The 49,680-nt window shown below is 61.7% G+C and carries 50 protein-coding genes and 1 tRNA gene; 17 read left to right on the top strand and 34 right to left on the bottom strand.

The genetic code is table 11. The features are described 5' to 3' along the window. Positions 1 to 218 precede the first annotated feature (218 nt). A tRNA-Phe gene (locus GOQ25_RS10815) sits at positions 219 to 294 on the bottom strand. Between the two features lie 184 nt (positions 295 to 478). Here GOQ25_RS10815 and hemA point away from each other — a divergent pair. From hemA to grxD, 4 genes are all read left to right on the top strand, one after another. Further along, positions 479 to 1,753 (top strand): glutamyl-tRNA reductase, encoded by a 1,275-nt coding sequence (gene hemA, locus GOQ25_RS10810; RefSeq protein ID WP_160350476.1) that lies wholly within the window; start codon positions 479 to 481, stop codon positions 1,751 to 1,753. Between the two features lie 90 nt (positions 1,754 to 1,843). Continuing rightward, the gene (gene prfA, locus GOQ25_RS10805) at positions 1,844 to 2,926 is read left to right on the top strand and encodes a peptide chain release factor 1 (RefSeq protein ID WP_160350475.1); all 1,083 of its coding nucleotides are present in this window, start codon (positions 1,844 to 1,846) and stop codon (positions 2,924 to 2,926) included. Continuing rightward, a complete protein-coding gene (gene prmC / locus GOQ25_RS10800; RefSeq protein WP_160350474.1) occupies positions 2,916 to 3,746 on the top strand; it encodes a peptide chain release factor N(5)-glutamine methyltransferase in 831 nt (276 codons plus the stop codon). The genes prfA and prmC overlap by 11 nt, the downstream gene beginning before the upstream one ends. A gap of 78 nt (positions 3,747 to 3,824) precedes the next feature. Then, positions 3,825 to 4,151 (top strand): Grx4 family monothiol glutaredoxin, encoded by a 327-nt coding sequence (gene grxD, locus GOQ25_RS10795; RefSeq protein ID WP_160350473.1) that lies wholly within the window; start codon positions 3,825 to 3,827, stop codon positions 4,149 to 4,151. A 208-nt stretch (positions 4,152 to 4,359) separates the two neighbouring features. On the opposite strand, the gene GOQ25_RS10790 is transcribed toward grxD, so the two are convergent. Both GOQ25_RS10790 and GOQ25_RS10785 read right to left on the bottom strand, forming a co-directional pair. Next, positions 4,360 to 4,920 carry a DUF934 domain-containing protein gene (locus GOQ25_RS10790; protein WP_160350472.1) on the bottom strand — a complete coding sequence of 187 codons (561 nt, stop codon included), beginning with the start codon at positions 4,918 to 4,920 and terminating at the stop codon, positions 4,360 to 4,362. Then, positions 4,913 to 6,658, bottom strand: a complete 1,746-nt coding sequence (locus GOQ25_RS10785; RefSeq protein ID WP_160350471.1) for a nitrite/sulfite reductase — start codon at positions 6,656 to 6,658, stop codon at positions 4,913 to 4,915. Before GOQ25_RS10785 ends, GOQ25_RS10790 begins: the two co-directional genes overlap by 8 nt. Before the next feature lie 237 nt (positions 6,659 to 6,895). On the opposite strand from GOQ25_RS10785, the gene GOQ25_RS10780 reads away from it, so the two are divergent. Continuing rightward, positions 6,896 to 7,342: a thioesterase family protein gene (locus tag GOQ25_RS10780; protein ID WP_160350470.1), complete on the top strand. Its 447-nt coding sequence runs from the start codon at positions 6,896 to 6,898 to the stop codon at positions 7,340 to 7,342. Between the two features lie 97 nt (positions 7,343 to 7,439). Here GOQ25_RS10780 and GOQ25_RS10775 read toward each other — a convergent pair whose 3' ends face one another. From GOQ25_RS10775 to GOQ25_RS10755, 5 genes are all read right to left on the bottom strand, one after another. Continuing rightward, positions 7,440 to 8,102 carry a carbonic anhydrase gene (locus tag GOQ25_RS10775; protein WP_160350469.1) on the bottom strand — a complete coding sequence of 221 codons (663 nt, stop codon included), beginning with the start codon at positions 8,100 to 8,102 and terminating at the stop codon, positions 7,440 to 7,442. A 73-nt stretch (positions 8,103 to 8,175) separates the two neighbouring features. After that, positions 8,176 to 8,526 carry an FxLYD domain-containing protein gene (locus GOQ25_RS10770; RefSeq protein ID WP_160350468.1) on the bottom strand — a complete coding sequence of 117 codons (351 nt, stop codon included), beginning with the start codon at positions 8,524 to 8,526 and terminating at the stop codon, positions 8,176 to 8,178. Between the two features lie 36 nt (positions 8,527 to 8,562). Then, positions 8,563 to 8,859 (bottom strand): YciI family protein, encoded by a 297-nt coding sequence (locus tag GOQ25_RS10765; protein WP_160350467.1) that lies wholly within the window; start codon positions 8,857 to 8,859, stop codon positions 8,563 to 8,565. 207 nt (positions 8,860 to 9,066) lie between these two features. Next, entirely contained in the window at positions 9,067 to 9,708 is a 642-nt protein-coding gene (locus GOQ25_RS10760) for a 3-oxoacid CoA-transferase subunit B (protein WP_160350466.1), read from the bottom strand. Then, on the bottom strand, positions 9,705 to 10,382 hold the full coding sequence (locus GOQ25_RS10755) for a 3-oxoacid CoA-transferase subunit A (RefSeq protein WP_160350465.1): 678 nt from the start codon (positions 10,380 to 10,382) through the stop codon (positions 9,705 to 9,707). Before GOQ25_RS10755 ends, GOQ25_RS10760 begins: the two co-directional genes overlap by 4 nt. A gap of 164 nt (positions 10,383 to 10,546) precedes the next feature. Between GOQ25_RS10755 and GOQ25_RS10750 the strand changes: the two genes are divergently transcribed. Then, positions 10,547 to 11,323, top strand: a complete 777-nt coding sequence (locus tag GOQ25_RS10750; RefSeq protein WP_236844550.1) for an IclR family transcriptional regulator — start codon at positions 10,547 to 10,549, stop codon at positions 11,321 to 11,323. Between the two features lie 40 nt (positions 11,324 to 11,363). Here the strand turns inward: GOQ25_RS10750 and GOQ25_RS10745 are convergent, their stop codons facing one another. Then, complete coding sequence (locus GOQ25_RS10745; protein WP_160350463.1) at positions 11,364 to 12,089, bottom strand: SDR family NAD(P)-dependent oxidoreductase; 726 nt, start codon at positions 12,087 to 12,089, stop codon at positions 11,364 to 11,366. 101 nt (positions 12,090 to 12,190) lie between these two features. Beyond that, the gene (locus GOQ25_RS10740; protein WP_160350462.1) at positions 12,191 to 13,123 is read right to left on the bottom strand and encodes a 3-hydroxyacyl-CoA dehydrogenase family protein; all 933 of its coding nucleotides are present in this window, start codon (positions 13,121 to 13,123) and stop codon (positions 12,191 to 12,193) included. A gap of 342 nt (positions 13,124 to 13,465) precedes the next feature. Between GOQ25_RS10740 and GOQ25_RS10735 the strand changes: the two genes are divergently transcribed. Continuing rightward, entirely contained in the window at positions 13,466 to 14,410 is a 945-nt protein-coding gene (locus GOQ25_RS10735; RefSeq protein ID WP_160350461.1) for an alpha/beta hydrolase, read from the top strand. A gap of 1 nt (position 14,411) precedes the next feature. Here the strand turns inward: GOQ25_RS10735 and ppc are convergent, their stop codons facing one another. Next, entirely contained in the window at positions 14,412 to 17,261 is a 2,850-nt protein-coding gene (gene ppc, locus GOQ25_RS10730) for a phosphoenolpyruvate carboxylase (RefSeq protein WP_160350460.1), read from the bottom strand. Between the two features lie 218 nt (positions 17,262 to 17,479). Between ppc and queC the strand changes: the two genes are divergently transcribed. Then, on the top strand, positions 17,480 to 18,190 hold the full coding sequence (queC, locus tag GOQ25_RS10725) for a 7-cyano-7-deazaguanine synthase QueC (protein WP_160350459.1): 711 nt from the start codon (positions 17,480 to 17,482) through the stop codon (positions 18,188 to 18,190). A gap of 63 nt (positions 18,191 to 18,253) precedes the next feature. On the opposite strand, the gene GOQ25_RS10720 is transcribed toward queC, so the two are convergent. After that, positions 18,254 to 18,862 (bottom strand): GNAT family N-acetyltransferase, encoded by a 609-nt coding sequence (locus tag GOQ25_RS10720; protein WP_160350458.1) that lies wholly within the window; start codon positions 18,860 to 18,862, stop codon positions 18,254 to 18,256. A gap of 170 nt (positions 18,863 to 19,032) precedes the next feature. Between GOQ25_RS10720 and ilvD the strand changes: the two genes are divergently transcribed. Beyond that, complete coding sequence (ilvD, locus tag GOQ25_RS10715; protein ID WP_160350457.1) at positions 19,033 to 20,892, top strand: dihydroxy-acid dehydratase; 1,860 nt, start codon at positions 19,033 to 19,035, stop codon at positions 20,890 to 20,892. Between the two features lie 58 nt (positions 20,893 to 20,950). Here ilvD and fic read toward each other — a convergent pair whose 3' ends face one another. The 6 genes from fic to GOQ25_RS10685 all read right to left on the bottom strand — a co-directional run bounded on the left by fic (position 20,951) and on the right by GOQ25_RS10685 (position 29,833). Beyond that, positions 20,951 to 22,042 carry a protein adenylyltransferase Fic gene (gene fic, locus GOQ25_RS10710; RefSeq protein ID WP_370519937.1) on the bottom strand — a complete coding sequence of 364 codons (1,092 nt, stop codon included), beginning with the start codon at positions 22,040 to 22,042 and terminating at the stop codon, positions 20,951 to 20,953. A 188-nt stretch (positions 22,043 to 22,230) separates the two neighbouring features. Continuing rightward, positions 22,231 to 23,040: an SDR family oxidoreductase gene (locus tag GOQ25_RS10705; RefSeq protein ID WP_160350456.1), complete on the bottom strand. Its 810-nt coding sequence runs from the start codon at positions 23,038 to 23,040 to the stop codon at positions 22,231 to 22,233. Between the two features lie 120 nt (positions 23,041 to 23,160). Beyond that, a complete protein-coding gene (locus tag GOQ25_RS10700) occupies positions 23,161 to 23,721 on the bottom strand; it encodes a 5'-3'-deoxyribonucleotidase (protein ID WP_160350455.1) in 561 nt (186 codons plus the stop codon). Positions 23,722 to 23,808: 87 nt separating this feature from the next. Further along, a complete protein-coding gene (locus tag GOQ25_RS10695) occupies positions 23,809 to 25,299 on the bottom strand; it encodes an efflux transporter outer membrane subunit (RefSeq protein WP_160350454.1) in 1,491 nt (496 codons plus the stop codon). A gap of 12 nt (positions 25,300 to 25,311) precedes the next feature. Beyond that, on the bottom strand, positions 25,312 to 28,509 hold the full coding sequence (locus tag GOQ25_RS10690; RefSeq protein WP_160350453.1) for an efflux RND transporter permease subunit: 3,198 nt from the start codon (positions 28,507 to 28,509) through the stop codon (positions 25,312 to 25,314). A 133-nt stretch (positions 28,510 to 28,642) separates the two neighbouring features. Continuing rightward, complete coding sequence (locus GOQ25_RS10685) at positions 28,643 to 29,833, bottom strand: efflux RND transporter periplasmic adaptor subunit (RefSeq protein ID WP_160350452.1); 1,191 nt, start codon at positions 29,831 to 29,833, stop codon at positions 28,643 to 28,645. 226 nt (positions 29,834 to 30,059) lie between these two features. Here GOQ25_RS10685 and GOQ25_RS10680 point away from each other — a divergent pair, with 226 nt between their 5' ends. From GOQ25_RS10680 to GOQ25_RS10670, 3 genes are all read left to right on the top strand, one after another. Then, entirely contained in the window at positions 30,060 to 31,073 is a 1,014-nt protein-coding gene (locus GOQ25_RS10680) for a LysR family transcriptional regulator (RefSeq protein WP_160350451.1), read from the top strand. Positions 31,074 to 31,184: 111 nt separating this feature from the next. Continuing rightward, complete coding sequence (locus GOQ25_RS10675) at positions 31,185 to 32,306, top strand: AI-2E family transporter (protein WP_160350450.1); 1,122 nt, start codon at positions 31,185 to 31,187, stop codon at positions 32,304 to 32,306. Between the two features lie 52 nt (positions 32,307 to 32,358). Further along, positions 32,359 to 33,126 carry a phytanoyl-CoA dioxygenase family protein gene (locus tag GOQ25_RS10670; protein ID WP_160350449.1) on the top strand — a complete coding sequence of 256 codons (768 nt, stop codon included), beginning with the start codon at positions 32,359 to 32,361 and terminating at the stop codon, positions 33,124 to 33,126. Here GOQ25_RS10670 and slmA read toward each other — a convergent pair. Genes slmA through argB form a run of 3 tightly spaced genes read right to left on the bottom strand, consistent with a single transcriptional unit; the run spans position 33,123 to position 35,393 of the window. Further along, positions 33,123 to 33,701 carry a nucleoid occlusion factor SlmA gene (gene slmA / locus GOQ25_RS10665; RefSeq protein WP_160350448.1) on the bottom strand — a complete coding sequence of 193 codons (579 nt, stop codon included), beginning with the start codon at positions 33,699 to 33,701 and terminating at the stop codon, positions 33,123 to 33,125. The two genes, GOQ25_RS10670 and slmA, sit on opposite strands and share 4 nt — an antisense overlap. A gap of 40 nt (positions 33,702 to 33,741) precedes the next feature. Beyond that, complete coding sequence (locus GOQ25_RS10660) at positions 33,742 to 34,491, bottom strand: pyrimidine 5'-nucleotidase (RefSeq protein ID WP_160350447.1); 750 nt, start codon at positions 34,489 to 34,491, stop codon at positions 33,742 to 33,744. Continuing rightward, positions 34,491 to 35,393, bottom strand: a complete 903-nt coding sequence (gene argB / locus GOQ25_RS10655) for an acetylglutamate kinase (protein WP_160350446.1) — start codon at positions 35,391 to 35,393, stop codon at positions 34,491 to 34,493. The genes GOQ25_RS10660 and argB overlap by 1 nt, the downstream gene beginning before the upstream one ends. A gap of 226 nt (positions 35,394 to 35,619) precedes the next feature. Here argB and GOQ25_RS10650 point away from each other — a divergent pair, with 226 nt between their 5' ends. Further along, positions 35,620 to 36,405, top strand: a complete 786-nt coding sequence (locus GOQ25_RS10650) for a MetQ/NlpA family ABC transporter substrate-binding protein (RefSeq protein ID WP_160350445.1) — start codon at positions 35,620 to 35,622, stop codon at positions 36,403 to 36,405. A gap of 156 nt (positions 36,406 to 36,561) precedes the next feature. Here the strand turns inward: GOQ25_RS10650 and GOQ25_RS10645 are convergent, their stop codons facing one another. Genes GOQ25_RS10645 through GOQ25_RS10630 form a run of 4 tightly spaced genes read right to left on the bottom strand, consistent with a single transcriptional unit; the run spans position 36,562 to position 39,013 of the window. Next, the gene (locus GOQ25_RS10645) at positions 36,562 to 37,056 is read right to left on the bottom strand and encodes a peroxiredoxin (protein WP_160350444.1); all 495 of its coding nucleotides are present in this window, start codon (positions 37,054 to 37,056) and stop codon (positions 36,562 to 36,564) included. Positions 37,057 to 37,061: 5 nt separating this feature from the next. Then, complete coding sequence (locus GOQ25_RS10640) at positions 37,062 to 37,811, bottom strand: BON domain-containing protein (protein WP_160350478.1); 750 nt, start codon at positions 37,809 to 37,811, stop codon at positions 37,062 to 37,064. After that, positions 37,808 to 38,401, bottom strand: a complete 594-nt coding sequence (locus GOQ25_RS10635) for a phosphoheptose isomerase (protein ID WP_160350443.1) — start codon at positions 38,399 to 38,401, stop codon at positions 37,808 to 37,810. Before GOQ25_RS10635 ends, GOQ25_RS10640 begins: the two co-directional genes overlap by 4 nt. Positions 38,402 to 38,440: 39 nt before the next feature. Further along, entirely contained in the window at positions 38,441 to 39,013 is a 573-nt protein-coding gene (locus GOQ25_RS10630; protein WP_160350442.1) for a YraN family protein, read from the bottom strand. A gap of 69 nt (positions 39,014 to 39,082) precedes the next feature. Between GOQ25_RS10630 and rsmI the strand changes: the two genes are divergently transcribed. Both rsmI and GOQ25_RS10620 read left to right on the top strand, forming a co-directional pair. Next, positions 39,083 to 40,021 carry a 16S rRNA (cytidine(1402)-2'-O)-methyltransferase gene (gene rsmI, locus GOQ25_RS10625; protein WP_160350441.1) on the top strand — a complete coding sequence of 313 codons (939 nt, stop codon included), beginning with the start codon at positions 39,083 to 39,085 and terminating at the stop codon, positions 40,019 to 40,021. Further along, the gene (locus GOQ25_RS10620; protein ID WP_160350440.1) at positions 40,018 to 40,575 is read left to right on the top strand and encodes a methylated-DNA--[protein]-cysteine S-methyltransferase; all 558 of its coding nucleotides are present in this window, start codon (positions 40,018 to 40,020) and stop codon (positions 40,573 to 40,575) included. The genes rsmI and GOQ25_RS10620 overlap by 4 nt, the downstream gene beginning before the upstream one ends. Positions 40,576 to 40,652: 77 nt before the next feature. Here GOQ25_RS10620 and GOQ25_RS10615 read toward each other — a convergent pair whose 3' ends face one another. Both GOQ25_RS10615 and rapZ read right to left on the bottom strand, forming a co-directional pair. After that, positions 40,653 to 41,624, bottom strand: coding sequence for a septal ring lytic transglycosylase RlpA family protein (locus GOQ25_RS10615; protein ID WP_160350439.1), 972 nt, complete (start codon positions 41,622 to 41,624; stop codon positions 40,653 to 40,655). Further along, positions 41,621 to 42,493 (bottom strand): RNase adapter RapZ, encoded by an 873-nt coding sequence (rapZ, locus tag GOQ25_RS10610; protein ID WP_160350438.1) that lies wholly within the window; start codon positions 42,491 to 42,493, stop codon positions 41,621 to 41,623. Before rapZ ends, GOQ25_RS10615 begins: the two co-directional genes overlap by 4 nt. A gap of 219 nt (positions 42,494 to 42,712) precedes the next feature. On the opposite strand from rapZ, the gene GOQ25_RS10605 reads away from it, so the two are divergent. After that, positions 42,713 to 43,468, top strand: a complete 756-nt coding sequence (locus GOQ25_RS10605) for a c-type cytochrome (RefSeq protein ID WP_202109409.1) — start codon at positions 42,713 to 42,715, stop codon at positions 43,466 to 43,468. A 9-nt stretch (positions 43,469 to 43,477) separates the two neighbouring features. Continuing rightward, positions 43,478 to 44,785, top strand: coding sequence for a cytochrome c (locus tag GOQ25_RS10600; RefSeq protein ID WP_160350437.1), 1,308 nt, complete (start codon positions 43,478 to 43,480; stop codon positions 44,783 to 44,785). Between the two features lie 11 nt (positions 44,786 to 44,796). Here the strand turns inward: GOQ25_RS10600 and hprK are convergent, their stop codons facing one another. The 7 genes from hprK to GOQ25_RS10565 all read right to left on the bottom strand — a co-directional run bounded on the left by hprK (position 44,797) and on the right by GOQ25_RS10565 (position 49,668). Then, the gene (hprK, locus tag GOQ25_RS10595; RefSeq protein ID WP_160350436.1) at positions 44,797 to 45,723 is read right to left on the bottom strand and encodes an HPr(Ser) kinase/phosphatase; all 927 of its coding nucleotides are present in this window, start codon (positions 45,721 to 45,723) and stop codon (positions 44,797 to 44,799) included. Between the two features lie 18 nt (positions 45,724 to 45,741). Continuing rightward, on the bottom strand, positions 45,742 to 46,197 hold the full coding sequence (locus GOQ25_RS10590; RefSeq protein WP_160350435.1) for a PTS sugar transporter subunit IIA: 456 nt from the start codon (positions 46,195 to 46,197) through the stop codon (positions 45,742 to 45,744). A gap of 289 nt (positions 46,198 to 46,486) precedes the next feature. Next, a complete protein-coding gene (gene hpf / locus GOQ25_RS10585; RefSeq protein ID WP_160350434.1) occupies positions 46,487 to 46,825 on the bottom strand; it encodes a ribosome hibernation-promoting factor, HPF/YfiA family in 339 nt (112 codons plus the stop codon). A gap of 155 nt (positions 46,826 to 46,980) precedes the next feature. After that, positions 46,981 to 47,772 (bottom strand): LPS export ABC transporter ATP-binding protein, encoded by a 792-nt coding sequence (gene lptB, locus GOQ25_RS10580; protein ID WP_160350433.1) that lies wholly within the window; start codon positions 47,770 to 47,772, stop codon positions 46,981 to 46,983. A 30-nt stretch (positions 47,773 to 47,802) separates the two neighbouring features. Continuing rightward, positions 47,803 to 48,438, bottom strand: a complete 636-nt coding sequence (gene lptA / locus GOQ25_RS10575) for a lipopolysaccharide transport periplasmic protein LptA (RefSeq protein WP_160350432.1) — start codon at positions 48,436 to 48,438, stop codon at positions 47,803 to 47,805. A 2-nt stretch (positions 48,439 to 48,440) separates the two neighbouring features. Continuing rightward, complete coding sequence (lptC, locus tag GOQ25_RS10570; RefSeq protein ID WP_160350431.1) at positions 48,441 to 49,052, bottom strand: LPS export ABC transporter periplasmic protein LptC; 612 nt, start codon at positions 49,050 to 49,052, stop codon at positions 48,441 to 48,443. A gap of 13 nt (positions 49,053 to 49,065) precedes the next feature. Further along, entirely contained in the window at positions 49,066 to 49,668 is a 603-nt protein-coding gene (locus GOQ25_RS10565) for an HAD family hydrolase (RefSeq protein ID WP_160350430.1), read from the bottom strand. Positions 49,669 to 49,680 lie beyond the last annotated feature (12 nt).

The raw sequence follows: 49,680 nt of genomic DNA, 5'->3' as shown, positions 1-49,680 counted from the left end.
AAATTTTGAGAATTACCGCATGAGAGTCTTGGCTCAGTGCGGTTGGAACGGTGTGATTAACCGGGTCTGATGAATGCTCATCCCCCGTTTATGGGGTAGAGCCTGACGTTCTTGTTGAAATAGGGCCAGCTGCGAGGATCGGTCCGGGGGAGGGGCAATCCAGAGATTTTGGCGCGCAAACGAAAATGCCCAGCTCTATGAGCTGGGCATTGAATCTTTGGTGGCCTGGGGCGGAATCGAACCACCGACACGCGGATTTTCAATCCGCTGCTCTACCAACTGAGCTACCAGGCCAACGAAGACCGCAACTATACACGAAATTTCAGGCGTGTGCTGGGAATCCGAGAAAAAGTTTTGTGGGCACAGCGCGACGATGCAAACCAAAACTACCAAGGGAATACCCTTAGATGTATAATTTTCAAAGACTTAAGTTACAAATGCGTCGAACTTCGTCCAACGGCGCTCCTAAATCCATCCCATGTCCGTAGCTGTATTTGCGTTCGGTCTGAATCACACTTCTGCCCCGGTTGCGGTGCGTGAGCGTGTTTCCATGCCCGCTGACTTGCTGCGGCCGGCGTTGGAAGGGTTGCGCTCCGCATTTGGCGGGGCCGTGCGCGAAGCGGCGATTCTATCGACCTGTAATCGTACCGAGGTGTACTGTGCGGCCCCGCCCGAGGTGGCCGAGCATCTGCCCGTCTGGTTGGCCGATCACAATCGCCTCGAAGCCGGGGTGTTGAGCCCCCATCTTTATCGCCACGAGCAGGACGAGGCCGTTCGTCACGCATTTCGCGTGGCCAGTGGCCTCGATTCCATGGTGCTGGGCGAGCCGCAGATTCTGGGGCAGATGAAAGACGCAGTGCGTGCCGCCGGCGAGGCCGGTTCATTGGGTACGTTGCTGCATCAGCTGTTCCAACGCACCTTCTCGGTCGCCAAGGAGGTCCGCTCGCAGACCGAAATCGGCGCGCATTCGGTGTCGATGGCGGCTGCGGCCGTGCGTCTGGCCGAGCGCGTGTTTGGCGATCTGAGCGAGGCGCGCACGCTGTTTATCGGCGCGGGCGAAATGATCGAGCTCTGTGCCACGCACTTTGCCGCTCAGCGTCCGCATAGCATGGTGGTGGCTAACCGCACCGCCGAACGCGCCGAATTGCTCGCGGGCAAGTTCGCGGCCAGCACGATGCGTCTGGTTGATCTGCCAGAGCGTCTGGCCGAATTTGATGTCATCGTTTCCTGTACGGCCAGCTCCTTGCCCATATTGGGCTTGGGGCTCGTCGAGCGCGCTACGCTGCAACGGCGTCACCGCCCCATGGTGATGATCGATCTGGCGGTACCGCGCGATATCGAGCCCGAAGTCGGCCGGCTCGATGATGTGTATTTGTATTCTGTCGATGATCTGGGTCAACTCGTGCAAAGTGGCACCGACGCGCGTCGCGCGGCGGTGGTGCAGGCCGAGGCCATCATCGAGACCCGCGTCCAAGGCTTTATGCACTGGATGCAGTCACGCGAAGTCGTGCCCGTGATCCGCGACCTGCATCAGGCCGCTGAAGACGTCCGCGCGGCCGAGCTGGAGCGCGCGCGCCGCATGCTGGCACGCGGCGAATCGCCAGAGGCGGTGTTGGAACAACTCGCACACGGCCTGACGCAGAAATATCTGCATGGTCCCTTGGCGGCGTTGAACCGCAGTCAAGGCGACGAACGCCAGCAGTTGCTGGCCTGGATGCCGCGCCTGTTTCCAGGTCGCGATACGCGCCGTTAGCGTTGCTGCCGCAATGCCCGCCTCAAGGCGGGCGTTCGCATTTTCGGGCGCCCGCATTCCGCTAATCCGCAACGTCTTTTTGAGTTATCTATGAAATCTTCCATGCGCAGCCGTCTGGAGCAGCTGTCTCACCGCCTCGTGGAGGTGGACGCATTGCTGGCCGAGCCGGAAATTGGCGCCGATATGGATCGCTTTCGCAAACTGTCGCGCGAACGGGCCGAACTGGATCCCGTCGTGCAGGCATTCAACCAATTCGTGAAAACCGAGGAAGACCTGCAGGCCGCGCAGGACATGCTGAGCGACCCGGATTTCAAGGAGATGGCTGAAGACGAAATCAAATCGGCCAAGGCGCGTATCGAAACGCTGGAAGCCGATTTGCAGCTGTTGCTGCTGCCGCGCGATCCTAACGATGGGCGCAGCCTGTTCCTGGAAATTCGCGCGGGCACGGGCGGAGACGAAAGCGCGCTGTTTTCGGGCGATCTGCTGCGCATGTATACGCGCTACGCCGAACAACGCGGCTGGCGGGTGGAGCTGATGTCGGAAAGCCCGTCGGAGCTAGGCGGGTATAAGGAAGTGATCGCTCGCATCGATGGCGACGGTGCCTATGGTCGTTTGAAATTCGAATCGGGTGCGCACCGCGTGCAGCGTGTGCCGGCCACCGAGGCGCAGGGCCGTATTCACACCTCGGCTTGCACGGTGGCGGTGTTGCCCGAGGCCGACGCGATGAACGAGATCATCATCAATCCCTCGGATCTGCGCATCGATACGTTCCGCGCCAGCGGCGCGGGTGGTCAGCACATCAACAAAACCGATTCGGCGGTGCGCATCACCCACTTGCCCACGGGTTTGGTGGTGGAATGCCAGGATGACCGTTCGCAGCATCGCAACAAGGACAAGGCCATGCAGGTGCTGGCCGCGCGCCTGAAAGACCGCGAGCTGCGCGAACGTCAAAGCAAGGAAGCCGCCGAACGCAAGAGCCTGGTGGGTTCGGGCGACCGTTCCGAACGCATCCGTACGTATAACTTTCCACAGGGTCGTGTGACGGATCACCGTATCAACCTGACCCTGTACAAGCTGCAGCAGATCATGGAAGGCGATCTGGAAGAACTGACCGGCGCATTGATCGCCGAGCAGCAGGCCGAGCTGCTGGCTGCCCTGGGCGATGAGGTCTGACGTGAATCAAGCTACCTTGCAGACGCTGTTGCAAGATACGCGCTTGCCGCGACTGGAGGTGCGTATGTTGCTCGAGCACGTGCTCGGCAAACCGCGCGCGTGGCTGCTGGCGCATGACACCGATCCGGTGGAACCGTGGCAGGCCCAGGCGTATCAGGCGCTGGCGACGCGGCGCTTGGCGGGCGAACCGATGGCCTATTTGGTGGGCCATCGTGAATTCATGGGCCGCGATTTCGCGGTGACTCCCGATGTGCTGATTCCTCGGCCCGACACGGAGTTGCTCGTGGAGACCGCGCTGGCATGGCTGAAAGATCGCCCTGATGCCGCGGTATTGGATCTGGGCACCGGTAGTGGCGTGATTGCGGTTTCGATCGCGCTGGGCGCTCCTGGCGCCACGGTGACAGCGACCGATGTGAGCGCCACCGCCTTGCAGATGGCCGTGCGCAACGCGGCGCGTCTGGATGCGCGCGTGGATTTCGCGCAGGGGAGCTGGTATGAGGCGCTGCCGGCCTTGGCGCGCTACGATTTGATCGTCTCCAATCCGCCTTACATTGCCCGTGATGACGAGCATTTGTCGCAAGGCGATCTGCGGTTCGAGCCGCGTGGAGCGCTGACGGATCATGCGGACGGTCTGCGCGACCTGACCACGATCATCAATGGCGCCGCTGCCCGTTTGCGGCCGGGTGGCGCGTTATGGGTTGAGCACGGTTGGGATCAGGCCCAAGCCGTGCGCCAGCTGTTAAACAGCGCGGGTTTTGGCAATGTAACCAGCCTGCGTGACTTGGCCGGAATCGAGCGGATTTCCGGCGGGTCTCTATAATGAATCATCCGCTGCCCAGAACCCGCGCCATTGCCGGCGGGGTGCAGTCCATCAGCTATTACTGTTTGTGAGATCACCATGAGCGACGTGCAAGAATTTATCCGCGAGACCGTGACCCAGCACCCTGTGGTGTTGTTCATGAAGGGCACGGCCCAGTTTCCCCAATGTGGTTTTTCGGGCCGCGCCATTCAGATTCTGAAGAGCTGTGGCGTGAAGAAACTGATCACGGTTAACGTGCTCGAAGACGCAGAAGTCCGCCAAGGCATCAAGGAATACTCGAATTGGCCGACGATCCCGCAGCTCTACGTCAGCGGCGAATTCATCGGCGGCTCGGACATCATGAGCGAGATGAACGAAAGCGGTGAATTGAAGACGCTGCTGGATCAGTCTGGCGCAACGGCGTAAGGCAGGCGGTTGCCGCGTCGATAGACCGGCGATCGGCTCCACGCGTAGAACAGAAGGCCTCACGGTTTACACGTGAGGCCTTCGTGTTTTGGGGTGCCATCATGGCGCTGCTTGATCCCGCGACATCGCGTTCAGGGTGCAGATGACCGCGCGATTTATCCGCGCGTTACTGCATTCCGGGCCGCGTGGGGGCCGCTGCGCACGATGTCTATGCTTCTACGGGCACGGACGGCTTGGGATAGGTCTTCTGGTAATGCACCGTGAAGGTCTGGAAGGCGGCGAGCGCCTTGTGCGGATCATGCCCGGGCTTGACTAGAAAGCTGTCGAATCCCACGCGCGCTTGATAGTGAATCGTGTCGATCATCACATCGCCCACGGCGCGCAACTCGCCTTGCCAGCCGTAACGGGTACGTAGCAGTTGCGCGAGGGAATAGCCGCGCCCGTCCGTATAGACCGGGAAGTCGATGGCGATGAAATCGATGCCGGTCGGGTCGATTTCGCCGTCGTCGTTGACGAGTTCCTGCAATTTCGAATCAGGCGCGAGCAACACCGCTACGGGGTGGCGGCGTGCGCGTAAGGTATCGCGATGTGCGGTCCAGGTGGCGAGCGGAACAATCCATCCGGGTTCATCGGCCGGCAGCGAGTCGATCGTTGCCACGTCAACTTCCCCGGCGTCGGCGACAGCTTGCACCCGACTATCATCCACTTGAAGCTGGCCGTGGCGGATCAAACGAGCCGTGTGTTCGCTATGAGCGATGACATCAGACATGGGCCACCTCGCGAGATGCCGGCGCCGCCTTGGCGACTGCCGGGTCGGCATAGACATCTTCCTTAAAGGGCGCGATGCCCAGACGATCGACCACATCGATAAAGCGCTCGATCTCGCTATCGCGCAGACGCAGGTACGTCTGAATCAGCCGGTCCACCACATCGGGGATCTGGTCGCGCGCAAACGATGGGCCGATGATGCGCCCGATGGCAGCACCACCCCCACGCGTCGATTGCAGATCGGGCAGGGGCTTGGCCGCGCCATTTTGACGCCCGCCTATGGTGACCTGATACCACTCTTCGCCGTTCTTATCGACTCCCAGGATGCCGATATGGCCGACGTGGTGATGACCACAGGCGTTGATACAGCCGGAGATATTCAAGTCCAGCTCGCCGACATCGAATAAATAATCCAGGTCGTCAAAGCGGCGTTGAATGGCTTCTGCCACGGGAATCGATACCGCATTGGCGAGCGCGCAGAAGTCGCCGCCCGGGCATGCGATGATGTTGGTCAGTAAACCGATATTGGGTGTGGCCATGTTCAGCTCGCGCAGCGTTTCCCACAACGCATATAGCTGCGAGCGGCGCACATCGGCAAGCACCAGATTCTGCTCGTGCGAGACGCGCACTTCGCCATAGCCGTACTGCTCCGACAAATCGGCGACGGCTTCCATTTGCTCGGCCGTGATGTCGCCGGGCGGCACACCGGTGGCTTTGAGCGACAAGGTGACGGCGGCGTAACCCGGCACGCGATGGGGATGCACGTTGCGTTTCAGCCAGCGCGCGAATGCGGGATTCGCGGCGGCCTGGCTGTCAGTGTCATCGGGTTCGTTCGCGGCCTGAGCGTCATATTGCGGCCAAGTGAATCGCTGCGCGATGGTGTCGACGTAGTCTTGCGTGAGGGTGTCTGGGCCGTCTTTGATGAGCTGCCACTGTTCATCGACCTGCTGCGCATAGACCTCGGGCGTGAGTTCCTTGACCAGAATCTTGATGCGCGCCTTGTACTTGTTGTCGCGTCGACCATGCAGGTTGTAGACGCGCAGCGCCGCTTGCAGATAAGTGAGCAGATGCTGCCACGGCACGAACGGATTGATCAGATGTCCCACCATGGGCGTGCGGCCCAGGCCGCCGCCGATCCACACGCGAAAACCCAGCACGCCGTCGCGTTCGACCGCCTGCAGGCCGATATCGTGCACGCCGACGGCGGCGCGGTCTTCCTCCGCGCCACTGACGGCGATCTTGAACTTACGCGGCAGGAACGCGAACTCGGGATGCAGCGTGGACCATTGGCGGATGATTTCGCACCACACCAGGGGGTTAACAAGCTCATCGGGCGCGACGCCGGCGAAATGATCGGAGGTCGTGTTGCGGATACAGTTGCCGCTGGTCTGAATGGCGTGCATCTGTACCTTGGCCAGCTCGGCGAGGATGGTGGGGACATCTTCGAGCCGGGGCCAGTTGAACTGGATATTCTGCCGCGTGCTGAAATGCCCGTAGCCGCGATCCCAGGTGCGCGCGATATGCGCCAGGGTGCGCAGCTGGCGCGAGGCTAACAAGCCATACGGAATCGCCACACGCAGCATGGGCGCATGGCGTTGAATGTAGAGGCCATTCTGCAGACGCAGAGTGCGAAAATCGTCTTCGCTCAGCTCCCCAGCGAGATAGCGCTGAGTCTGCTCGGTGAACTGCGCGACGCGCTGTTCCACCAGTTGTTGATCGACAGGGTCATACACATACATGGTAAGCCGCCCTCAGGGCGCCCCGAGGGGCGTGATGAAGCATGGGACCTGCGCGCGCGGCGATAGCCGTCGCGAACGCTAAAGCACGCCGCCGGTTTGGTAGCGCGCCAGGACTAGACACATAACCGTAACAGTTGCTTTTATGGGCTGTCTAAGTCAAATTCGTTATATGAATAGAAGCGATAATCGAGCCGGAGACACCCGATTCAACACGCGAGCGAGATCGATTCCCCCGCTATGACCGACAAACTGCAGCCGACCTTACGTAGTGCTTATCCTCATTTCGCCGCCATCTCGACACGTTGGAAGGACAATGATGTCTATGGCCATGTCAATAACGTTGTCTATTTCGAGTTTTTTGACACGGCGATCAATCAGTTCCTGATCGAGCTGGGCGCGCTCGACATTGAGCGCAGCGAGGTGGTGGGACTGGTCGTGGATAACCGCTGCACCTATTTTTCCTCGATCCGGTTTCCCGACACGGTGCAGGTCGGGATCAAGATCACCCGCATCGGCAGAAGCAGTGTGGAGTACGAGGTAGGGGTGTTTAAAAACGCCGACGAATCCGCGGCCGCATTGGGCAGATTCGTGCATGTGTACGTCGATAAGGCGACGGGCAGCGCGACGGAAATTCCGGAAAATATCCGCTCGGTGCTGCAGACGATTTACCGACCCACGGCGTAGTCCGGAGGTAGGTCTGCCGTACAGGAAGGCTTTGTACGCCGCAGCCTGGGTGCGCAAGGCCGCGGTCGTTACCCCGTCAGCGCGACGGGGCAAGTCCTCACGCGGAGGCGTTGGCTGCGTCCGGATCAGTCTGGCAAGGAGCAAACTTGCCTGTTTGCGGGTCGCGCAAGAACAGCAGGCCGGTGGCCACGCCGAAATAGGTGCCGTGCAGCTCCAGTTCGCCGCGCTCGACACGTCGACGGATGGAGGGGAACGTCATCAGATTGCGCAGGCTGTGTTCGACCACCGCCCATTCGAGCTGTTGCACGTCTTTGGCGCGATCACCCGTGCGGGGCAGCGATTCGGCCACCGGCGTGATCTGCGACATCCACTTGCCGATGAAGTCCATTTTCGTCAGCGGCTCGGCGCCATCGAACACCGCCCGCACGCCGCCGCACGACGCGTGGCCCAACACGACGATGTGCTTGACGTTCAACGCATTGACGGCGAACTCGATCGCCGCACTGGTGCCGTGGTAGGAGGTGGCCTCGGCATCGCCTTCATACGGCGGCACCAGATTCGCCACGTTGCGGATGATGAACATCTCGCCGGGGCCTGCATCGAAAATGACTTCAGGCGAGACGCGCGAATCACAGCAGCCGATCAGCAGGATCTCGGGATGCTGACCCAGCTCGCCCAACTGCTCGTAGCGTTTGCGTTCGTTGTGGAAGCGGCCGTCGAGGAATGCTTGGTAGCCGTCAGAAAGTCTTTTGGGGAACATAGGAAAACCTTGTTGTTATGGCGCACGCACGAGAACATTTTCCCACAACAGCCTTACAGGCACGGTCAGGAATTCAAGGCTGGCCCGAAACTTCCTTGATTTCCTTGGCGCTGAAGCGGGTGAATGGCTGGGGCGTAGACGCTTGGGCCTGCCATGTTTCCCCGGGCGCCAGGGCAGTATCGCGGCGGCTTTCCACGCGCCCGATTTCCTGCCCTTGTGCGTCATACAGGGCGTAGACGACCTGTAACGCGGGCACCGCGGTTTCGCGATGGTTGGTCACCTGCGCACTGATCTGCCAGAGTCCGTCACCTTGTTTCAGGGCGTTCATCCCGTCAATCGAGACGCCGTGAGGCAGACTTTGGGCGAACGCGCCCGTAGAGGCGAAACATAGCAGTGCGATGAGTCGGCGATAGCGGTTTAGCATGGTGACCTCCAGCGAGTTTTCGGGCCCTCCAGGCCCTCACAGCATCAATTTGCCGTCGAGATAGGCCTTGCGCCACCGCGTGATGGTGACGCGTTCGAACAGCCCGACTTTATGAAAGGGATCGCCCTGGATAAAAGCTTCGGCTTCTTCGCGAGTATCCAGATCCACGATGTATAGCCCGCCGCCGCCATCCTGGCCGTCATCTTGCAGCTTGGCGCCGCAAGCCAGCAGCAGCGCAGCGTTCTCCGCCAGGAATGCCAGATGCTCAGGACGATGTTGCTGACGCACGGCTTGGTGGCCAGGTTTGTCGAAGGTCTCGATGATGTACGGCATGGGGTCTCCCAGATTTTTGTCTGAAGGGCGCAGCGGGTTTCGGTTGTCGAGCCATTCCCTCGGACCGAGGGATGACATCGCCGCGCACGGGTTTCGTTCACCGTTAAACGGTAGATGAACCATAAACAGTCTGGGACGCTTCAGCAAGAAAAATGCCGGGGGCAAGCCGGCGCGCCTGGACGCGCGCGTCGGCTTACTAGCCAGCCATCACGCGAACTTCAACGGCAGACCGGTCAGTTGCAGCAAGGTTTCACGCGTCATATCGCCAAACATATCGATGACCGTGACCTCGCCCTCGCGCAGGTCGAACACCGCTACGTCGGTGTACACGCGCGACACGCAGCGAACGCCTGTCAGCGGATAGGTGCATTCGGCGACCAGCTTGCTCTGTCCCTCACGGGTCAGCAGCTCCATCATTACGAACACGTCTTTCGCGCCGATGGCCAGATCCATCGCGCCGCCCACCGCGGGAATCGCATCGGGGGCGCCGGTGTGCCAGTTGGCCAGATCGCCGTGTTGCGATACCTGAAAGGCGCCCAGCACGCAGATATCCAGATGGCCGCCGCGCATCATCGCGAACGAATCGGCGTGATGGAAAAAAGCGCAACCGGGCAGTTCGGTGACCGGTTGTTTGCCAGCGTTGATGAGGTCGTAGTCCTCTTCGCCCTTGGCCGGTGCGGGGCCCATGCCCAGCATCCCGTTCTCGGTATGCAGCAGGACTTCGCGATCTTGAGGCAGGTGATTGGCGACCAGGGTCGGCAGGCCGATGCCCAGGTTCACGTAAGCGCCTTCGGGAATGTCTTGGGCGACGCGGGCGGCAATCTGGTCGCGGGTCAGTTTGGTGCTCATGCTTGCTCCTTGGCCGGGATCTGGACAACGCGCTGTACGAAGATGCCGGGGGTCACGATGTTTTCCGGGTCCAGCTCGCCGAGTTCGACGGTCTCGCGGACTTGGGCAACCGCCACACGGGCGGCGCTGGCCATGATGGGGCCGAAGTTGCGCGCGGTTTTGCGGTAGACCAGATTGCCCCAGCGGTCGCCGCGATCGGCCTTGATAAGCGCGTAGTCGGCGTGCAGCGGGTATTCCAGCACGTAATGACGGCCGTTGATTTCACGGGTTTCCTTGCCTTCGGCCAAGGGCGTGCCATAGGCAGTCGGGGTAAAGAAAGCCCCGATGCCCGCGCCGGCGGCGCGGATGCGTTCGGCGAGGTTGCCTTGCGGCACGAGTTCGAGCTCAATCTTGCCACTGCGATACAACTCATCGAAGATCTGCGAATCGGACTGACGCGGGAACGAGCAGATGATCTTGCGCACGCGTCCCGCGCCTAATAGCGCGGCCAGACCCGTGGTGCCGTTGCCGGCATTGTTATTGACGATGGTGAGGTCTCGCGCGCCTTGTGCGAGCAGGGCGTCTATGAGTTCGATGGGTTGGCCGGCCGTACCAAAGCCGCCAATCATGACGGTCGCACCGTCCGGGACGTCGGCCAGGGCGGCCGCCGCGGAATCAACGAGCTTAGAAATCATGGGAAATATCCGCAGTTAAAGGGGCATGTCATAATTTGTTCTTGATAAGAACTTTCGTTCGTTCAAAGAACATTGTTCGAATAGAGCTGTGGCCTGCTTTATGGCGGCAGGGGCAGTTGCGGCTCATAGCGTTGGCCGCCATGGGCACTGAAGGCGTGACGGAAATGGAAGACACAAAGCAACCCGGCGACACCTACGTGCAATCGTTCGCGCGCGGCCTGTCGGTGATACGGGCGTTTGGCCCGCAGCGGCCCCACATGACCTTGTCGGAGGTGGCCACGCAGACGGGATTGACGCGTGCCGGGGCACGGCGGATTCTGCTCACCTTGGCGCAGCTGGGCTATGTGGCGATCGACGGGCGACAGTTTTCGCTCACGCCGCGTATCCTGGAGCTGGGTTATTCCTACCTGTCGGCCATGCCGTTGTGGGATCTCGCTCAGCCGTACATGGAAGAGGTCGCCGAGGCAACCCGCGAATCGTGTTCCGTTTCTGTCTTGGATGGGACGGACATCGTCTACATCCTGCGACTGTCGCGTCACAAAGTCATGAGCATCAATCTGGCAGTCGGCAGCCGCCTGCCGGCTTGGGCGACATCCATGGGGCGCGTGTTGCTGGCGGGTTTGCCAGACACCGAGCGGGACCGACTGCTCGCGGCCAGCGACATCCGCGCGCATACGCCGCATAGCATCACAAACATCGAGAAGCTGAAGCAGCGGCTCGCGCAAGTACGCGCCGATGGCTATGCGTGCGTGGTCCAAGAGTTGGAGCTGGGCCTGCAATCCGTCGCGGTGCCGATCGTCGATCGCAGCGGCCGGGTGATCGGCGCGATGAATGTCAGCGGACACGCGAGCCGGTACCCCAGCGACGAGATGGTCGAGGCGTTCCTGCCGCCGCTGCGTCATGCGGCCGAGCAGATCAACCAGGCTTTGCGGCAGCGTTAAGGCGCTGCCTTGCGTCGCGGTCCGGGGCATAGCCTGCATGTCAGATTGGCGCTACGCCCAAGGTAGTGCCGCCACAGACGTACAGCATCTGGCCCGTGACAAAGCCATTGTCCGGCGATAGGAAGAACATCGCCGCGCGCGCCACATCCTCGGGAGTTCCCAGGCGTTTGACGACGATGCTGTTGATGATGCGCTGCGTCTGCGGCGAGCCATCGGGATTGCTGTTGCGAAACAGGTCGGTGGCGATCGGGCCGGGGCCGATTGCGTTGACCGTGATGCCGTCCGCACCCAGTTCCATCGCCAGCGTGCGGGTCATGCCGACCAGGCCGGCCTTGGTGGCCGAATACGCCACGCGATCGGGCTTGCCCAGCGCGGCGCGCGAGGACATGTTGACGATGCGCCCGAATCCCGCCTCTCGCATATCGGGCACCACCGCCTGCGCCAGGATCATCGCCGTGCGCAGATGCAGCGCGAACACATAGTCCAGATCTTCCAGCGTCGCGGTGTCGACCGTGCCCGGCCGAGTAGCGCCAGCATTGTTCACCAGCCCGATGATGGCGTGGTCGCGGCGGGCTTGAGCCACGGCGGCCTGCGTCTGCGCGGTGTCGGTCAGGTCGGCCTGAATGGAAATGAGCCCCTCGGGCGAAACCTCGGGAAGGCGGTAGTCGATGTTGATGACGCGGTGGCCGGCCTTTAACAGCGCGCTGACGATGGCCGCGCCAATGCCCGCGCTGCCGCCGGTGACCAGATATGCTTGGGGTTTCATGGTGCTCCTCTCATAGGTGTCGATCGTTCCATGACTCGGACACGGGCCTGACGGCATTCGTGTGGGCCAGATCTTTTCTTCATCAACAGGCAGGGCGTCGGTCAGTCGGCACGGCGCTTTTGCAGCAAGGCGACTAGCTCTGTCAGGGTCGCGCTCTTGTCGCGCAGAATTTGCTCGCGCGTCTCGGCAGGCCAGGAGTAGAAGCCTTGGCCGGTCTTGGCGCCTAGATGGCCGTCGGCGACTTTCTGGGCCAATAGTGGCGAGGGCGTCGTGCGGTTTTCCAGGTCCGGGTACAAATAGGTTGCGATGGCATGGTGAACATCGATGCCATTCATATCGCGCTGTTCCAGCGGGCCGGTTATCGCCAGGCGGATGCCCAGGCTCCACTTGACCACTTCGTCGATGTCTTCGGCGCTGGCGATGCCTTGTTCCAACAGAGAAATCGCTTCGCGTGCCAGCGCATGTTGAATGCGGTTGGCGATAAAGCCTGGGATGTCGCGATTGACGAGGACGGGCCGCTTGCCCACGTACCGCAGCGATGCCATGACGCGCTCGACGGTGTCGACCGAGGTGTCGTCATTGCGCACGACTTCCACCAACGGGATGACGTCTGCGGGGGTAAAGAAGTGCGTGCCCACGAAACGATCGCGCCGCGTGACAGCGTCGGCAATCGCGTTAATGGACAGGCCCGACGTGTTCGTGGCAAAGATCGACTCGGCGGGGCACAAGGTATCCAGCCGCGCGAACACGTCGCGTTTGAGTTCGAGTTTTTCCGGAATGGACTCGATCACGAGATCGCCCGCGCAGGCGGCTTCCAGGCCATCGTCCATGCGGATCCGACGGCGCGCCTCGGCCACGCCATCGGGCGCATAGACTCCCAACTGGCGGTCGATCACTTCGGCGGCCCGTGACAGCGCGCCCGGGACGGGGTCGATTAGCACGACGTCGATGCCTCTCGCGGCGTAGAGGGCGGCGATTCCGCTGCCCATGGCGCCTGCGCCAATCACGGCGAGGGTCTGAATGGGGTGATCCATGTCGTAATTCTCCGGAGGCGACGTGGCACGGCGACGACGTCGGGCTATGCCTGCTGCGATGTATGTTCTCTATACGAACATTTGTGCGGATAGAGAATTCTTGGCGAAATAGTACTAACAAACCAAGCAGCCCGACAAATATCTTTACCGCCACCGCCCGCAGGCTGGACACCTGGCGGCGGCCCAAGACGATCTCGCCCAGTTGACCTTTCCCTGGGGTTAGAATCCGTATCTATTCTCATTTACACCTCCAGGTTTGCGTGAAAAATCGCGGCCATGCCGCGAGAGGTTGCGGCATGGCCCGATGCCAGCCGCCTTCGAATCAATTTAAGGATTGCGTCCATGATCAGACTCTCCATCCTGTCGCTGTGCAGTGTCCTGGGGGCCGCAAGCGTCTATGCCCAGACGCCGGTGGCCGAGCCCGCGCCGGGCATGCAACTGGTGGGAGAAACCGTCATGGACCGGCCGTCTTCCTGGTATCAATTCGAGCGCCATATGCTTGATTCGGCCGATGGCAAGCGACATTACCGCATTGATATTTCCATTCCCCGCGCCCCGGCGCCTGCGGGCGGATATCCAGTGCTTTATATGCTTGATGGCAATGCAGCGATGGCGACGTTGCAAGATGACGATCTGGCCAAGCTCGCCAATAGCGGACATCCGCCCGTGCTGGTTGCCATCGGTTATGACGTGCCGACCCGCAATGATGTGGTGTCGCGCGCGTTCGACTACACGCCGCCCACCTACGAGAACGGCCAGCGCGTCCATCAGGAAGACGACCGTGGCCGCGCGGGCGGCGGGGCGGATATCTTTTTGGACTACATACAGTCCGTTATCCAGCCGTTGGTGAAATCGCGCACCGCCGTGAATTCGCGCAAGGAAATGCTGTGGGGCCATTCCTATGGGGGCCTGTTCACGCTGCACACTTTGTTCACGCGGCCCGCGGCGTTCGCGCGCTATGTGGCGGGTGATCCCTCTGCCTGGTGGAACGATGGCGTCCTGGTGCGCGAGTGGCAAGCGTTCGACGCCAAACAAGCCGCGGGCAAAGCGGTGGCTGTCTTTGTGGGCACCAAGCCGCGCGACCCGAATCGGCCCATGCCGAATCTGCCGCGCGCCAAGCCGGGGCAAGCGCCCATTGAAAATCCCCGCGCCATCATCGGCGATATGGCAGAAAGCCTGCGCCAGGGGGGCGCGAACGTGACGTATGAAACCTTCCCGCAGTATGGTCATGGCGAGATGATTCGCGTCTCGCTCGAGCGCGCGCTCGATATTGCCATACAGCCTTGAATCAACCCGAGTTGCGCAATCCGGCCGCGATGCCGTTGATCGTTAAATGAATGGCGGCGCGCATGCGTTTGTCAGGCTCGGCGCTGTCATCTTGCTGTGCCGCGCGATAACGACGGATCAGATCGATCTGCAGGTAATTCAGCGGATCGATATACGCAAAACGCTCGCGTAGCGAGGCTTGCAACACCGGGTTGTCCGCCAACAGTTCACGCTGGGTTAACAGGCGCAGTATCGCCACCGTGCGAGCGTGTTCGGCGCTGATCTGATCGAAGATGCATTCGCGCAATGACCGGTTCGTCAGCAACTGCGCATATCGAGCGGCGATGGCGAGATCGGATTTCGCCAGCACCATTTCCATATTGGATAGCAGCGTGCGAAACGCGGGCCAATCGCGCGCCATCTCGCGCAACTGCGCCAGACGCGCCCGGCGCGAGCGCGGCGCGCCAGAGGCACCGCTTTCCAAATAGGCCTCGACTGCTGATCCCACGCCGTACCAGCCCGTCAGCATCAAGCGGCATTGCGCCCAGGAGAATCCCCACGGGATCGCTCGCAGGTCGTCGATGCGTTGGCCTTGCTTGCGCGATGCTGGACGAGAGCCAATGTTCAACCCGGCAATCTCGGTGATGGGCGTGGTGGCGAAGAAGTATTCCGCGAATCCGGGGGTTTCGTAGACCAAGCCGCGATAGCTCTGCTGTGCCATCTCGGACATGAAAGACATCGCCGGTCCGTATTCCGCCATATGGGCGTCTTCGGCGCTCGCGGCCGCGGCGCGCGGCGCCAGGGACGACTCCAGCGTCGCGGCGACCAGTAGATCGAGATGCCAGCGGCCGACTTCGGCGTCCTTGTATTTGCTTTGAATCACCTCGCCCTGTTCGGTCAGGCGCAACTGTCCGGCGACCGTGCCGGGCGGTTGCGCGAGGATCGCGTCGAAGCTGGAACCGCCGCCGCGCCCGACCGAGCCGCCGCGGCCGTGAAACAGGCGCAGCCGCACGCCGCGTGCGCTGAATACATCGACCAATGCACGCTCGGCCTGATAGAGCGACCAGTTAGAGGTTAAAAAGCCGCCATCCTTGTTGCTGTCCGAATAGCCCAGCATCACTTCCTGCGTGCTGTTTTGCGCATGCAGCACGCGTGCGCGCACTTCCGGTAAATCCAGCCACGCGGCCATGATTTCGGGGCCGCGCTCCAGATCAGGAATGGTCTCGAACAAGGGCACGACCATCAAGCCGTCTTGCGGTTCGATCGGCTGGTCCGGCACGGCGATGAGCCCGGTCTCCAGTTGTAGAACCAAGACCTCCAGCAGATCACTTAGCGTTTCGGTGTGCGACACAATGGTCTGCTGCACGGCGGCTTTGCCATAGCGCGCCCGCATGGCTGCCGCCGTGCGCAGAATCGCCAGCTCGCGCGTGGTTTCTTCGCTATAAGTGATCCACGGAGAAGCCAACGGGCGAGCTTGCGAGAGCTCGGATCGCAGCAGCGCAACGCGCGCGTCCTCATCGAGTTTGCTGTAATCGACAGGGTTGCCGTCGATCTGCGCGCCCGCGCGATGGAATAGCTCGGTAAGGACGCGTTCGTGCACATCCGAACTCTGGCGCAAATCCACTGTGGCCAGATGAAAGCCGAACACCTCCACCGCCTGTTGCAGTCCGCTCAATCGAAGGCGCGCAATGGGTGCGCCATGATGCGCCGATAGCGAGGACGCAATCGTTGCGAGATCCTCGGCGAACTCGGCGGGCGTGACGTAGGGCGCCGCGGGATGGGTGACGCGCCGCGCCAGATCCCGGCCAGTGAGCCGTTGCGCGGTGGCGGCGAGCCGAGCGTAGACGCCCACCAGCGCACGCCGGTACGGCTCGTCCCGGCGGTGTGCAGAATCATCGCCACCCGCGTCCGCGAGGGCGCGTAGTTTGTCGTCGACCTTGATGATCAAGGTGGTGATCGAGAGCTCCGCGCCCAGTGCGTGGATCTCCTGCAAGTAATACTCGAACAGCACGGTGGCCTGACGCAGCAGCGCCAGTTCCAGCGTATCGGCATCCACATTCGGATTGCCATCGCGATCGCCACCGATCCAGCTGCCCATGCGCAGAAATGACGCCAGAGGCGCGGCGGGCGCGTCGAACGGCTTGACAGGCGCGGGGGTGAGCAAACGTGCGAGATCGGCATACAGCCGGGGGATGACATGCAGAAACGTGCTGCGGTAGTACGACAGCGCGTTTTCGATCTCGTCGGCCACGGTCAGGCGCGTGTAACGCAGCATGCGCGTTTGCCACAGCGTCGCGATGCGGCCGAGCAAGGTCAGGTCCAGCTCGGCGACTTCCTGTGGGGTCAGCGGGCCCTCGCGTTGCAGCAGCACCGAGGCGATCTCGCGATGCACGTCCAGCGTGCTCTTGCGCTGCACCTCGGTCGGGTGGGCGGTGAGCACGGGCATGACGCAGGCCTCAGTCAGTAGCTGCCGGATTTCGTCGGTGCCGACGCCTTGTGCGGCCAGCAGTTCGACCGCTTCCTTCAGGCTACCGCGCGCTGGCGTATCGTTGGAAAGCGCATACGCCCGTTGCGCGCGGTTCTGATCGCGGTCTTCGGCGATATTGGACAGATGCAGAAAGTAGCTGAACGCGCGCGCGACTGAGTTGGGGTCATTGCCGCGCAGCCGTTTGACACGTTGCTCTAGCAACTTGCTATCGGCTTTATTGCCCTCGCGGCGAAAGCGCACCGCGGTGCGGCGCAAGGTCTCGACCGTATCGAACACCCGCTCGCCTTCGCAGGCCTGAATGACCTCGCCCAGTAAACGGCCTAGCAGTCGGATATCGTGTCGCAAGGGTTCGGCAGTATCGGACTGCGGGCGGATGGCGTTCATAAGCGTTGGATCCGTCAGGCGAAAGGGGGCGAATAGTGGTGGTCGATCGAAAAGCAATGAGGCAAATGATGCGAACCATTGTACGCAGCAGGGCAGGGGAATAACCCTGAAGTGAAAATGGGATATTTGCAGGAGGTGTCGTCCCACTCCTTTGCTTTCTGGAGCTGCGGTAAAGTTCTAACCGGGCATGTGGCCCGGCAATGAGCTCAGAAGTGTTTATGCAGAATCATCAACGACGCGCGCTTGTCCTGTTTTCCGGCGGCCAGGATTCCACGACCTGCCTGGCCTGGGCTTTGGATCGTTACGCTCATGTCGAGACGTTGGCATTCGACTATGGTCAGCGACATCGCATTGAGCTGGATGCGCGTCTGACGGTACTGCGCGAGTTGCGCGCGCGTTTTCCGGCATGGGCGGGGCGATTGGGCGAGGATCATGTACTGGATCTGCGCGTGTTGGCGCAGGTCGGCGATACGGCGATGACCAGTGACCGGGCCATCGAGATGCAGGCCAACGGTTTGCCGAACACGTTTGTGCCGGGGCGCAATCTCCTGTTTTTGACGCTGGCCGCGGCGCTGGGCTATCGACGCCAGCTGGATGTGCTGGTGGGCGGCATGTGCGAAACCGATTTTTCCGGTTATCCCGACTGCCGTGACGATACGATCAAGGCACAACAAGTCGCGTTAGGCCTGGGGCTCGGTTCGCGCGTGACGATCGAAACGCCATTGATGTGGATCGACAAGGCCGAGACTTGGGAATTGGCGAATCAGCTTGGCGGAGAGGAGCTCGTCGATATCATCACGGAACACAGCCACACCTGCTATCTGGGCGAACGCGGTGCGCGTCATACGTGGGGGTATGGTTGTGGGACTTGCCCGGCCTGTGCATTGCGCAAGGCCGGTTGGGAGAAGTGGTCGGCGCAGCGCGCCTAAGGTGTGCTCGCATGATGTCGCGTGGCTCCGATACCTCGGTCGCCACCGAATAGCGCGGGTGTCTTAGTTCTCTAGAGACTCGCCGGGGCCAGCATCCGGTTCGCGCCGGTCGCCATCACCCAGCGCTCGCTGCATCAACACAGTATCGCGCCATTCGTCGAACTTAAATCCGACGGACCGTAAGGTCCCCACGGCATGGAATCCCAAGCGCGCGTGCAGGCTGATCGAGGCGGCGTTGCGACTGTCACCCACCACGGCCAGCATCTGGCGCCAGCCGCCCGCCGTGCATCGCTCGATCAGTTCCGCCAATAGCCGTTTGCCGATGCCCCGGCCCGCGATGCCGTGCTTGACGTACACAGAGTCCTCGACCGTATAGCGATAGGCCGGCCGCGGCCGGTAAGGGGTGGCATAGGCATAGCCCAGGATGTCGCCATCGCTCTCGGCGACCAGATAAGGCAACTGCCGCGCCACGACGGCCTCGCGCCGCGCACGCATTTCATCCACGCTGGGCGGCTCCAGCTCGAACGACGCCGTGCCATGACGGACGTGATAGTCGTAAATCGCGTGAATGGCGGGCAGGTCCTCGGGCGTGCTGTCGCGGATGATGAGGGCATGCGCGTCAGGCCTGATTGAGGATCCGTCGGGAAGGGGAGATGAGAGGATGTCGGACATGGAAATTCCGGGAAAACAAACGCCGCATTCCGTGTGAAATGCGCGGGTGTTCATAGTGTGCGACAGGGCGAGGCAGAAATAAAGCGCCCGGCTGCTGTCACTGCTGCAGCCCGGGTGCGTTCCAGCGTATTATTGAAGACTTTGCGAACTTCCTCTGACCGAGATTTACCATGCCGCAATACCGTTCCCGTACCTCCACTCATGGCCGTAACATGGCCGGTGCGCGCGCCCTGTGGCGCGCCACCGGTATGCAGGATGGCGACTTTGGCAAGCCCATTATTGCGGTGGTGAACTCGTTCACGCAGTTTGTACCGGGTCACGTACACCTGCGCGATCTGGGCGCGCTGGTTGCCCGTGAAATCGAAGCCGCTGGCGGCGTGGCCAAGGAGTTCAACACCATCGCCGTGGATGACGGTATCGCCATGGGTCACGGCGGCATGCTGTATTCGCTGCCCTCGCGCGAACTGATCGCCGACTCCGTCGAGTACATGGTCAACGCCCACTGCGCCGACGCGATGGTGTGCATCTCGAACTGCGACAAGATCACTCCGGGAATGCTGATGGCTGCGATGCGCCTGAACATCCCCGTCGTGTTCGTGTCCGGCGGCCCCATGGAGGCCGGCAAGATCAAGTCGCCCACCGATGGCAAAGTCATCGCCAAGATCGACCTAATCGATGCCATGATCAAGGCCGCTGATCCCAACATCACCGATGCCGAGGCCGAACAGTACGAGCGCAGCGCCTGTCCGACCTGCGGATCGTGTTCGGGCATGTTCACCGCCAACTCGATGAACTGCCTGACCGAAGCCATCGGCCTGGCGCTGCCCGGCAACGGCACCATCGTAGCCACGCACGCCTGGCGCAAAGGCCTGTTCGAGCAAGCCGGCCGCCTCGTCGTTGACCTGTGCCGCCGTTACTACGAGCAGGACGACGCCTCGGTACTGCCGCGCAGCATCGCCACCAAGAGCGCGTTCCAGAACGCCATGACGCTGGACGTGGCCATGGGCGGCTCGACCAACACGGTGTTGCACCTGCTGGCCGCCGCACAAGAAGCCGGGGTGGACTTCACCATGGCCGACATCGACCGTATTTCGCGCAACGTGCCCTGCCTGTGCAAGGCCGCGCCGGCGACTGACAAATATCACATCGAAGACGTGCACCGCGCAGGCGGCATCCTGGGCATTCTGGGCGAGCTGGCTCGCGCCGATCTGCTCGATCTGTCTTGCGGCAACGTGCACAGCGGCACGCTGGGCAATGCCATCCAGAAATGGGACATCAACGGCGGCGCCGGCGAAGAGGCGCAAAAGTTCTACCGCGCGGCACCCGGCGGTATTCCGACCACCGTGGCATTCAGCCAGGACGCCACCTACCTGACGCTGGACCTGGATCGCCAATCGGGCTGCATCCGCGACAAGGCACACGCCTATTCGAAGGACGGCGGTCTGGCCGTGCTGTACGGCAACCTCGCACCGAAGGGCTGCATCGTGAAGACCGCTGGCGTCGATGAGTCGCAGTGGACATTCACCGGCCGCGCCCGCGTGTTCGAAAGCCAGGACGACGCCGTGGAAGGCATCCTGGGCGACAAGATCGTGGCTGGCGACGTGGTCGTCATCCGCTACGAAGGTCCCAAGGGCGGCCCGGGTATGCAGGAAATGCTGTATCCCACCTCCTATCTGAAATCCAAGGGCCTGGGCAAAACCTGCGCACTGTTCACGGATGGCCGCTTTTCGGGCGGCTCGTCGGGGCTGGTCATCGGCCACGCCTCTCCCGAGGCCGCCGAGGGCGGTAACGTGGGTCTGGTCGAAGACGGCGACACCATCGAGATCGACATCCCCAACCGCACGATCCACCTCGCCGTCTCCGACGAGGAACTGGCCAAGCGCCGCGCCGCCATGGAAGCCCGTGGCGACAAGGCGTGGAAGCCGGAAAACCGTCAGCGCGTCGTCTCGCAAGCGCTGCAAGCCTACGCCGCCCTGGCCACCTCGGCCGACCGTGGCGCCGTGCGCGATGTGTCGCAATTGAAGCGTTAATCGCCTGATTGCAGTGTGCGGGCGACGCGCCCGCACACTTCCAGCCAGCCGGTTGGCCTCAGGCGCGGTTGTCTTTCGCGAGAAGCTCCATCAGTGCAAGATTGATAAAGACTTTGTCGCGGCCTAGGACGACTTCCCGCACCACATTTAAATTTGCCAGCTCCTTCAACATTTTCGAAGCAGTCTGTCGCTGCGCGATTCCCTTATCGACGACGTTCGCGATCCGGCAATACGGCTGCGTGAAAATCAGGTCGACCAACTCGTGGCTGTAAGTCTTAGGTGCCTGAGCCCTGAGCTGTTCGCGAGTTCTTTCCATTAGCCCGCAGATAGCCTCGATTTTCGTCGTCGTCCATTCCGCGGTGTTGTGTACGGCCTCTAGCATGTAGAGGATCCATTTTTCCCAGGCTTGGTGTGTTGTGACCTCCATGAGCAACTGGTAGTACTCACGTTTGTGCTGGATGATGTAGCGGCTCAAATAGAGGATCGGGAGATCGAGCAGGTTTTCAGATATTAGGAATAGCAGATTCAGGACGCGTCCCGTGCGGCCATTGCCATCACTGAAGGGGTGAATCGCTTCAAACTGGTAATGCATCACTGCCATACGTACCAACGGGTCGGTGTCGCGCTCCATGTGGATAAAGTGCTCCCAGTTTGACAGCAGGTCACGGATGACTGCCTCACCAGCAGGTGGGGTATAGACGACCTGCTGAGTGGCGTCATTCATCAGGGCCGTGCCTGGCACCTTGCGGATGTCCATCTCGACACCTTTAATGGTGCGGCAGATGTCCACGGCAGTCGCGGTGGTCAGTGGCCTTGTTTTGAGCGACTGGCAGCCTTGGTATAACGCCGTGCGATAACGTAGCGCTTCCTTGGTAGCAGGGTCTGCCATACCGTCTGGCCCAGCGCTAGCATGCTGGAAAAGCCGGTCAGTAGTCGTGACGATATTCTCTATTTCTGAGCTGGCTTGTGCTTCTAGCATCGGGATCAGGTTGATCAGCATGCCCTGGTTGGGGATGCGACCTGCCATGCCGCGCAATGTGGCTAAGGATGCTTGAGCTTTAATGCAGGCTTTAAGTACTGCCCGCGTCTCAATCTCGGGTTGCGGTGGGAGGCGCGGTAAGTCGTTATAGGGGATCGTCGGGTTGAACACGGGCGAACGCTCGATATGTCGATAATCCTCCCCATCTTACTCACATCATAGAAACGTGTCGATTTTTCCGTATTTTGTGTACATGTCAGTTGGGATATGTACACGCCATCGACACGTTCCCATAATATGTCGATGAAATCCAATTTCATCGACATATCCTAACCAACATGTCGACGGCATCGACACGTTCAGATCACCGCTGCGGTACCGCCATCGACCGGGATCACGGCTCCCACCACGTACGATGACCGGGGGCTGGCCAGGAAGAGGGCAACGTCGGCGACTTCTTCGGGTTTGCCAAAGCGGCCCAGGGGAATCCGGGCCTGACCTTGCGCGTAGGCTTCTTCGAGCGAAATGCCCTGACGTTCGGCTTCCACGCTCAGTCCCTGTTCCACCCGTTGCGTGGCCGTCGCGCCGGGGCTGATGGCATTGATGCGGATGCCGTAACGGGCATAGTGGGCGGCCAAACCCACCGTCGACAGCATCAGCGCGGCATTGGCCGAGCCGCCGGCCAAGTGGGTGGGGTTAGGGATTTTTCCGCCCGTGCCGATGATGTTGATCACGATTCCATTCGTCGCGCCTTTGGGGCGAGATTCGGCGCGAGCGCGCATGCTGGTCAGCACGGCGTCCTGGACGTGCACGTACGGGAAGAATTTCGCGTCCATGGCCGCGCGCCATTTGGCGGCATCCAGCGTTTCGGGGACGTGGCGGCGCGCGGCGCCGGCGCTATTGATCAGAATGTCGATGGGCCCGATATCCTGCTCAATCTGTGCAATGACGCGAGAGGCCGCCTCGGCATCCGACAGATTTGCCGCATACGTGGCGACGTTATGGCCGCTGGCCTGTAATTGCGCGCGCGCCTGCTCGAGTCCTTGCGGGTCGCGCGCAATGATGGCGACGAAAGCGCCTTCGGCGGCAAAGGCGTTTGCCACCGCCAGACCGATACCTTTACTGCCGCCCGTGACTACCGTGACCTTACCGTTGAGTTTGAGATTCACATGCGCTCCGCGAGATGAGTAGGAGTGAGGACTTCGATACTCTACTCATCTCGCGCGGCGCTGACTATCCCGGCGCGGATAACAGGGGCCTCATGCGCCTGGCACTACCTCAGCCGCACCCTACGCGTCGGCAGCGTAAAGCTCGCCAGCCAGCACGTTGCGCCATTTATCCCAGGTCAGCCGGGGCCGATCGGTGATCTGTCGGTTGTAGGGGGCGTCGTAGACGATATGTTTCCACCGCGGCCGCACGGCGCCTACGATTTCGGGCTTATCGTCAATGAGCAGATCGCCATGGACCAGGGTTTTGTCGCGCGTCATGACGATGCGCTGGGTCGCCTCGCGCCCCAGGTGTTTCTCTACCCACAGGTATTTTTCCAGCACGCAATTCTCGAATTGCGTCAGGGGCGACGTGCAGATGCGAATGTCCATGCCCATCGCCAACAGTTCTCGCACCGCGTCCAGCGCGCCGGGAACGGGCGGTAGATTGCGGATAAAGCCCGGTTCGGTGTAGATGGCGGTTGCCAGCGGACGCAATTCGGCCGGATAGTCCTCCAGGATATGGAAAGATTTCCGGTCCGCGAATTCCACGGGCGGAATGTCCGGATGGCGCTCTTTCCAGATGGCTAAAAAGGCGTGCTCGAAATCGGCGAGCACGCCATCCTGGTCAAGAAGGATAAGCATGATGCGGAGAGGCAGAAATGTCCAAGCGCTGATTGTGCCACGTGACATGGCCTTCACTGCGATGGGCTGATGCCCCGCCGCCGAGCATCACTTCGCCGCGAGCGGCACCGGCATATCCCATCCTCCGCCCAATGCGCGAATCAGACTGACCGCGGATCGCGCGCGTTCGCCATCGAGCTGCACAGCCACGCGCTGTTGCGCCAACACGGTACGGTCCGCCTCGATGACATCGAGATAGCTGATAGAGCCCTCGTTATATTGCACGTGCGATATCCGCGCCGCGCGCGCCGACGCGTTCAACGCCGCGTCTTGGGCCGACATTTGCTGGCTTAACAGCCGCAAGTTTGCGAGATTGTCCTCAACTTCTCGAAACGCGGTGAGCACCGTTTGCCGGTAATTGGCGACATCCTCTTCATACACGGCCCGCGCACGATCCAGCCCCGCCTGCCGGCGGCCGCCATCGAAAATGGGCAGCGACAGCGCGGCGCCCACCAGTGGACCGAGCAAGAACGTCCGCGTTGACCATTCGAACAGATTGCCCAGCTCGGACGATTCGAATCCCGCCGCACCCGTTAGCGACAGCCGGGGAAAGAAGGCCGCCTGAGCCGCGCCGATACGGGCGTTGGCGGCCGCCATGGCGCGTTCAGCCGCAGCGATGTCCGGCCGGCGCTCAAGCAGGCTGGAGGGCAGTCCGGCCGGGATATTCACCGCGATGCGGGTGAGCGGCTGTTCCGGCAGGCTGAATTCCGATGGCGCCTTTCCCAACAGGATCGCCAACGCATGTTCAGCCGTGGTGCGTCGCCGCTCGAAGGCGAGCGTCTCCGCTCGCGCCGAATCGAGCTCCGATTGCGCTCGCGCCAGATCCAGTTCGCTGATGTCGCCCGCATCGTAGCGTCGCTGAATGAGCTGCAGGGTTTGTTCGCGCAGCCCGACGGTCTGACGATACAGCTGCAAACCCGCATCCAACTCGCGCACTTGGAAATAGGCCTGCGCCACATCGGCCTGCAAGGCCAGCAGCACGGATCGATACAACGCCTCGCTGTGCTCGGCGTCGGCCCTTGCCGCGTCCACCGTCGAAGACACGCGGCCGAAGAGGTCCGCCTCGTAGCTGACGCTGGCCTGCGCGCGCCACAACGTGACAGGTGTCGTGGACGCGCCGTCGTCCAGACCTTGGGAAGCCGGTGATTGACGTTGGCGTGTCGGCCCGGCGCCCACCTCCACGGTGGGGAAAAGCGCCGAGCGTGCATCTCCTAATAGGGCACGTGCCTGCTTCAAGCGCGCCGCTGCGGCCTGCAGGCTGTAGTTCGCTTGATGGGCCTCTTGCTCCAACGCGTTAAGCGTTTCGTCGTTAAAGAGTTTCCACCATTCGCCGCGCAATGCCGCTTCCGCAGGATTGGCGGTTTGCCACGCGCCCGCCTCATGCGGCGCGAGTTCTTGTTGTTGCGGGGCCTCCTTGTAATGGGCAGGCGTCGTGACGTCCGGGCGATGGTAGGTAGGACCGACCGCGCATCCCGCCAGAATCATTAGCAGGACGAGCAGACTGGAGACCTTGGCGTTTCGTCGTAATGAGGTTTGCATGATCAGCTCTACTTAATGGGATGCGGACTCGGCCGTGGTCGTGGCGGTCATGGGCGCGTCGTGATGCGAGGCAGAGTGCAGTTTGCGGGCACTCATCGAACGCAACAGCACGTAGAACACAGGAGTCAGGAACAGGCCAAACAAGGTCACGCCGAGCATGCCCGAGAACACCGCGATGCCGATGGCTTGTCGCATTTCCGAGCCCGCACCGGTCGATAGCACCAGTGGCACCACACCCATGATGAAGGCGATCGACGTCATCAGAATGGGGCGCAGACGCAGCCGGCTCGCTTCGATCGCGGCTTGCAGTGGCGTGCTGCCTTGCATCTCCAGCTCGCGCGCGAACTCCACGATCAGGATGGCGTTCTTGACCGACAATCCGACCAACACCATCAAGCCGATTTGCGTGAAGATGTTGTTATCGCCATGCGTCAACCACACCCCGGTCAATGCCGCCAGCACACTCATCGGCACGATGAGAATCACCGCCAGCGGCAACGTCAGGCTTTCATACAGCGCGGCCAGCACCAGGAACACCAACAACACGCTGATGGGAAACACCCAGACGCCCGCATTGCCCGCGAGGATCTGCTGATAAGTCAGATCCGTCCATTCGAACTTGAAGCCACGCGGCAGCGTCTCGGCCGCGATACGTTCTGCCGCATCCTGTGCTTGATCGGACGAATACCCCGGCGCGGGCCCGCCATTGATATCGGCGGCGGTATAGCCGTTGTAGCGCACGACCATCTCCGGCCCAAAGGTCTGTCGCACATCGACCAGCGCCGACAGCGGCACCATCTGACCGTTTTCGCTACGTGTCTTCAATTGCAGGATGTCTTCGGGGTGCGCGCGATAGGGCGCATCGGCTTGTGCGCGCACCTGGAATACTCGACCGAATCGATTGAAGTCGTTCACATACATCGAGCCCAAATAGATCTGCAACGTATCAAACACATCGGTCACAGGCACACCCAATTGTTTGGCCTTGACGCGATCGAGGTCCACATCCAATTGAGGAACGTTGATCTGATAGTTGGTAAACGTCGGACCCAGCTCAGGCGCCTGTCGTGCCTTTTCCAAGAACGCTTGAGTGGCCTTGTCCAGCTCGGCATAACCCATGGCGCCCCGGTCTTCGATCTGCAGCTTGAATCCTCCCATGGTGCCCAGGCCCATGACAGGTGGCGGGGGAAACACGGCGATATACGAATCCTTGATGGCCGCGAATTTTTCGTTCAGCTGCTGCGTGATGGCATCGCCTGAGAGTTCCGCGCTGCGGCGTTCATCGAACGGCTTGAGCGTGACGAACACAATGCCGGCGCTGGAACTGTTGGTGAAGCCATTGATGGACAGCCCCGGAAATGCGATCGTGCTGGCTACGCCCGGTTGTTTCAGGGCGATATCTGACATGCGGCGGATGACGTCTTCGGTACGGTCCAGCGACGCGCCATTGGGCAACTGCGCAAAGCCTATCAGATACTGCTTATCCTGCGCTGGCACGAAGCCGCCCGGTACGATATGCGCGATCCCAGCCGTGGCGGCCAGTAGCACCAGATACACGCCCATGGCCCCGGCCTTGCGACGGATCACGCCGGTCACACCCGTGGCATACGCATCGGAAGACCGCGAGAAAAACCGGTTGAACGCATTAAAGAACCGCCCGAACAACCGGTTCAGCACACGCGTGAGCCAGTCGGGTTTCTCGTGATGGCCTTTGAGCAGAATGGCCGATAACGCCGGCGACAAGGTCAGTGAGTTAAACGCCGAGATCACCGTCGAAATCGCGATTGTCATGGCGAACTGTTTATAGAACTGCCCCGACAAACCGGTCATGAAGGCCAGCGGCACGAACACGGCGCACAGCGTCAAGGCGATAGCGATAATCGGCCCGCTGACTTCGCGCATGGCGCGATAGGTAGCGTCGCGCGGACTCAGCCCCGCCGCGATATTGCGCTCGACGTTTTCCACCACCACGATGGCGTCATCCACCACGATGCCGATGGCCAGCACCATGCCGAACAAGGACAGCGCGTTGATCGAATAGCCGAATACCAGCAACAGCGAGAACGTCCCGATGATAGACACCGGCACGGCCAGCAATGGAATGATGGATGCGCGCCACGTCTGCAGGAAGACGATCACCACCAGCACCACCAATGCGATGGCTTCCAGCAGCGTCGAGATCACGGCCTTGATGCTCGAACGCACGAACTGCGTGGGGTCATATTCGATACGGTAAGCGACAGACGGCGGGAAATCGGCCGACAACTCCTTCATCGTTTCCCGCACCTGCTCCGAGACATCCAGCGCGTTCGCGCCGGGCGATTGCATGATGCCCATGCCGATGGCAGGTTGATTATCCAGCAGCGACCGCAGACCGTATTCCTGCGCGCCCAGCTCGATGCGCGCCACATCCGACAGCCGCGTGATCGCGCCATCGGGTGAGGACTTCAGGATGATCTGTCCGAACTCTGTCTCGTCTTCCAGCCGGCCTTGCGCATTGACCGAGAACTGCATGGGCACATCGCCCAGCGTCGGCGATTGCCCGATCACGCCGGCGGCGACCTGCACGTTCTGCTCGCGGATCGCATTGACCACTTCGGCGGCGGTTAACCCGCGCTGTGCCACCTTCTGCGGATCGAGCCACACGCGCATCGAATAGCTGCCCGAGCCCCAGATCTGTACCTCACCGACGCCGCTGATACGCGCCAAGCGATCCTTGATGTTCAACACCGCATAGTTGCGCAGATAGGTGCTGTCGTAGCGGTTGTCGGGCGAGACCAGATGCACGACCAGCGTCAGGGTGGGCGAGCTTTTCGTTGTTGTTACGCCCAGCCGCTGCACATCGGGCGGCAAGCGCGGCAGCGCCTGCGACACGCGGTTTTGCACCAGCTGTTGCGCCTTGTCCGGATCGACGCCAAGCTTGAAGTAGACCGTCACCGCCAGATTGCCATCACTATTGGCCTGCGACTGCATATACAGCATGTCCTCGACGCCGTTGATCGATTCCTCCAAGGGCGAGGCCACCGTATTGGCGATCACGGCAGGATTGGCGCCCGGATATTGCGCGCGCACCACGACCGAAGGCGGCACGACCTCCGGATATTCCGAGATCGGCAGTTGGAACATCGCGAGCAAGCCCGCCAACAGCACGATCACCGATAGCACGCCCGCAAAAATGGGCCGGTCGATAAAGAATTTAGAAATATTCATGCTTGCTTCCTGCCAGTGGCATGGCGCTGCGACGGGCAACACGCGGCCCGGCCGGCGCACACAAGCGTGTGCCGGCAACGAATCGCTAAGGCGTTTGAGTGGCGCCAGCGTCAGCCAGCGCCAGGCGTCGGGGTTAGTTCAGGCTGGCGGTCTGCGTCGTCTTGGGCGAATTCGATTCCATCGATACGAGGGTCGGCGACACGGTCTCGCCCGGGCGCACGCGCTGCAGTCCATTGACGACGATGCGCTCGCCGGGCTCGAGCCCGCTGGTCACGACGCGCAGATTGCCTTGGTTCGCACCCAGGGTGACGCGCCGATAACTCGTCTGGCCTTGATCATCGACCACCAGCACGAAACGCTTGTCTTGATCGGTGCCGATCGCGCGTTCGTCGATCAGCACGGCGTGGTGCGGCACGGTGCCGCCCAGGCGGATCCGCGCATACATGCCCGGCACCAGCAACCCATCCGCATTGTCAAACACCGCCCGCACCCGGATCGTGCCCGATTGCGTATCGATACGGTTATCCACGGACTGCACCACGCCTGCGCGCGGATACTCCAGATCGTTGGCCAGTCCCAATTCCACCGGCACCGAAGCGCCTGTCGTGCGCGCGGGACTCACGTAATTCAGATAGGCTTTCTCATCCACGTCGAACGCGGCATACATTTGCGAGACCGACACGAGGCGGGTCAAAGGCTTTGAGTTCGCCCCCGCGGCCACCACATTGCCGACGGTCACCTCCGCGCGCGATACCCGGCCCGTCACGGGCGCGACGATTTCGGTGTAGCCAAGATTCAGTTTGGCGGCATCCAGCGCGGCCTGAGCCGCCTTTAAATTGGCCGCCGCTTCACGCGCATCATTGCGCTTGGATTCGAAATCGCGTTTGGCGATCGCATTCTCGGCCAGCAGACGTTGCCCGCGCGCGAGTTCTGATGCGGTAAAGGCGACGCGCGCCTGGGCTGCGGCCAATTGCGCGGCGGCACGGTCCACCTCGGCGGCATAGGGGCGCGGGTCTATCGTAAAGAGCGGGTCGCCTTTTTTCACCAGACTGCCGTCCTTGAAATGCACGGCGGTCAGCGTGCCGGACACGAGCGGCCGAATGTCGACCACATCGATGGCTTCGAGCCGGCCCGAATACTCCTGCCAGTCGATCACCGACTTGCCCAGCGCGGGGGCGACGTCGACCGACGGCGCCGCGGGGGCGGCCGACGCTTGCGCGGCGCCGGGTCCTGGCTCGTTGCTCCAGAGCGAATAGCCCCCGGCCGCCACGAGCAGGGCCACGACAGCCGTCATTACTGCGATGCGCGAACGCGAAACAGACATGGGTGTTTCCTTAATCGTATGGGGTGTGCCGGAGGCGGCGGCAAAGCCAAAAGCCGCCGGTCGGACCGATGGGCCGACGGACCAGCGTAGATGGAACGTATTCTGAGTGTTTTGCGCGCCGGGATAAACGTGCTGCTGTCGGCAACACTGTTCGAGGAAAATGAACAATTGGGGCAAAACGGAGTTATGCTTGCGCCATCACCACGCTTTTATGGACGACAACACCATGGATCGTTTTCAAGCCATGCAGGTGTTTGCGCGTGTCGTCGAGGTCAATAGTTTTACCCGGGCAGCCGACAGCCTGGGTCTGCCTCGTACGACGGTCACCACCATCATTCAGAATCTCGAGCGCCATTTAGGCGTACGCCTGTTGAACCGCACCACGCGTCGTATCAGCCTCACGCCCGATGGTGCGGCTTACTTTGACCATAGTAAGCGGGTCCTGGCCGATGTGGAGGAAACCGAGGCGTGCTTTCAGGCCGCCGCGGTCAAACCCCAGGGCAAGCTGCGCATCGATGTGCCAGCGAGCGTGGGCAGGTTGATCCTCGTGCCTGCGATTGCAGAGTTCCGCGAACGCTATCCCGACATCGAGCTGGTGCTGGGCATGAGCGACCGTCGCGTGGATCTGGTGCAAGAGGCCGTCGATTGTGTGATCCGCGGCGGCGAACTCGAAGACTCGTCGCTGGTGGCGCGCCGCATCGGCTCGTTCCAGTTCGTGACCTGCGCCGCGCCCTCGTATCTGGAACGGCATGGCATGCCGCACACGTTGGAAGATCTAAAGTCGCATCGCGCGCTGAACTATTTCTGCAACCGCACGGGCCGCAGTTTCAGCTGGGACTTCGTCATTGACGGCCGCGTCCACGAGGTCGATATGACGGGCGACATGGCGGTCAACGATTGGAGCGCGCATCTGGCGTTGGGATTGCAGGGATTCGGTCTGATTCAAACGGCGCGGTTCATCGCCTTGCCCCATCTGCAATCGGGGGAACTGATCGAGGTGCTGCCGCAGTGGCGACCGACGATCCTGCCAATCTCGTTGCTCTATCCGCAGAACCGTCAGCTCTCGCCCAAAGTGCGCGTGTTTTCCGATTGGGTCGCGGAATTGTTCATGCGCTGCCCCTTGCTGCGCGGCGGCGACGGCAGCGAAGGTTGCCACGACGTGCGCAAGCCCGAGCTTTTGCCGGGTGCCATTCGCGCGCCTCGCCGGGGCACGCCCGCGGAGCTGGAATACGCGATCTGAATCAGCCCACGCGCTGTCAATCCGAGGATGCCCCCTGGTTGGGGGCTCCTTGTCTGCGAGGGGAGTCCTGTATATTTGTGCAGTCGCCCTAACGCCCAATTGGCTCAATCCATGCAGCAGCCTGTTTTACCTGCGTACCTCATTGCCCGCTGGCTACTCTTGCTGGTGTTGCTGGCCGGCATTTATTTCCTCAGTGGTTTTCTTGTTCCGGCGCTGGCCGCCCTGATCATCGGGCTGGCCACCTGGCCGGTGTTTCAGCGCATCGTGCGCGCCTGCGGCGGACGAACGATCCCGGCGGCATCGCTGGCGTTGATTACCGTCATCCTGGTGATCATCGTGCCTTTGTCGTTGGCACTGTCTTATGCCATCAACGAGGCCAGTAATTTTGTTGCCTGGGCCTTGGCGGCCAACCGTCATGGCGTGGCCGTGCCTGCATGGATTTCGTCATTGCCGGTTGTGGGCGACAGGTTGACCGAATACTGGATCACCTATGTCGGCGAGCCGCATGCCTTGGGCGCGCTGGTCGAAGCCGTCAGCGGCGAGCATCTGGGCAATATCTATCGCATGGTCCTGTCCGCCACCGGCAACGCGTTTCACCTGTTGCTAAGCGTGCTCTTCATGCTGATTACCTTGTTCTTTGTCTATAAAGACGGCGATCGCATGTTAGGCCAGCTCGACATCCTGGGCGAGCGTATCTTGCCCGAACGCTGGCGGCGGTTTTCGCGCGTGGTGCCCGCGACAGTCAGCTCTACCGTGACTGGCATGAGCTTGATCGCGGTAGGCGAGGGCGTCGTGCTTGGTATCGCGTATTGGATCGCGGGCGTGCCTTCGCCGGTATTGCTGGGCGTGGTGACCGGATTCATGGCGCTCATTCCGGGTGGCGCGCCGTTGTCATTTACGCTAGTGTCCTTGTACCTGATCGGCTCCGGGCATCTGGTGGCGGGTATCGCGCTGTTCGCGTGGGGCACGATCGAGCTCTTTATCGTCGACAAGACATTGCGCCCGCGATTAGTCGGCGGGCCGGTCAAACTGCCTTTTCTGCCCACGTTTTTCGGTCTGGTGGGCGGGGTCAAGACCATGGGCATCGTCGGGCTGTTCGTGGGTCCGGTGCTGATGGCGCTGCTGGTTGCCGTATGGCGCGAATGGGTGCGCAACGTCCAGCATGAACGCGAGCTCGCACAGTGCCATAATGTCGAACAGATTCGTGTCGATCGGGGCGATGCCCCGCGCTGAATCGATGTGACCCATCGATCGACGCCTGCGCGTCGATATGTTCGAGAAAGCAATGTCAGCATCATCCGTGGCCGAGCAAGTCCAGACCCTGCGTGAACAGGGCTTTGTGGTGGCAAGGCAGTTCGCCTCGCCCGAGATCGTCCAGGCCTTGCGCGCCGAAGCGCAACGCCAATTGGACGCGGTGATCGAGCCCATCGAGTACGAGGCCGATCTGCAATACCCGGGTGCGCCGCCATCGCGCGATGCGCAGGGTGGCGCGACGGTGCGCCGGCTGCTAGATGCCTATCGTCGCGGGCCCTTGTTTCAGCAATGGGCCACCCGGCAGGACATCGGCGCATGGTTGCGTGCGTATTTTGGCGAGACGCCAGTCTTGTCGCGCGCACACCATAACTGTGTCATGACCAAACATCCCGCCTATGGCAGCCTGACGGGCTGGCATCAGGACATTCGTTATTGGTCCTTTTCCGAGGACGATCTGGTCTCTACCTGGCTGGCCCTGGGGCACGAGACGGCGGATAACGGGGGGCTGTTTTTCCTGCCAGGCTCGCACACGGCCGCGTTCGATGCGTCGCAGTTCGATGAGCAGAAGTTCTTTCGCGCGGACCTGCCGCAGAACCAAGCCTGGATCGAGCGCGCGGTGTGTCCGACGCTGGAGCCCGGCGACGTGGTGTTTTTTCATTGCCGCACCTTGCACGCGGCCCGGCAAAACAGCAGCGATCAGGTCAAGCTCTCGCTCGTGCACACCTATCATCCGGAAAGCTGCTCGCCGCTGCCCGGGACGCGCTCGGCTTCGCTGCCAGGCGTGCCGCTGGCCGGTTAAAGCGGCAACACCACGCGCAGTTGCTCGTCCAGCTGGCTGGTGGGCGTCACCCGCCAGCCGCTTTGCGCGTAGCGCAGCCAGCGGCCCAGCACCAGGTGAGTGAGCAGGCTGGCGCGGGCGCTGATATCGGTTTCGGGCGGCAGCTGTCCATCGGTGACGGCCACGCGCAACGATTGCTTCAGCGATGCCTCGATGCGGTCATTGATATGGTTGATGCGTTCTTGCAGCCGGTTGTCCTCGGTCACCAGCGCATCGCCTGTCAGCACGCGCGTCATGCCCTTGTTGCGCTCGGAAAACGCCAGCAGCATGGAGACGATCTTGCGCGCTTGGCTCACCCCTTGGCGGTCCGCATCGGCGATCTGGTTGACCAGGGTGAAAATGCTGACCTCGATGAATTCGATCAGTCCCTCGAACATCTGCGCCTTGCTGGCGAAATGCCGGTAGAGCGCAGCTTCTGAGAGCTGCATGCGAGCCGCCAGCGCCGCGGTGGTGATACGGGCAGCGTGCGGCTGCTCCAGCATTTCCGCCAGGGTTTGCAGGATCTGGGTTTTTCGCTCGCCGGGTTTACTCGCCATGGCTGAAACGTGTGGGTCCGTCTGAGGAGGAAAAAGAGCGCTAAACCGCCCGGATGGGACGGCGGCGCAGTAGCAAATCGCTCACCGAGTTTACCCGCAAGTCCACATAGGCCGGCCGTTGATGGTTGCGGCGTGCAAAGGGCGTGCCCGAGTGATAGACGTGCACCGTGCGTAATCCGACCTGACGCGCGCCACGCAAATTCGGCAAAGTGTCCTCCACCAGCACGGCCTGAGATGGCGGCACACCTTCGCGCGCCAGCACGTAACGCAGCAAGGCGGGAGAGGGCTTGGGCCGAAACTCGCCATGCAGCCGCATATGCTCGATGGCCCAGAGGCTGTCGAATTGCCGCAAGATACCCAGGTGCCGCAGCACATCGCGCGCGTAATGAAATGGGGCATTGGTGAGCAAGACCTTGCGCCCTGGCAACTGGCGCAATTTACCAGCCAGCCCAGTTTCCGCGCGCAGTAGCGGCTGCACATCGAAGTCGTGGCTTAACCGCAGAAACTCATGCGGGTCGATCCCGTGATGGCGCACCATGCCGATGACAGTCGCACCATAGCGCCGCCAATACGTCGAACGCAGCGCGTTCGCCGTCTCGATATCCACGTTCAATGACGCCGCCACGGCATGCGTCATGCCATGATCGATACGCGGAAAGATCGCGTGCGAACAGTCGTGCAGCGTGTTGTCCAGATCGAACAGCCACAGGCGCTCGCTCACACCCGTGGCGATGCGGCGCGCGCGACGCTGACGCGCCGCGGGTCGCAGCAGATAACGATGGGCCCGCATTAATGCGAGCTGATCATCGTGCCCACGCCCTCGTTGGTGAGGATTTCGAGCAACAGGCAGTGCGGTACGCGGCCATCAACGATGTGAACCGAGTTCACGCCGTTCTTCGCCGCATCGAGCGAGGACGAGATCTTGGGCAGCATGCCGCCAGAGATCGTGCCATCTTCGAACAGTTCATCAATGGTCTGGGCCGACAGCGTGCGCAGCAGGTTGCCGGCTTTATCCAGCACGCCCGGGGTGTTGGTCATCATCACCAGTTTTTCGGCGCCCAGCACCTCGGCCATCTTGCCTGCCACCACATCCGCATTGATGTTGTAGGCCGTGCCGTCTTCGCCATAACCAATCGGCGAAATCACAGGGATGAACTGATCGTCTTGCAGCGCCTTGACCACGGCCGGCTCGACTTGGGTGATATCGCCCACGAAACCGATATCCAAGGGTTCGTTGGGGTTGTCCTTGTTGGCCATGAGTTTCTTGCGGGCCTGGATCAGCATGCCATCCTTGCCCGTCAGGCCAACGGCCTTGCCGCCTGCCTCGTTGATCATCATGACGATGTCTTGCTGCACTTGGCCGCCCAGCACCCATTCGACGACTTCCATCGTCTCGGCGTCGGTCACGCGCATACCCTGAATAAACGTGCCTTGCTTGCCTACGCGGCGCAGGGCGTCATCGATTTGCGGTCCGCCGCCGTGCACGACCACGGGGTTCAGGCCGACCAGCTTGAGCAGCACCACATCATGGGCGAAGCTGCGCTGCAGGCGCTCTTCGGTCATGGCGTTGCCGCCGTACTTCACCACAATCGTCTTGCCATGAAATCGTCGCAGATACGGCAGTGCTTCGGATAGGACGGCCGCTTTCAGGGCAGGAGACGAGACGGCGGCAGAGTCGGGCGTGTCGGTCATGGCAGCAAAAACTCGATTCAAAGGTCAGTGAAAAGGAAAAAGCTTGCGCCGGCGCGGTGGTCACGGCGCTACCGGGCAAGCATACGGCAGATTGTAGACCGCGCGTTTGGTATATAACCAAAACCCATGATGTTATGCCCGACAAATAACCTGCATTCAGGTAAATTGAGGGCGTTTTTGCAACGAAGCGGCCCGTGGGGCACGGCTTACGATAATGAGGTGTTTTATGCGTTTACCTTTTGCGCGGACGGCGCTGCTGGCCTCCGTTTTCTTCCTGGCCGGTGCCGCTCATGCCGAAAAACTCATCGTCGGTGCCACCCAGGTGCCGCACGCCGAGATTCTGGAAGTCGTCAAGCCCGCCTTGGCCAAAGATGGCGTCGAGCTCGACATCAAGGTCTTTAGCGACTACGTGCAGCCCAACTTGCAGCTGGCCGATAAAGAACTGGACGCCAATTTCTTCCAGCATCAGCCTTACCTGGAAACCTTCAAGAAGGATCGCGGCGCCAAGCTCGTAGGCGTGGGTCTAGTGCACGTCGAACCCTTTGGCGCCTACTCGCGCAAGGTGCAATCCACGGATCAGATTCCCGAGGGCGCCACGATCGCGATCCCGAACGATCCCTCCAACAGCGGTCGCGCGCTCCTGCTGTTGCAGCAACAAGGTCTCATCAAGCTCAAAGACCCCACCAACATCACCGCAACACCGCTGGACATTGCCGAGAACCCGAAGAAGCTGAAATTCCGAGAACTCGAAGCCGCCATCTTGCCGCGCGCGCTCGCCGATGTGGATGTGGCGCTGATCAACACCAACTACGCGCTTGAAGCGGGTTTGGTGCCGACTAAGGACGCCTTGTTCATCGAGGGCGCGGAATCGCCGTACGCCAATATCGTTGTAGCGCGTGAAGACAACAAGGATGCCCCGGCGATCAAGAAACTCGTCAATGCGCTGCATACCCCCGAGGTCAAGCAGTTCATCGAGGAAAAATACAAGGGCGCGGTGGTGCCTGCGTTCTAAGCACGGCACGAGGGTAGATCGCGGTCCCAGACATCAGCGTCCTCGGATGTCTGCCCTTGCCTGAGCCCTCGCGCGAAACCTTGAAGTTCAAAGGCCTGAGTCCGGACTCGCACCGTACTCAGGCCTTTTTGTAGGGATCGAGATGAGTCTCGACGTTTAGCCGGCGGCCAATGCCTTGTCCAGTGTGGCGTGAAAATCCGCCATGTCGTAATCGCCAAGATAGCGCTTGATGATGCGACCTTGCTTGTCGATCAGAAATGCCGTGGGCGTGAGTTTGACATCGCCGAATGCCTGGGCGATATCGCCCCGCGTATCGAGCGCCACCGGAAAGGGCAGCTTGCGCGTTTCGGCGAAATTCAGCACGTAGTTCGGCGGGTCATAATTCATTGCGACCGCCACCGTCTCATAGCCCTTGGGGGCGTATTTGTTGTAGGTCTCGATCGTGCCCGGCATCTGCTTGACGCAGGTCACGCAGCTCGTGGCCCAGAACTTCACCAGCACGACCTTGCCACGCAAATCGTGCATGCTGAATTGTTTCCCCTCGATGGTGGTGAAGGCCACATCAGGAGCAGGGGCGGCAGGGCGCCAGAGAAACCAGGCGCCAATGCCGGCCGCCACCAGAACGACGAGGGACAGCACGAGCTTTTTCATGGCGTTTATTGAATCGGCATGACTTCGACGCCACCGCTGGCCGCGCCGCTATTACCGGCGGGCGCGGTGCTCGATGGGGCGAGATTATTGGTCGTCGTCGGCGGCGAGGAGGTCGCCGGGGTCGATGCGCTCTGGCCGGACAGCTTCAACGCTTCTTCGCGGCTGATGGTCTCGAAGATTTTGACGACCTTTTTCACGCCGCTGACTTCCGACGCTGCGGTCGCCGCGTAATTGCCTTCGGCCTCGGTGACCAGGCCCATCAGGTACACCACGCCGTTGTCAGTCGTCACGTCGATCGTGGCCGAGGGCACGTACTTGGTGTCCAGCAGCTTGGCCTTGACCTTGGACGTCAACCACGTATCGTTCGAACGCGTGCCGAACGAGGTCTCGGGACCGATGTTCAGCTGGTTCACGACCTTTTTCACGTGCTGAATGCTCTCGGCGATCCTGGTCGCTTCGTCCTTGGCTTGTTGAGTCGGCACATCGCCGGTCAGCAGCACAATGCCGTTATAGGACATGGCATTGACCCGTGCCCCGGCGCCCAGTTTGTCGCCGATCTGCTTTTCAGCCTTGAAGTCGATGTTTTTGTCTTCGATTTGCGCGCCCGAGGTGCGCCGATCGGTGATGACGACTGCCGTTGTGGCAGCCGCGCCGCCCACGAGGAGCGGGGCGCATGCCGATAAGGAAACCGCTGCGGTGGCGAGCACGGCCGAGAGCAGCAACGGACGTGCGACTTTGCGAGCATCCAACATTATTCGGTGTCTCCGAGAAGTAAGGCATCGATGCCGTCACAGAGTGCATGCAAGGTCAGCGCATGGACTTCCTGAATGCGCATGGTGCGATCGCTCGGCACGCACAAATGAATGTCGTGTTCGGTCAAGAGTTCACCCATCACGCCGCCACCTTTACCGGTGAGCGCGATGATGGTCATCTCGCGATCGTGAGCCGCCTCCATCGCGCGGATGACGTTGGCCGAATTGCCACTGGTGGAAATCGCCACCAGCACATCGCCTGGCTGGCCCAGCGCGCTGACCTGGCGTTCGAAGATTTCCTCGAAACCATAGTCATTGCCCACGGCCGTGAGGATGGCGGTATCGGTGTTCAAGGCAATCCCGGCCAGGGGTAGCCGCTCGCGTTCGAACCGGCCCACCAGTTCCGCGATGAAATGCTGCGCGTCGGCCGCGGAGCCACCATTGCCGCAAGCCAGAATCTTGCCGTTATTGGCCAAGGCGGCGAACATCAACTCGACCGCGGTGGCCAAAGGGGCCGAGAGCGCGTTCATGCTGGCTTCGCAGGCTGCCATGGCATCGCGAAAATGCGACGTCATTCGTGAAGTCATATCCATGCGCGGCATTATCTCATGGTGGCCGATTCCGGCGTGCGACTAAAGGTGAAAAGCGGCCCGCAGCCAGATCATCTCGTCGCCATCGAAGGCGACCACATCGAAGCGCGCGACGGGCATGCGCGCGCCCCAGTAACGACGGGCCAGGGCGGGCAACAACAACGCCGCGCTGCGGATCAGGCGCTCGCGCTTGACGTGCCCGATGCTGGCCGCCGCTCCGCCAAAGTCACGATTCGATCTGGATCGTACCTCGACGAATACCAGCACGTCGCCATCGCGCATAATCAGATCAATCTCGCCCGTGCGGCAACGGACGTTGCGGGCCAGCGGTGTCAGACCCGACGCCATCAATCGCTCGAGCGCCCGGTCTTCGTAAGCCGCCCCTGCTCGTTGGGTAGGAGAGGCGGGCCAACCGTTGGGGTCAATCAACGATGACGGGGCCTCGCCATGCCCGGTTTTTGTGCGCGATGACGCAAGCCCGACCGCGCCGCCTGCTGTTTCGGCCGCAGCGGCTTGCCGCAACGCGCGCTTGGCGGCCGCGCGACGCCGTTTTACTTGCTGTTGCTGCGCGGCGCGTGCGCGCGCGTAGGCAATATCCAGAAAAGGATCCGTCATGGCTTGAGCGCCCCAGGCACGAGTCAGGCGGCTACACTGACATACTTTGCAGTTGGGTGGTGAGCTTCGATGAATCAAAATGTCCCGCTTACGCAGGCGTCCGAGGGTTGGCGCCGCATGGCCGAGCGCGTGGCGGGCCAGCATTGGCCCGAGGCCGCGTTATATGTGGTGGCCACGCCGATCGGCAACCTCGGTGATCTGGGCCTCAGGGCCTGGCAGGCGCTGAGCCAGGCCGATGTCATTGCCGCCGAAGACACGCGCGCCACGCGCAGTCTGCTGGATGCCTGGGGCATCAACACGCCGTTGATTGCCGCGCATCGCCATAACGAGGCCAGCGCCGCTCAAGATATCTGCGCGCGTCTGGCGCAGGGTCAGCGCGTCGCGCTGGTGTCCGATGCGGGCGCGCCCGCGGTCAGTGACCCCGGCGCGCGAGTGGTCCGCGTGGTGCGCGCCGCCGGTTATGCCGTGGTGCCCGTGCCCGGTCCGAGCGCCGTGATCACCGCGCTCATGGGTAGCGGGGTCACCTCTGACGAAAATCCTGCCTTTGCCTTCGCGGGCTTCGCGCCGTCCAAGGCGACCGCGCGCCAACGCTGGCTGCGTTCCTGGTGCGCGCTGCCCGCGCCGGTGGTGATGTTTGAATCACCTCATCGGCTGGGCGCGATGCTCGGCGATCTGCTTGAAGTCTGTGGCGGCGACCGCAAGCTGACGATCGCGCGCGAGCTCACCAAGCGGTTCGAGCAGATCGTCACGCTGCCGCTATCGGACGCCCAGGCCTGGCTCGCGGGCGACGCGCATCGTGCACAGGGCGAATTCGTGCTGATCGTTCACGCCGAGGTCGCGGCCGAGGTGGACGACAGTGTGCCCGATGATCCTCAGACGATTGTGTTGATCGATGCCTTGCTGGAGACGCTGTCCGTGCGCGATACGGCCAAAGTCGCTGCGCGCGTGACCGGCCAGCCGCGCGACGCGCTCTATGCGCTCGCGTTGGCGCGTAAAGGTGGTGCATGACGTGGCTCTATTTGGATACGGACACTCCCTTGGGCGTGATGCGCCTGGCTGCCCGCGCGTGCGAGGGGCAGCCGAAGGGTCTGAGCGGCGCTTGGTTCCTTGATCAGCCGGACCTGCCCGAGCTGTCGCAAGCCTGGCGGTCGCAGCCGGAGCATCCGGTCCTCAACCAGGCGCGTGTCGAACTCGCTGACTGGTTCGCCGGCGACCGCCAACATTTTGATGTCGAGTTCGCGCCGCAAGGCACAGTCTTTCAGCAACGCGTCTGGCAGCAGCTGCGCCTGCTGGACTTCGGCGCGGTCTGCAGCTATAGCGATATCGCGATGGCTATCGGCAAGCCCAAAGCCGCCCGCGCCGTCGCGCAAGCCATCGGCCGCAACCCGCTGTGCATCTTCATCCCTTGCCACCGTGTCGTCGGCCGCGACACCGCGTTGACCGGCTTTTCGGCGGGATTGCCGCGCAAGCACGCGCTGCTCAGGCACGAAGGCCACCGCTATCTTGGCCATCACGCGCGTGTGCGGCGTGTCGAGAATACCCAGCTAGACTTGCCTTGGTGAATCCACAGGCGCGACCAACGCCGGTTTAACAGTAAGGGTGCACGGCTTGGCGCGAATCGGCGTTGTTTCGTTGACCGTTACGGCGTCGCGAGGCTCGGCATGATGCCGATCCTGTCGGCTACGCGTTGTGCGGCGCTGAGTGCCGAGGCACGATCGGAATAAGGCCCCATCCGGACGCGATACAGCATGCCGTTCTGGTGCACAGCCGCCACCATTTGGGCGTCTGCCAGCTGTTGGTTGACCTGTTGCACCAAGGCCTGGGCGTTGCCGGGCTGACTAAATGCACCCATTTGCAGATAAAACGCACCGGCCGAGGAACTGGGACTAGCTGTCATTTGCTGTGCCGATGCCGCCGGCGTCATGGGCGCGAGCTCCGTCATCGTCAAGCTGGCCGTTGCAATAGGGGCCGCTCCTATGGGCAGATCCTCGGATGCCGTGGCGACAGCGTTTGAAGCCCCGGAGGCCGTCACCACGCCGCCGCGCGACTGCGCCAGACGGATTTCGGCGGGTAGGATGCGTTCCACCGTCACTTCTCCGCTACCCTTGGCGACGATGCCCAGTTTATGAGCCGCCGCGTACGACAAATCCATGACGCGGTCGTGCAGAAACGGCCCACGGTCATTGACCCGCACGATGACGGTTTTGCCATTCACATGACTGGTCACGCGTGCATAGCTGGGCAGCGGCATCGTCGGATGCGCGGCGGTCATGGCGTACATATCGTAAGCCTCTCCGATGGAGGTGCTATTGCCATGAAACTTGCGTCCATACCAGGAGGCGATGCCTCGCACTTTATACGGGCGGTCCGGGTCCGCGATGGGCACGTAGTTCTTGCCCAGCACGGTATAGGGCCGGTTCGCGCCGCTGGCCAACGGCTCGATGCGCGGCACGGCGTCCGGGATCTTGTCGATGTTGGCCGGAATGTCGTGCCCCGGACCATCGTCTTGGTAATACCCGCCCGCCTTGCGCTTGCCCGGCGAGGAGCAGCCCGCGATTGCAACCGCGAGGCCAATGATGACGAGGGCGAGCCAACAACGCGTCACGTTCACGCGTGTTCTTTCGGCAGTTGCGCACGATGCCGGATCAGCAATGGATCATGATCGGCAAATCGTTTCGCCAGCTGTTCCACCACGTACACGGAACGATGCTGCCCGCCCGTGCAGCCCACCGCCACGGTCAGATAGCTGCGTGTGTCTTGTGTATATCTGGGCAGCCAACGCCGCAGATAATCGGTAATGTCGTCGATCATCTGGTTAACGACATCGAAACTCGCCAGCCACGTCGCCACCGCCTCGTCCCGGCCGGTCAAAGGCCGCAGATTGCGGTCGTAATACGGGTTCGGCAGGCAGCGCGCGTCAAACACCAGATCCGCGTCGTTAGGCACCCCGCGCTTGAATGCAAAGGATTCGAAGGTCAGCACGAGCGGTGGGCGATCATCCTGGATCAGGTCGCTGATCCATGCCCGTAACTGCCCCGGCGTCAGATCCGAGGTATCGATCACATGCTCCTGTTCGCGTAACGGCGCGAGCAGATCGCGTTCCAGTGCGATGGCGTCCAGCAGGGAGGGTGCCTGGCCGTGGCGCGAGAGCCGGTCGGTCAAGGGGTGGCGGCGTCGTGACTCCGAATAACGCTGCACCAAGGTCTGCGTGTTGGCGTCGAGAAAAATCACCCGTAGCGAGGTGCCCATGGCGCGCTGGGCCGTGACCACGTCGGGCAACTCGGCCAGTTCGCCCGGCGAACGCACATCAATGGCAATCGCTATCCGGGCAAGCTCATCGTCGCGCGCGCTGGCGATGACTTCGCTCAAAAAGCGTACCGGCAGATTGTCGATACACGTATAGCCGGTGTCTTCAAGCATGCGCAGGGCCACCGACTTGCCCGATCCGGAAATTCCGGTAATAAGGACGACTCTTAACATGACCCCAATTGTTGCATGAAATTGCCTGACGGTTCCGGCAAGATAGCTGGTAATGACGTTGTTTCGTACCTGAACCAGGGCGAAGCGCTGTACCTGCCCGTCGCGGCAGCGTAAGATTGAACCGCCCATAGACGCCGGTGCTTCATTGTCCCGATTTCCCGGCTTCGCCGCAACGAGGTGAGCATATCGATGCCAGTCCGTCCCTGTCGCGAGTTGAGTATGTGGAGGCGCTGCGCCCGCAGGCTGCTGGTTCTGTTGATAGCCTCGACTGGCTCGTTGGCCGTCGCGCAAGTGCCTGGCGCCGACCCCCACAGCGCCACTGCGCCGGGCGCCGCTGCGCCGCGGTTGGAGCCCGACACCATGCAGGCGCGTGTGGCCGCCTGTACGGCCTGTCACGGCCAGCAGGGCCGAGCCGGCACCGACGGCTACTATCCCCGTCTGGCGGGCAAGCCCAGCGATTACCTATACCACCAGCTGCTACATTTCCGCGACGGCTTGCGGCAGTATCAGCCCATGACCCATCTGCTGACAGGTTTGCCCGACGCGTATCTACGGGAAATGGCTGATTTTTTTGCCGAGCAGCATGTGCCGTATCCAGCGCCCGCGCGCCCGGCGGTATCAGCGTCCATGTTGGAGCGCGGTCGGGTGCTGGCTCTGAAGGGCGACGCAGCGCGAGGCTTGCCCGCCTGTGTGGCTTGTCATGGCGCACGGTTAAACGGGCTGGCGCCGGCGATCCCGGGATTGCTGGGGTTGCCACGCGACTATATCGGCGCCCAGATCGGCGGCTGGATCAACGGCTTGCGCCGGGCGGCGGCGCCAGACTGCATGGCCGAGGTCGCGCGCAAGCTGACGCCCGAGGATATCGGCGCCGTGTCGGCCTGGCTGGCCGCGCAGCCCGTGGTGGAACCGTACGTGCCTGACCCGGCGGGGTCGGTCACCTTGCCTGCCGAGTGCGGCAGTCAGATGCAACACTGAGGCCCGGGCATGCGACGTTTTCTCAAAATAGCTGGTGGCATCGTGTTGCTGGCGTGCGTGGCGGTGCTGGCCACGCTGTACTGGATGGGCACGTGGGAGGGGGCTTCGGTCGATACGGCAGACGCACCCACCGCGAGCACGAGCCCGCCGGTGGCGAACCCGTCCGAGGATACGCAACGCATCGAGCGCGGCCGTTATCTGGCGTTGGTGGGCAACTGCGCCGGCTGTCATACCGTCGCGGGGGGCCAGCGCTACGCAGGCGGCACCGCGATTCCGACTCCCTTTGGGACGCTGTACGGACCCAACATCACGCCGGATCCCGATGCCGGCATCGGCTCCTGGGATGCCGACGATTTCTGGCGCGCGCTGCACGCGGGCAAATCCAAAGATGGCACGCTGCTGTATCCGGCGTTTCCTTACACCGAATACACCCGGGTATCGCGAGCTGACTCTGATGCCCTATTCGCGTATCTGCGTACGGTGCCCGCGTCGCCACAACCCAGTCCGGCGCATCAGCTGAAATTCCCCTACGATCAGAGGGGATTGTTGGCATTCTGGCGGGCCTTGTATTTCACTCCAGGCGGGCTGTCGCAGGATCAGGGCCAGTCGGAGCAATGGAATCGCGGCCGATATCTCGTCGAGGGCCTGGGCCATTGTGCCGCGTGCCATTCGCCACGCAACCGGTGGGGCGCGACGCAGGGCGGGCTGTCGGGTGCAATGATCACCGGCCTGGGTTGGTATGCGCCGCCATTGACCAATGAAGCCGACGGCGGCCTGGGCGACTGGTCCGCGCAGGATATCGCGACACTGTTACGCACCGGCATCGCTGCGCATTCCACAGCGCTAGGACCCATGGCCGAGGTAGTCGTCAACAGTTCCCAACACCTGACCCAGGACGACGCCTTGGCGATGGGCGTATACCTCAAATCATTGCCGGCCGGACCCGTGCCGACGGGCATCACCGCGCCGTCCACGGCGGTGATGACATTGGGTGCGAAGCTCTACGGGCAATATTGCGCCCAATGTCACCGGGAAACGGGCGAGGGCCATCCCGGCGCATGGCCGGCGCTGACGGACAACCCGACGGTGACGGCGTCCTCGCCGGTGAATGCGATACGGGTGTTGTTGGACGGCGGCTTTGCCCCGGCCACGGCAGCAAACCCTCGCCCGCATGGCATGCCGCCATTTGGGCAGGTGCTAGGCGATAACGACATTGCCGCACTGGTGTCCTATATCCGCGCCAGCTGGGGCAATCGCGCGGGGGCCGTGACGGCGTTTGACGTCAAACGCGTGCGAGACGGAGCCAGGGTCGATTGATCGTGGCCGCCTTAGCGGCTGTTCTGCAGGATCGCCATTGCCTGGCGTTCCATGAATTCGCCTAGCGTATCGATTCCTCGCAGCTTCAGGATCGTATTGCGCACCGCCGCCTCGACCAGCACCGCGAGGTTGCGGCCGGCCGCAACCTGCAGCATGACTTTGCGCACGGGCAGGCCCAGCATATCTTGGGTGATGTCCTGCAACGGCAGGCGTTCGAATTTGTCTTGTGCGGTGGCGCGCATCAGGTGCACGATGAGCTTCAAGCGCATTTTCCGGCGCACCGAGGTCTCGCCAAAAATCGTACGGATATCCAACAATCCCAGGCCGCGTACTTCCAGCATGTTCTGCAGCAGCGGCGGGCAGTGGCCCTCGATCATATTGGGCGCGATACGGGAAAATTCCACCGCATCGTCAGCCACCAGGCCGTGACCGCGTGAAATCAGCTCCAGCGCGAGCTCGCTTTTACCCAGACCTGATTCGCCGGTGATCAACACCCCCAGCCCCAGCACGTCCATGAAAACGCCATGCACGGTCGTGGTGGGAGCCAGCTTTTTGCTCAGATATATGCGCAGCAGGTCGATCAGCTGCGCGGCCGCGATGGGCGTGGATAACAGTGGGACTTGATGCTGTTCGCACTGGGCGACCAGATCTGGCGGAGGCTTGCGGTCGTCGGCCAGCAAAATAGCCGGCACGCCACCCAAGAGCAGTTCGTCCATCAAGCTGGCGCGGCGGCGCTTGTCCATGCGCTCGTAATAGGCGATTTCTTCCTCGCCAAATACCTGGACGCGCGACGGGTGGATCAGATTCAAGTGCCCGACCAGATCGGCCGCTGCCATGCCGTCGTCGGGAATCGCACGCTGCGCCGCGGTCTGACCTGCAATCCAGCTAAAGGGGATGTCCCCTATGTTGTCGTCGATCAGATCCTGCACGGTCAGCATGGGGGTCGTCCTGCGAGGTCAGCGTTGGCCGGTAGTCAGCATGCGGTGGACCTCGTTGGGGTCCTTCTCGGTCGCCAATGCCTCGCGTAGGGCCTTGTTGGACATGAGGTGTGCCAGCTCGGCCAGGATGTCCAGGTGCTGCTGCGTGGCCGCCTCGGGCACCAGCAGGCACATCAGCATCGACACCGGTTCGCCATCGGGGGCGTCGAACGCGATAGGCTGGGACAACCGTAAAAACGCCGCCATCGGCGATTCCAGGCCTTTGACCCGGCCGTGCGGCACCGCGACTCCCTGACCGAGCGCGGTGGATCCCAATCGCTCGCGAGAGAACAGGCTGTCGAACACAACGGTTCGGGCCAGACCATGGTGATTTTCAAAAAGTAGCCCGGCCTGCTCGAATGCCCGTTTCTTACTAGTGACGGCCAGGTCGAGCACGATGTTGCCGGCGGGGAGAATGCGCGACAAATGATTCATGCGGTCATTATAGGGTGTTATGCCGCAGTGCAAAAAATCACTGCGATCGCGAGCCTGTACAAGTACGAGAGCATAGTCGGATACTCGCCCAAAAGGAAAGAGGCGTTTTCAACCGAGTTGCACGTTTTGAGGGGGGAAAGGGGAGGGAGGTTCTTGCCGATGCCCCGATCAAGTCTCATGAAACTTGCGGGACACCGGTGTCAGTGTGATCCAATTTGGATCATAAAAGCTCTGGCACTCAGAGCTCGGGCACCTGCAGGTGCGAGCTATGCGATGCTATGCAGCTTGACTATGCGGTAGGCGGCGCGACGACGTCGACTTGGCGCCTCACGGAGTCCGCACTAAAGCTTTGCAGCTTGTCTTTGTGTTTAATGACCTGGCGATCGACTTTGTCGACCATGAGGTCGATGGCTGCATAGAGGTTTTCATCCACCGCTTCGCAGTGAATATCCTTGCCACGCAGTCGCATGGTGATTTCGGCAGTATGCCGCAGGGGCTCTACTGAGAGCATGACCTGTGTGTCGATCACATTATCGAAATGCCGCAAAACTCGCGCCAGCTTGTTCATGACATATTCCCGGATGGCCGGGGTGACGTCGAGGTGACGACCGCAAATGCTCAGGTTCATAGTGCGCTCTCCTTCTAGATCAAAGAGAAAAGGTGCGCTTAACGCGCGGGAAAATGGATAACAACGTCTCCTATGCAAAAGGTTGGAATCAAACTCTCTGACTACTAGTGTATCGACTCTGGGGAGTATTACAAGTTCACTGCAAACCCCAAGCGTTACATACGGAAATGCTCACCCAGGTAGACGCGTCGTACCGCCGGGTCACCTACGATTTCGTCCGGGTGACCGTCGGTCAGGACCTTGCCTTCGCTGATGATGTAGGCACGGTCGCAAATGCCGAGCGTCTCGCGCACGTTGTGATCGGTGATCAGCACGCCGATATTGCGGCTTTTCAAAAAGCGTACGATGCGCTGAATTTCGATCACGGCAATGGGGTCCACGCCCGCGAAAGGTTCGTCCAGCAGGATAAAGCGCGGCCGAGTCGCCAGCGCACGCGCGATTTCGACGCGGCGACGCTCCCCGCCCGATAGCGATATCGCAGCGCTGCCGCGGATATGACCGATCTGCAATTCGTCCAGCAAGGCTTCGAGCTGTTCGCGGATCTGCGCCTCGTTGAGCGATTTGCCTTGCGCATCCAGTTGCAGTTCGAGCACGGCGCGGATGTTTTGCTCTACGGTCAGGCGGCGAAACACCGATGCGTCCTGAGGCAGATACGACAGGCCCATGCGCGCGCGTTTATGAATCGGCATGGCCGTAATGGGGGCGCCGTCGATTTCGATACGGCCCGCGTCGGCCGGCACCAACCCCACAATCATGTAGAAACTGGTGGTCTTGCCGGCGCCGTTGGGGCCGAGCAAACCCACCACCTCGCCACTGGACACAGACAGCGAGACATCCTGCACCACGGTGCGGCCGTTATAAATCTTGCGCAGCCCGGTGGCGCGCAAACTGCCCTGTGTGACCCCGGAAGCAGTGGTGGAAGAAGAGGTCGTGGGGAGTTCGATCATTGATGCGCCACTGTGAAAGACGGTGAGGAATTAGCCATTTTGTTGGGCGTTTTTGGGGCCCTTGCCCGCGCGGCATTCGGCCGCGGCGGCATCGGCCTTGGCGCGCGGTTCGACCACCGAACGCACGCGTCCGCCAGGCGCAGAGGAGTTCGCTCCGCCTTGCGCCGAATACGTGCCGGTCTTCTCGTTGTAGCGTACCCGTTCGCCACGAATGGTGTCGAACGGTTTGCCGCAGATAAAGCGCGTGACGACGGCCTGGCCGATAAGATCGAACTGGCTTTTATTGCTGTCATATTCCGCGCGCAGGCCTTTGCCTTCGATGACCTCGTAGGTCTCGGGACGTTCCTGACGGATGGTTACGACTTTGCCCTTATTGGCCTTGGCCGTGCCGAGCTGGTTGCCGGACTCGTCTTCGCGCACTTCGAGGTCATCGGCCGTGAGCCTCATGAGCCCGCGCGTGAGCACGACATTGCCCGTAAAGACGCTTTTGCGATTGATGTCGTCGTACTGCAGCGTGTCCGACAAAATCATGGTGCTGGGTTCTTCGGCGGGTTTGTCTTGCTGCTGGGCATGCGCGCTCGCGCCCACGCCGAGCGACACTGCCGTCAAGAACAGCGCGCCCAGGCGCGCGAGTCGATGGTCTGAGAAGGTCCGGAGGTCGCTCATGATCAGTCTTGGTTGGCGCCGTCACGAGGACGGCTGCGTGTTTCGGAGCCAGCAATTTCCACGTCGGTGGACGCGGATACCTGCAGTTGCCGGGTTTTGTTGTTGTAGTGCATGCCGGTGCCACTCATGCGGGAATTGCCCTTGAGCACGACAGCGGGCAGTTCGGTATAGATCACATCCTCATCGGGCACGATGATGAGTTGTTCGCTGCGCACATCGAGCGCATCGTTTTTCGCGTCTGCTTGGCGCACCACATGCGCCTGCCCGTTCATGACGATGCGCTTGCCGCCGCTTTCCATCACGGCCGTATTCGCCGTGCCGACAGTCAGCGGATTGTCCAGGTGTTGGCCGATCGCGCGTGGCGCCTCGACATGATAGGAGTCATCGTCGGGAAAGTGTTCGACGTAGTCGCCTTCCATGCGGTTGATGGGCCGGCCAGTCTGATCGGTGCGCAACATGACGAAGTTGCGGCCCCAGGAGTCCATTTCGTGGGTAAGACGGCGCGGCGGATCGATCGGAATCGCGCGTTGTGCGTAATCGGCCGCCCACCACGTGCCCGCCACCAGCGTGATCAAGATAACGAGAGCGATGAGCGCGGGGAGACGTTCTTTCATTGCAGATCGCGTGTTACTGAATCGCGCCAGAACCGAGCAGGCCCGGCGCGCTCATGAATGCGCCCAGGCGGCCCTGAGCGGCGAGCAGCAGGTCGCAGCATTCTCGCACCGCGCCGCTGCCGCCGGGGTTGGTGGCGATCCAGTGAGCGGCCTGCGTGACGTAGCCCGGGGCGTTCGGTACGCTGGCCGCAAAGCCCACGCGTTTCATCGCAGGCAAGTCGATGATGTCATCGCCCATGAATCCCGTCTGCGTGAGGTCGAGGTTGTGGCGCTGAGCAAGTTCGGTCACCGCGGCCGATTTATCGCGGATGCCTTGCATCACGTCGGCGATGCCGAGCTCGGCCGCGCGCCGCGCCGCGATGGGGCCGGATCGGCCAGTCACCAGCGCGACTTTCAATCCACCCTCTATCAGCAAACGCAGTCCATGGCCGTCGAGGGCATGAAAGCGTTTGAATACTTCGCCGTTTTCGCCGTAGTAGAGGCTGCCGTCGGTCAGCACGCCATCGACGTCGAACACCATGAGGCGCACGTTTGTGGCCCTCTCACGAATCGCGGGGGCAACGCGCGCCAGCACCAGGGCTTCGGCGGGGTGGGGGGTGCTACGGGGAAGGGTCATCGTCATACTACC

Origin of the sequence: Bordetella sp. 15P40C-2 (genome assembly GCF_009763235.1) — a bacterium.
GTDB lineage: Bacteria > Pseudomonadota > Gammaproteobacteria > Burkholderiales > Burkholderiaceae_B > Bordetella_A.
The sequence above is the reverse complement of the archived record's forward strand: the minus strand, read 5'-3'. Positions and strand labels throughout refer to the sequence as shown.

Excerpts from the sequence above, each read along its gene's own strand:
- hemA (WP_160350476.1), top strand. The coding sequence starts at position 479 with ATGTCCGTAGCTGTATTTGCGTTCGGTCTGAATCACACTTCTGCCCCG.
- prfA (WP_160350475.1), top strand. The coding sequence starts at position 1,844 with ATGAAATCTTCCATGCGCAGCCGTCTGGAGCAGCTGTCTCACCGCCTC.
- prmC (WP_160350474.1), top strand. The coding sequence starts at position 2,916 with ATGAGGTCTGACGTGAATCAAGCTACCTTGCAGACGCTGTTGCAAGAT.
- grxD (WP_160350473.1), top strand. The coding sequence starts at position 3,825 with ATGAGCGACGTGCAAGAATTTATCCGCGAGACCGTGACCCAGCACCCT.
- GOQ25_RS10790 (WP_160350472.1), bottom strand. The coding sequence starts at position 4,920 with ATGTCTGATGTCATCGCTCATAGCGAACACACGGCTCGTTTGATCCGC.
- GOQ25_RS10785 (WP_160350471.1), bottom strand. The coding sequence starts at position 6,658 with ATGTATGTGTATGACCCTGTCGATCAACAACTGGTGGAACAGCGCGTC.
- GOQ25_RS10780 (WP_160350470.1), top strand. The coding sequence starts at position 6,896 with ATGACCGACAAACTGCAGCCGACCTTACGTAGTGCTTATCCTCATTTC.
- GOQ25_RS10775 (WP_160350469.1), bottom strand. The coding sequence starts at position 8,102 with ATGTTCCCCAAAAGACTTTCTGACGGCTACCAAGCATTCCTCGACGGC.
- GOQ25_RS10770 (WP_160350468.1), bottom strand. The coding sequence starts at position 8,526 with ATGCTAAACCGCTATCGCCGACTCATCGCACTGCTATGTTTCGCCTCT.
- GOQ25_RS10765 (WP_160350467.1), bottom strand. The coding sequence starts at position 8,859 with ATGCCGTACATCATCGAGACCTTCGACAAACCTGGCCACCAAGCCGTG.
- GOQ25_RS10760 (WP_160350466.1), bottom strand. The coding sequence starts at position 9,708 with ATGAGCACCAAACTGACCCGCGACCAGATTGCCGCCCGCGTCGCCCAA.
- GOQ25_RS10755 (WP_160350465.1), bottom strand. The coding sequence starts at position 10,382 with ATGATTTCTAAGCTCGTTGATTCCGCGGCGGCCGCCCTGGCCGACGTC.
- GOQ25_RS10750 (WP_236844550.1), top strand. The coding sequence starts at position 10,547 with ATGGAAGACACAAAGCAACCCGGCGACACCTACGTGCAATCGTTCGCG.
- GOQ25_RS10745 (WP_160350463.1), bottom strand. The coding sequence starts at position 12,089 with ATGAAACCCCAAGCATATCTGGTCACCGGCGGCAGCGCGGGCATTGGC.
- GOQ25_RS10740 (WP_160350462.1), bottom strand. The coding sequence starts at position 13,123 with ATGGATCACCCCATTCAGACCCTCGCCGTGATTGGCGCAGGCGCCATG.
- GOQ25_RS10735 (WP_160350461.1), top strand. The coding sequence starts at position 13,466 with ATGATCAGACTCTCCATCCTGTCGCTGTGCAGTGTCCTGGGGGCCGCA.
- ppc (WP_160350460.1), bottom strand. The coding sequence starts at position 17,261 with ATGAACGCCATCCGCCCGCAGTCCGATACTGCCGAACCCTTGCGACAC.
- queC (WP_160350459.1), top strand. The coding sequence starts at position 17,480 with ATGCAGAATCATCAACGACGCGCGCTTGTCCTGTTTTCCGGCGGCCAG.
- GOQ25_RS10720 (WP_160350458.1), bottom strand. The coding sequence starts at position 18,862 with ATGTCCGACATCCTCTCATCTCCCCTTCCCGACGGATCCTCAATCAGG.
- ilvD (WP_160350457.1), top strand. The coding sequence starts at position 19,033 with ATGCCGCAATACCGTTCCCGTACCTCCACTCATGGCCGTAACATGGCC.
- GOQ25_RS10700 (WP_160350455.1), bottom strand. The coding sequence starts at position 23,721 with ATGCTTATCCTTCTTGACCAGGATGGCGTGCTCGCCGATTTCGAGCAC.
- GOQ25_RS10695 (WP_160350454.1), bottom strand. The coding sequence starts at position 25,299 with ATGCAAACCTCATTACGACGAAACGCCAAGGTCTCCAGTCTGCTCGTC.
- GOQ25_RS10690 (WP_160350453.1), bottom strand. The coding sequence starts at position 28,509 with ATGAATATTTCTAAATTCTTTATCGACCGGCCCATTTTTGCGGGCGTG.
- GOQ25_RS10685 (WP_160350452.1), bottom strand. The coding sequence starts at position 29,833 with ATGTCTGTTTCGCGTTCGCGCATCGCAGTAATGACGGCTGTCGTGGCC.
- GOQ25_RS10680 (WP_160350451.1), top strand. The coding sequence starts at position 30,060 with ATGGATCGTTTTCAAGCCATGCAGGTGTTTGCGCGTGTCGTCGAGGTC.
- GOQ25_RS10675 (WP_160350450.1), top strand. The coding sequence starts at position 31,185 with ATGCAGCAGCCTGTTTTACCTGCGTACCTCATTGCCCGCTGGCTACTC.
- GOQ25_RS10670 (WP_160350449.1), top strand. The coding sequence starts at position 32,359 with ATGTCAGCATCATCCGTGGCCGAGCAAGTCCAGACCCTGCGTGAACAG.
- slmA (WP_160350448.1), bottom strand. The coding sequence starts at position 33,701 with ATGGCGAGTAAACCCGGCGAGCGAAAAACCCAGATCCTGCAAACCCTG.
- GOQ25_RS10660 (WP_160350447.1), bottom strand. The coding sequence starts at position 34,491 with ATGCGGGCCCATCGTTATCTGCTGCGACCCGCGGCGCGTCAGCGTCGC.
- argB (WP_160350446.1), bottom strand. The coding sequence starts at position 35,393 with ATGACCGACACGCCCGACTCTGCCGCCGTCTCGTCTCCTGCCCTGAAA.
- GOQ25_RS10650 (WP_160350445.1), top strand. The coding sequence starts at position 35,620 with ATGCGTTTACCTTTTGCGCGGACGGCGCTGCTGGCCTCCGTTTTCTTC.
- GOQ25_RS10645 (WP_160350444.1), bottom strand. The coding sequence starts at position 37,056 with ATGAAAAAGCTCGTGCTGTCCCTCGTCGTTCTGGTGGCGGCCGGCATT.
- GOQ25_RS10635 (WP_160350443.1), bottom strand. The coding sequence starts at position 38,401 with ATGGATATGACTTCACGAATGACGTCGCATTTTCGCGATGCCATGGCA.
- GOQ25_RS10630 (WP_160350442.1), bottom strand. The coding sequence starts at position 39,013 with ATGACGGATCCTTTTCTGGATATTGCCTACGCGCGCGCACGCGCCGCG.
- rsmI (WP_160350441.1), top strand. The coding sequence starts at position 39,083 with ATGAATCAAAATGTCCCGCTTACGCAGGCGTCCGAGGGTTGGCGCCGC.
- GOQ25_RS10620 (WP_160350440.1), top strand. The coding sequence starts at position 40,018 with ATGACGTGGCTCTATTTGGATACGGACACTCCCTTGGGCGTGATGCGC.
- rapZ (WP_160350438.1), bottom strand. The coding sequence starts at position 42,493 with ATGTTAAGAGTCGTCCTTATTACCGGAATTTCCGGATCGGGCAAGTCG.
- GOQ25_RS10605 (WP_202109409.1), top strand. The coding sequence starts at position 42,713 with ATGTGGAGGCGCTGCGCCCGCAGGCTGCTGGTTCTGTTGATAGCCTCG.
- GOQ25_RS10600 (WP_160350437.1), top strand. The coding sequence starts at position 43,478 with ATGCGACGTTTTCTCAAAATAGCTGGTGGCATCGTGTTGCTGGCGTGC.
- hprK (WP_160350436.1), bottom strand. The coding sequence starts at position 45,723 with ATGCTGACCGTGCAGGATCTGATCGACGACAACATAGGGGACATCCCC.
- GOQ25_RS10590 (WP_160350435.1), bottom strand. The coding sequence starts at position 46,197 with ATGAATCATTTGTCGCGCATTCTCCCCGCCGGCAACATCGTGCTCGAC.
- hpf (WP_160350434.1), bottom strand. The coding sequence starts at position 46,825 with ATGAACCTGAGCATTTGCGGTCGTCACCTCGACGTCACCCCGGCCATC.
- lptB (WP_160350433.1), bottom strand. The coding sequence starts at position 47,772 with ATGATCGAACTCCCCACGACCTCTTCTTCCACCACTGCTTCCGGGGTC.
- lptA (WP_160350432.1), bottom strand. The coding sequence starts at position 48,438 with ATGAGCGACCTCCGGACCTTCTCAGACCATCGACTCGCGCGCCTGGGC.
- lptC (WP_160350431.1), bottom strand. The coding sequence starts at position 49,052 with ATGAAAGAACGTCTCCCCGCGCTCATCGCTCTCGTTATCTTGATCACG.
- GOQ25_RS10565 (WP_160350430.1), bottom strand. The coding sequence starts at position 49,668 with ATGACCCTTCCCCGTAGCACCCCCCACCCCGCCGAAGCCCTGGTGCTG.